General features: G+C 65.6%; 55 protein-coding genes (2 of these 55 cut by a window edge). 25 read left to right on the top strand and 30 right to left on the bottom strand.

All coding sequences use genetic code 11. The annotated features are described in order from the left end of the window. The 5 genes from mnmA to ATE59_RS11075 all read left to right on the top strand — a co-directional run. Positions 1 to 455, top strand: the 3' portion of a protein-coding gene (gene mnmA, locus ATE59_RS11090) for a tRNA 2-thiouridine(34) synthase MnmA (protein WP_040589047.1). 688 nt of this gene lie to the left of the window's left edge; only the last 455 of its 1,143 coding nucleotides appear in the window; its start codon lies off the left edge, out of view; its stop codon occupies positions 453 to 455. 56 nt (positions 456 to 511) lie between these two features. Then, complete coding sequence (locus ATE59_RS11085; protein WP_003038778.1) at positions 512 to 922, top strand: hypothetical protein; 411 nt, start codon at positions 512 to 514, stop codon at positions 920 to 922. 106 nt (positions 923 to 1,028) lie between these two features. Further along, a complete protein-coding gene (locus ATE59_RS18005; protein WP_162928311.1) occupies positions 1,029 to 1,169 on the top strand; it encodes a hypothetical protein in 141 nt (46 codons plus the stop codon). Positions 1,170 to 1,203: 34 nt separating this feature from the next. Further along, positions 1,204 to 1,902, top strand: coding sequence for a DsbA family oxidoreductase (locus ATE59_RS11080; protein WP_058812480.1), 699 nt, complete (start codon positions 1,204 to 1,206; stop codon positions 1,900 to 1,902). 88 nt (positions 1,903 to 1,990) lie between these two features. Then, positions 1,991 to 2,293, top strand: coding sequence for a hypothetical protein (locus ATE59_RS11075; protein WP_058812479.1), 303 nt, complete (start codon positions 1,991 to 1,993; stop codon positions 2,291 to 2,293). Between the two features lie 12 nt (positions 2,294 to 2,305). On the opposite strand, the gene ATE59_RS11070 is transcribed toward ATE59_RS11075, so the two are convergent. Beyond that, a complete protein-coding gene (locus ATE59_RS11070; RefSeq protein ID WP_058812478.1) occupies positions 2,306 to 2,887 on the bottom strand; it encodes a DsrE family protein in 582 nt (193 codons plus the stop codon). Between the two features lie 443 nt (positions 2,888 to 3,330). Between ATE59_RS11070 and ATE59_RS11065 the strand changes: the two genes are divergently transcribed. Next, positions 3,331 to 3,795, top strand: a complete 465-nt coding sequence (locus ATE59_RS11065) for a thermonuclease family protein (RefSeq protein ID WP_231737293.1) — start codon at positions 3,331 to 3,333, stop codon at positions 3,793 to 3,795. On the opposite strand, the gene ATE59_RS11060 is transcribed toward ATE59_RS11065, so the two are convergent. Further along, positions 3,792 to 4,466 (bottom strand): hypothetical protein, encoded by a 675-nt coding sequence (locus ATE59_RS11060; protein WP_058812476.1) that lies wholly within the window; start codon positions 4,464 to 4,466, stop codon positions 3,792 to 3,794. The two genes, ATE59_RS11065 and ATE59_RS11060, sit on opposite strands and share 4 nt — an antisense overlap. Positions 4,467 to 4,620: 154 nt before the next feature. On the opposite strand from ATE59_RS11060, the gene ATE59_RS11055 reads away from it, so the two are divergent. After that, the gene (locus ATE59_RS11055; protein WP_003038763.1) at positions 4,621 to 4,878 is read left to right on the top strand and encodes a DUF2171 domain-containing protein; all 258 of its coding nucleotides are present in this window, start codon (positions 4,621 to 4,623) and stop codon (positions 4,876 to 4,878) included. A 97-nt stretch (positions 4,879 to 4,975) separates the two neighbouring features. Here ATE59_RS11055 and ATE59_RS11050 read toward each other — a convergent pair whose 3' ends face one another. From ATE59_RS11050 to ATE59_RS11035, 5 genes are all read right to left on the bottom strand, one after another. After that, positions 4,976 to 5,314 carry a TraR/DksA family transcriptional regulator gene (locus ATE59_RS11050; RefSeq protein ID WP_058812475.1) on the bottom strand — a complete coding sequence of 113 codons (339 nt, stop codon included), beginning with the start codon at positions 5,312 to 5,314 and terminating at the stop codon, positions 4,976 to 4,978. Continuing rightward, the gene (locus ATE59_RS11045) at positions 5,311 to 5,559 is read right to left on the bottom strand and encodes a YdcH family protein (RefSeq protein ID WP_058812474.1); all 249 of its coding nucleotides are present in this window, start codon (positions 5,557 to 5,559) and stop codon (positions 5,311 to 5,313) included. Before ATE59_RS11045 ends, ATE59_RS11050 begins: the two co-directional genes overlap by 4 nt. 172 nt (positions 5,560 to 5,731) lie before the next feature. After that, positions 5,732 to 6,184 carry a hypothetical protein gene (locus ATE59_RS11040; protein WP_058812473.1) on the bottom strand — a complete coding sequence of 151 codons (453 nt, stop codon included), beginning with the start codon at positions 6,182 to 6,184 and terminating at the stop codon, positions 5,732 to 5,734. A 138-nt stretch (positions 6,185 to 6,322) separates the two neighbouring features. Continuing rightward, entirely contained in the window at positions 6,323 to 6,472 is a 150-nt protein-coding gene (locus ATE59_RS18000) for a hypothetical protein (RefSeq protein ID WP_165760550.1), read from the bottom strand. Between the two features lie 120 nt (positions 6,473 to 6,592). After that, the gene (locus ATE59_RS11035) at positions 6,593 to 7,162 is read right to left on the bottom strand and encodes a DUF4440 domain-containing protein (protein WP_058812472.1); all 570 of its coding nucleotides are present in this window, start codon (positions 7,160 to 7,162) and stop codon (positions 6,593 to 6,595) included. Between the two features lie 410 nt (positions 7,163 to 7,572). Here ATE59_RS11035 and ATE59_RS11030 point away from each other — a divergent pair, with 410 nt between their 5' ends. Continuing rightward, positions 7,573 to 8,079, top strand: coding sequence for a hypothetical protein (locus ATE59_RS11030; protein ID WP_231737291.1), 507 nt, complete (start codon positions 7,573 to 7,575; stop codon positions 8,077 to 8,079). A 16-nt stretch (positions 8,080 to 8,095) separates the two neighbouring features. Here the strand turns inward: ATE59_RS11030 and ATE59_RS17820 are convergent, their stop codons facing one another. From ATE59_RS17820 to ATE59_RS11000, 7 genes are all read right to left on the bottom strand, one after another. Continuing rightward, positions 8,096 to 9,667, bottom strand: a complete 1,572-nt coding sequence (locus tag ATE59_RS17820) for a P-loop ATPase, Sll1717 family (RefSeq protein WP_156416776.1) — start codon at positions 9,665 to 9,667, stop codon at positions 8,096 to 8,098. A gap of 53 nt (positions 9,668 to 9,720) precedes the next feature. After that, positions 9,721 to 9,951: a hypothetical protein gene (locus tag ATE59_RS11025; RefSeq protein WP_058812471.1), complete on the bottom strand. Its 231-nt coding sequence runs from the start codon at positions 9,949 to 9,951 to the stop codon at positions 9,721 to 9,723. A 137-nt stretch (positions 9,952 to 10,088) separates the two neighbouring features. Next, positions 10,089 to 11,150, bottom strand: coding sequence for a ribonucleotide-diphosphate reductase subunit beta (locus ATE59_RS11020; protein ID WP_003038741.1), 1,062 nt, complete (start codon positions 11,148 to 11,150; stop codon positions 10,089 to 10,091). 31 nt (positions 11,151 to 11,181) lie between these two features. Continuing rightward, positions 11,182 to 11,571, bottom strand: coding sequence for a hypothetical protein (locus tag ATE59_RS11015; protein ID WP_058812470.1), 390 nt, complete (start codon positions 11,569 to 11,571; stop codon positions 11,182 to 11,184). A 12-nt stretch (positions 11,572 to 11,583) separates the two neighbouring features. Beyond that, complete coding sequence (locus ATE59_RS11010; protein ID WP_058812469.1) at positions 11,584 to 13,539, bottom strand: ribonucleoside-diphosphate reductase subunit alpha; 1,956 nt, start codon at positions 13,537 to 13,539, stop codon at positions 11,584 to 11,586. Between the two features lie 666 nt (positions 13,540 to 14,205). Next, the gene (locus ATE59_RS11005) at positions 14,206 to 16,497 is read right to left on the bottom strand and encodes an EAL domain-containing protein (RefSeq protein WP_058812468.1); all 2,292 of its coding nucleotides are present in this window, start codon (positions 16,495 to 16,497) and stop codon (positions 14,206 to 14,208) included. Positions 16,498 to 16,610: 113 nt separating this feature from the next. Beyond that, positions 16,611 to 18,353, bottom strand: a complete 1,743-nt coding sequence (locus ATE59_RS11000; protein WP_058812467.1) for an acyl-CoA dehydrogenase — start codon at positions 18,351 to 18,353, stop codon at positions 16,611 to 16,613. 53 nt (positions 18,354 to 18,406) lie between these two features. Between ATE59_RS11000 and ATE59_RS10995 the strand changes: the two genes are divergently transcribed. Continuing rightward, complete coding sequence (locus ATE59_RS10995) at positions 18,407 to 19,363, top strand: L-threonylcarbamoyladenylate synthase (RefSeq protein ID WP_058812466.1); 957 nt, start codon at positions 18,407 to 18,409, stop codon at positions 19,361 to 19,363. On the opposite strand, the gene ATE59_RS10990 is transcribed toward ATE59_RS10995, so the two are convergent. From ATE59_RS10990 to ATE59_RS10975, 4 genes are all read right to left on the bottom strand, one after another. Further along, positions 19,360 to 20,265, bottom strand: coding sequence for a DMT family transporter (locus ATE59_RS10990; protein ID WP_058812562.1), 906 nt, complete (start codon positions 20,263 to 20,265; stop codon positions 19,360 to 19,362). The genes ATE59_RS10995 and ATE59_RS10990 overlap by 4 nt on opposite strands. A 127-nt stretch (positions 20,266 to 20,392) precedes the next feature. After that, a complete protein-coding gene (locus ATE59_RS10985) occupies positions 20,393 to 21,991 on the bottom strand; it encodes a S10 family peptidase (RefSeq protein ID WP_058812465.1) in 1,599 nt (532 codons plus the stop codon). A gap of 112 nt (positions 21,992 to 22,103) precedes the next feature. Further along, positions 22,104 to 22,883 carry an SDR family NAD(P)-dependent oxidoreductase gene (locus tag ATE59_RS10980; RefSeq protein ID WP_082657395.1) on the bottom strand — a complete coding sequence of 260 codons (780 nt, stop codon included), beginning with the start codon at positions 22,881 to 22,883 and terminating at the stop codon, positions 22,104 to 22,106. Further along, positions 22,883 to 23,386 carry a thioredoxin family protein gene (locus ATE59_RS10975; RefSeq protein WP_058812464.1) on the bottom strand — a complete coding sequence of 168 codons (504 nt, stop codon included), beginning with the start codon at positions 23,384 to 23,386 and terminating at the stop codon, positions 22,883 to 22,885. The genes ATE59_RS10980 and ATE59_RS10975 overlap by 1 nt, the downstream gene beginning before the upstream one ends. Positions 23,387 to 23,456: 70 nt before the next feature. On the opposite strand from ATE59_RS10975, the gene ATE59_RS10970 reads away from it, so the two are divergent. After that, complete coding sequence (locus ATE59_RS10970; protein WP_058812463.1) at positions 23,457 to 24,974, top strand: acyl-CoA carboxylase subunit beta; 1,518 nt, start codon at positions 23,457 to 23,459, stop codon at positions 24,972 to 24,974. Positions 24,975 to 25,079: 105 nt separating this feature from the next. On the opposite strand, the gene ATE59_RS10965 is transcribed toward ATE59_RS10970, so the two are convergent. Continuing rightward, positions 25,080 to 25,931: a LytTR family DNA-binding domain-containing protein gene (locus ATE59_RS10965; protein WP_003038711.1), complete on the bottom strand. Its 852-nt coding sequence runs from the start codon at positions 25,929 to 25,931 to the stop codon at positions 25,080 to 25,082. A gap of 90 nt (positions 25,932 to 26,021) precedes the next feature. Here ATE59_RS10965 and ATE59_RS10960 point away from each other — a divergent pair, with 90 nt between their 5' ends. The 3 genes from ATE59_RS10960 (at position 26,022) to ATE59_RS10950 (ending at position 28,633) form a co-directional block, all read left to right on the top strand. Continuing rightward, positions 26,022 to 27,158, top strand: coding sequence for an acyltransferase family protein (locus ATE59_RS10960; RefSeq protein ID WP_058812462.1), 1,137 nt, complete (start codon positions 26,022 to 26,024; stop codon positions 27,156 to 27,158). Positions 27,159 to 27,209: 51 nt separating this feature from the next. After that, a complete protein-coding gene (locus ATE59_RS10955; RefSeq protein WP_058812461.1) occupies positions 27,210 to 27,410 on the top strand; it encodes a hypothetical protein in 201 nt (66 codons plus the stop codon). Between the two features lie 116 nt (positions 27,411 to 27,526). Beyond that, the gene (locus tag ATE59_RS10950; RefSeq protein WP_197409165.1) at positions 27,527 to 28,633 is read left to right on the top strand and encodes a S41 family peptidase; all 1,107 of its coding nucleotides are present in this window, start codon (positions 27,527 to 27,529) and stop codon (positions 28,631 to 28,633) included. Here ATE59_RS10950 and ATE59_RS10945 read toward each other — a convergent pair. Further along, positions 28,622 to 29,116, bottom strand: coding sequence for a GNAT family N-acetyltransferase (locus tag ATE59_RS10945; protein WP_058812459.1), 495 nt, complete (start codon positions 29,114 to 29,116; stop codon positions 28,622 to 28,624). The two genes, ATE59_RS10950 and ATE59_RS10945, sit on opposite strands and share 12 nt — an antisense overlap. Before the next feature lie 115 nt (positions 29,117 to 29,231). On the opposite strand from ATE59_RS10945, the gene ATE59_RS10940 reads away from it, so the two are divergent. Further along, a complete protein-coding gene (locus ATE59_RS10940) occupies positions 29,232 to 29,600 on the top strand; it encodes a hypothetical protein (RefSeq protein ID WP_156416773.1) in 369 nt (122 codons plus the stop codon). A 138-nt stretch (positions 29,601 to 29,738) separates the two neighbouring features. Here the strand turns inward: ATE59_RS10940 and ispG are convergent, their stop codons facing one another. Next, entirely contained in the window at positions 29,739 to 30,890 is a 1,152-nt protein-coding gene (gene ispG / locus ATE59_RS10935; RefSeq protein WP_003038699.1) for a flavodoxin-dependent (E)-4-hydroxy-3-methylbut-2-enyl-diphosphate synthase, read from the bottom strand. A gap of 279 nt (positions 30,891 to 31,169) precedes the next feature. On the opposite strand from ispG, the gene ATE59_RS10930 reads away from it, so the two are divergent. Then, entirely contained in the window at positions 31,170 to 31,925 is a 756-nt protein-coding gene (locus ATE59_RS10930; protein ID WP_003038697.1) for a TorF family putative porin, read from the top strand. 277 nt (positions 31,926 to 32,202) lie between these two features. Further along, positions 32,203 to 32,967: a TorF family putative porin gene (locus ATE59_RS10925; protein WP_058812457.1), complete on the top strand. Its 765-nt coding sequence runs from the start codon at positions 32,203 to 32,205 to the stop codon at positions 32,965 to 32,967. Positions 32,968 to 33,016: 49 nt separating this feature from the next. On the opposite strand, the gene ATE59_RS10920 is transcribed toward ATE59_RS10925, so the two are convergent. From ATE59_RS10920 to ATE59_RS10905, 4 genes are read right to left on the bottom strand one after another with little or no spacing between them, the layout of a single operon-like run. Next, positions 33,017 to 34,171 (bottom strand): alpha-hydroxy acid oxidase, encoded by a 1,155-nt coding sequence (locus ATE59_RS10920; RefSeq protein WP_058812456.1) that lies wholly within the window; start codon positions 34,169 to 34,171, stop codon positions 33,017 to 33,019. Further along, a complete protein-coding gene (locus ATE59_RS10915) occupies positions 34,168 to 35,406 on the bottom strand; it encodes an NAD(P)/FAD-dependent oxidoreductase (protein ID WP_058812455.1) in 1,239 nt (412 codons plus the stop codon). Before ATE59_RS10915 ends, ATE59_RS10920 begins: the two co-directional genes overlap by 4 nt. Continuing rightward, positions 35,406 to 37,052: an amidohydrolase gene (locus ATE59_RS10910; RefSeq protein ID WP_058812454.1), complete on the bottom strand. Its 1,647-nt coding sequence runs from the start codon at positions 37,050 to 37,052 to the stop codon at positions 35,406 to 35,408. The genes ATE59_RS10915 and ATE59_RS10910 overlap by 1 nt, the downstream gene beginning before the upstream one ends. Continuing rightward, positions 37,049 to 37,927, bottom strand: coding sequence for an NAD(P)-dependent oxidoreductase (locus ATE59_RS10905; RefSeq protein WP_040589033.1), 879 nt, complete (start codon positions 37,925 to 37,927; stop codon positions 37,049 to 37,051). The genes ATE59_RS10910 and ATE59_RS10905 overlap by 4 nt, the downstream gene beginning before the upstream one ends. A gap of 59 nt (positions 37,928 to 37,986) precedes the next feature. On the opposite strand from ATE59_RS10905, the gene ATE59_RS10900 reads away from it, so the two are divergent. Both ATE59_RS10900 and ATE59_RS10895 read left to right on the top strand, forming a co-directional pair. Next, complete coding sequence (locus ATE59_RS10900) at positions 37,987 to 39,237, top strand: threonine ammonia-lyase (protein ID WP_003038686.1); 1,251 nt, start codon at positions 37,987 to 37,989, stop codon at positions 39,235 to 39,237. Between the two features lie 306 nt (positions 39,238 to 39,543). Then, positions 39,544 to 39,942: an acyl-CoA thioesterase gene (locus ATE59_RS10895; RefSeq protein WP_058812453.1), complete on the top strand. Its 399-nt coding sequence runs from the start codon at positions 39,544 to 39,546 to the stop codon at positions 39,940 to 39,942. A gap of 22 nt (positions 39,943 to 39,964) precedes the next feature. Here the strand turns inward: ATE59_RS10895 and ATE59_RS10890 are convergent, their stop codons facing one another. The 4 genes from ATE59_RS10890 to ATE59_RS10875 all read right to left on the bottom strand — a co-directional run bounded on the left by ATE59_RS10890 (position 39,965) and on the right by ATE59_RS10875 (position 45,346). Further along, positions 39,965 to 41,800 carry a gamma-glutamyltransferase family protein gene (locus tag ATE59_RS10890; RefSeq protein WP_058812452.1) on the bottom strand — a complete coding sequence of 612 codons (1,836 nt, stop codon included), beginning with the start codon at positions 41,798 to 41,800 and terminating at the stop codon, positions 39,965 to 39,967. Between the two features lie 76 nt (positions 41,801 to 41,876). After that, positions 41,877 to 43,127 carry an N-succinylarginine dihydrolase gene (locus ATE59_RS10885; protein ID WP_058812451.1) on the bottom strand — a complete coding sequence of 417 codons (1,251 nt, stop codon included), beginning with the start codon at positions 43,125 to 43,127 and terminating at the stop codon, positions 41,877 to 41,879. 3 nt (positions 43,128 to 43,130) lie between these two features. Further along, the gene (locus ATE59_RS10880; protein WP_003038678.1) at positions 43,131 to 44,141 is read right to left on the bottom strand and encodes an arginine N-succinyltransferase; all 1,011 of its coding nucleotides are present in this window, start codon (positions 44,139 to 44,141) and stop codon (positions 43,131 to 43,133) included. Next, complete coding sequence (locus tag ATE59_RS10875; protein ID WP_058812560.1) at positions 44,138 to 45,346, bottom strand: hydrolase; 1,209 nt, start codon at positions 45,344 to 45,346, stop codon at positions 44,138 to 44,140. Before ATE59_RS10875 ends, ATE59_RS10880 begins: the two co-directional genes overlap by 4 nt. Before the next feature lie 195 nt (positions 45,347 to 45,541). Between ATE59_RS10875 and ATE59_RS10870 the strand changes: the two genes are divergently transcribed. The 6 genes from ATE59_RS10870 to trhO all read left to right on the top strand — a co-directional run bounded on the left by ATE59_RS10870 (position 45,542) and on the right by trhO (position 53,188). Continuing rightward, positions 45,542 to 46,714, top strand: coding sequence for a GGDEF domain-containing protein (locus tag ATE59_RS10870; protein WP_058812450.1), 1,173 nt, complete (start codon positions 45,542 to 45,544; stop codon positions 46,712 to 46,714). A 125-nt stretch (positions 46,715 to 46,839) separates the two neighbouring features. Next, entirely contained in the window at positions 46,840 to 48,936 is a 2,097-nt protein-coding gene (locus tag ATE59_RS10865) for a malate synthase G (protein ID WP_058812449.1), read from the top strand. A 67-nt stretch (positions 48,937 to 49,003) separates the two neighbouring features. Further along, positions 49,004 to 49,381 carry a Rap1a/Tai family immunity protein gene (locus ATE59_RS10860; protein ID WP_133058475.1) on the top strand — a complete coding sequence of 126 codons (378 nt, stop codon included), beginning with the start codon at positions 49,004 to 49,006 and terminating at the stop codon, positions 49,379 to 49,381. Positions 49,382 to 49,395: 14 nt separating this feature from the next. Further along, positions 49,396 to 50,307 carry a CDF family Co(II)/Ni(II) efflux transporter DmeF gene (gene dmeF / locus ATE59_RS10855; protein ID WP_231737288.1) on the top strand — a complete coding sequence of 304 codons (912 nt, stop codon included), beginning with the start codon at positions 49,396 to 49,398 and terminating at the stop codon, positions 50,305 to 50,307. Between the two features lie 95 nt (positions 50,308 to 50,402). Further along, positions 50,403 to 52,415 carry a GMC family oxidoreductase N-terminal domain-containing protein gene (locus ATE59_RS10850; protein WP_058812447.1) on the top strand — a complete coding sequence of 671 codons (2,013 nt, stop codon included), beginning with the start codon at positions 50,403 to 50,405 and terminating at the stop codon, positions 52,413 to 52,415. Between the two features lie 44 nt (positions 52,416 to 52,459). Continuing rightward, entirely contained in the window at positions 52,460 to 53,188 is a 729-nt protein-coding gene (trhO, locus tag ATE59_RS10845; RefSeq protein ID WP_082657394.1) for an oxygen-dependent tRNA uridine(34) hydroxylase TrhO, read from the top strand. 36 nt (positions 53,189 to 53,224) lie between these two features. On the opposite strand, the gene ATE59_RS10840 is transcribed toward trhO, so the two are convergent. Beyond that, complete coding sequence (locus ATE59_RS10840) at positions 53,225 to 54,472, bottom strand: aspartate kinase (RefSeq protein ID WP_003038658.1); 1,248 nt, start codon at positions 54,470 to 54,472, stop codon at positions 53,225 to 53,227. Between the two features lie 222 nt (positions 54,473 to 54,694). Between ATE59_RS10840 and ubiG the strand changes: the two genes are divergently transcribed. Further along, positions 54,695 to 55,354: the 5' portion of a bifunctional 2-polyprenyl-6-hydroxyphenol methylase/3-demethylubiquinol 3-O-methyltransferase UbiG gene (gene ubiG / locus ATE59_RS10835; protein ID WP_058812446.1), read on the top strand. 66 nt of this gene lie beyond the right edge of the window; 660 of the gene's 726 nt are visible here — the first part of the coding sequence; the start codon lies at positions 54,695 to 54,697; its stop codon lies off the right edge, out of view.

Below are 55,354 nucleotides of genomic sequence, written 5' to 3'. Positions count from 1 at the left end.
TGCGCAAGCTGCGTCCGGAGGCGGAAGATCGCGGTGAGATCGTGCATGTCGACGGCACGGTGCTGGGCGCACACAAGGGACTTATCCATTATACGGTCGGTCAGCGCCGCGGCATCGACATCGGCGGGCAGGCCGAGCCGCTCTATGTCATACGCCTCGATGCAGCGGCGAAGCGCGTCATCGTGGGGCCGCGCCGCGCGCTGGCCGTCGCGGGTGCGCGGATCGGCGAAGCGAACTGGCTTGCCGAGGTCGATCGTCGCCCGGTTCTGGCTAAGGTGCGTAGCATGGCGAAGCCCGTGCCGGCGCAGATGGACGGCGACCGACTGCTCTTCGCCGCGCCCGAATATGGCGTTGCGCCCGGCCAGGCGGCGGTGCTCTATGATGCAGCCGAACCCACGCGCGTACTCGGCGGCGGCTGGATAGAGGAAAGCTTCGCGGCCGAGCCGACGGAATAGATTGCACTTTCATTCCCGATGCCGCAGCTTCGGCGCAAAGCAAGGGAGAGACGATCATGGTCAATTGGGTGTTGCGCGGCGCGGTCCTGCTCTGGGCGCTGCTCTTCTTCATCGTCGGCATTCGCGGCGTGCTGAACCCTGCCAGCTTTACTGAAACCTTCGGAATCATCGCCGACGGCGTTGCCGCGAACACGGTGCGTGCCGACATGTCGGCCTTTTTCCTTGTGGCCGCCGGTGGCGCGGCGATCGGCGGACTGCTGCGCGGTTGGTCGCGGGCGCTGCTGGTTCCTGCCGCGCTCTACGGCACCGCGCTGGTCGGCCGCCTGATCGGGGTCGCGAGCGGTGACCTGGTCAACAGCGGCATCGTGCAGGCGATGATTATCGAAGCCCTGTCGGTCGGCCTTATGATCACGGCCTATTATATGCTGTCGCGCGCTTCGGCTTCAGGAGTCGAGATTTCGTCATAATGAGCTGATCGATAACGAGAAATTCGGTCCTGTTGTGTTGCGGGCCGGTTTATGCGTAAATTAACATCGGGTCGCGCTTCTGTTTCCTGTGTGAAAGGGGCCGCACATGACATCCGATGACGACAAGCGGGACAGTTCGGACCGGCGCCAGAGCGATCGGCGCGTCGCGGACGATCCCGACTACAAGGGCCCCGAGCGCCGTCAGGGCGACCGGCGGTCGGGCAAGGAACGCCGTACCGGGGGCTGACCGATCGGGCAGGCTGGCGGCACGGTTCAGGAGAATGACCGTGACCCAAACAGAATTGCCGCGCCTCAGCGTCGATATCGTGTCCGACGTGATGTGCCCCTGGTGCATTATCGGCTGGCTGAAGTTTCAGAAGGTCATGGCGCATTTTGAGGGACGGTTGGCTTTCCGTGTCCAATGGCACCCTTTCGAACTCAATCCGCACATGCCCCCCGAGGGCGAAGACGCGGTCGAGCACGTCATCCGGAAATATGGAATCACCCCGGAACAGAGCCGGGCCAATAGCGGCCGGCTGTCGGCAATTGCGGCCGACCTCGGTTTCGCCTTCAACCGGGGGCCGGGTTTTCGCATGCGCAACAGCTTCGATGCGCATCGTTTGCTCACCTGGGCCGGGGCGTTGGAAGAGCCCGATCAGGCGGCAGCGACCGGCGTTCAGACCGCGCTGAAACTCGCACTGTTCCGCGCCCATTTCACCGACAATCGCGACGTCGGCGATCCCGCCGTCCTGATCGATGTCGCGGCCTCGGTCGGACTCGACGCGGCCCGCGCCGCCGCGATTCTGGACGGCGACGACTATGCCGAGATGGTGCGTATGGAAGAGGCCTATTGGGCAGACAATAATGTCACCGGCGTTCCGGCCTTCATCCTGGGCGGCCGCATGCTGATCCCTGGCGCACAGGATCCCGAAGCCTTCATTCGGGTCATCGAAAACAAGGTGCTGGCGACCGCTGCTTGAGGAACTGTACCCGCCGCACGGGCGTTTTCCATCCATTCCCGCCGCACAGGCTCTTGGGGCCGATAGGCGCAATCAAGGAGATGGTTCGATGCCCGCTTCCCCCGACGAAGACGCCCCCGAAATGGTCAACCGCGAACAGGATGACGAACCCGCACAGGCGCAAACCATCGCTGCGGCGGCGCGTCAGGCGCGTCCGCTCGAAGACAGTCGGAAAGCTCCGGCGCGGGGCGAGGGCGACGACGCGCAGGATCTGGTCGATCATATGCGGCAGATGGAACGATCGGGCCGCATCGACATGGACGCCTATCGCGGCGAGCGCAGCGACGATGACGAGGATGATGAATTGGGACCGGGCGGGGTAGAAGACGACGAACCGCGCGGCGCTCCTTGAATATCGGCGATGCTAAAAGGGATTGAGCGTATAGCCTTGCTGCTGAAGCAGCGCGTGGGCGGTCATCGCCGATAGCGCCAGTTCGACGCCCGGGAGCAGATCGGTCTTTTTGACCCCCTGTCCCGCCGCGCTCTGGCCGCACACGATAATGCGGACACCGGCCTTTATCAGGGCATCGACAAGCGCGGCGTTGGGATTGTCCGCGCCGGGATACTTACGCCCATAGGCTTCCGTGCCCGCCACATCGAAGGTTGCGGGGCCATGCACGACAATTGCGAGATGGATGCGTTCGGCCGGTACGCCGGCTTCGACCTGCATGTTGAGAAAACGAGCAGCCGATTCCAGCGTGCGATTGAGTGTCGACTCTTTCGCCGCGGCAAGGTCGAATGCGATGTGAAATTCGGTTCCGGCGGGAATGCGCATATCGGCGTCGGTGACACTTGCGACCTTGCCGAACGCCGGAATGACCGTACCGCCGTGAAAAGATGCCATCGGGTCGGGCGATGCCTTACCCATGTCGGCGGCTTGCACCGGCGACAGAAGGGCAAGGCCGGCAACAGCGAAGGCAAGCGCGAGCGGGCGGGACGGTGACATCGTGAGGTTCCTCTCGGATCGGGATTGATGGCGCAGCCTACCGTTCCGCTTCAGGCTGCACCAGCCCGCGAGCCTGTCAATCGCGCCGTTTGCGCACCAGATCCGCCGTCGCGAGGCCGCCGACGACGACGATGAAGCTCACCATCATCAGCGCGAAAAGAAGAACGGGGGTTTGGGTCAAGGGATCGGTCATGTCTGGGGGTCCTTGGTGGTTCGGAAGCCCTGACATGGATGAGCGGCGGCGCGGCGGCATTGATCCTGATCAATATGGCGCCGCCGTGGTGGTGTCTGCCGGTCGTCGCTGGCGGTTCGGACCGGACTTGTGAGGACTTTGGTAAGTCTGCGCTGGCAAATTCGCCGGCATGCCGCACCCGACAGATATCCGTTCCGCTTCGCGTCGTCGCCGAATCCGCGCCCGCCGATCTGGGGGGATATGGGTGCTGGTGGCGGCAGCCGGAGCCTTTGCAGGAACCTTGGCGGCTTTGCACATGCAGGCGCCCGCGCCGGCCCGCGCCGAGCTATCGTGGCCTTACGCGACTAGAGCCGCTGCCCCCGAACCGCATTCGGCGCATTTCGGATTTTGTCATACCGGAGGCGGGCGCAATTGCGTCGTAGATGGCGACACCTTCTGGTTCGAGGGCCAGAAATACCGCCTCGCCGACATCGACACACCCGAGACGCATCCGCCGCGCTGTGCGCAGGAGGCGCGTTTGGGGACGCAGGCGACCGAGCGGCTGCGCGACTGGCTCAATTCGGGGGCCTTCCTGCTTGAAGAAGACGCGCGTGACAGCGATCGCTACGGGCGCAAGCTGCGCATCGCCACCCGCGACGGGGTGAGCGTCGGCAGCGTGCTCATCGATGCGGGGCTGGCGCGGCCGTGGGAAGGGTACCGGCGCCCGTGGTGCTAGTCGCCGTCGGGCGCTGGGGGTAAGGCCTCGCGCAGCGGCTTGTTCGGTCCTGCAAGCTGCGCGTCGAGATCGTCGGCCAGCAATTGCGCGACGGGGTCGTCGCGGCGCGCGCGCAGCGTATCGCGGCGATCGGTCAGCGCCGCCGCGCGCTGTGCTTCGGGCAGCGCCATCACCTCGAGGTAAAAGCGCACCGCGGTCAGCCACGGCGCGTCGTCGCCCGGCACATCTTCGGCCCAGCGCGAGAAGGGGCCGCCCGCCGGCCCCCATTCTCCATCGTGGCGGTCAAGGAAGAAAAGCAGGCGCGAGCCGAGCGGTACCATGTAGCGGACGCAGCCGCCGATATAGGCGAGCGGATGGGCGTGCTGGAGCTCGTAGGGATTGCTGAGCGTGGCGAAGCGGCCGGTGGCGAGCGCGATCGGAAGCGTCTTCGGCGCGTCGGCAAGATTGCCCTTGAGCGCCGCGATCGGCCGTATGTCGACGCGCATCGTGTCGGGGGCGCCGGCTTCGTCCATCGGGGTGCCGCCGGTGACGGTGGCGAGGAGGATCAGCTCGGCTTCGGCGGTCAGTTCCATGTTGGTCGGCACGGCATAACCCGGCGCGGGCGAGCAGGCCGCGGCCGGGAGCGGCGCGGCGAGGCAGGCGAAAACAGCGAGGAGAAGGGGGAAGCGCATGGCGGCCAGGCTAGCCCGCGTGTCGCCGCTTGGAAAGCCGGCGCGGTTTCGGAGCGCTTCGTCCAAGCCGATGGACCCGACTCGGCGCCCCATGCGTATCATCCCCGTCGCGGCCGCCGGATCAGCTGGCGACGGCGCGGCAAGGAGAAGAACCATGGCCGAACACGATCATAGCGCGATCAAGGAACATATGGCCGTCATCGGCGCCGACGGCGTCCATGTCGGCACCGTCGATCATGTCGACGGCGAACGCATCAAGTTGACCAAGAGCGACAGCCCCCAGGCCGAGGATGGCAAGGGCGCGCGGCACCATTATCTGCCCGCCGGCCTCGTTGCCGCGGTCGAGGGCGATACGGTGCGCCTGTCGGCGACCGCCGCCAATGCGGTCGATCTGTTCGAAGAGGCGGATTGACCGACACCCCGATAACAGATGGCCGGGACGCAATCGGGCGCCCGGCACTGAAACTGGCCCGCCCAACTGCCTCCGGGCGGGCCATTTCATTTGCGCGTCAGGCCGAAAGCTTGCGCGCGCATTCGATGCAGAGCGCCGCCTCGGGCTTCGCGGCGAGCCGTTCGGCGCTGATCTCCTTGCCGCAGCTGGTGCAGATGCCGTAGCTTCCTTCGTCGATGCGGGCGATCGCCGCCGTCACCGCGGCGACCTCGCGTGCTAGCAGCGCATCCTCGCCCGCCAGCGCATCGTCATCCTCGCGCTCAATCGCCGCATCTTTGGCGTCGGCGCTGATCGGCGCGGTAAGGTCGGCGGCGACCCGCGCCCCGCGCGCCCTGAGGTCGGCGAGCCGCAGGATCAATCCGGTGCGCACCGCGGCGAAGCCGTCGCCGCCGCTCATGCCGTCCGCTCCGCCGCGATGATCGCGCCCATCTCGTCGAGCAGCGCCAGCCGCTGCCGCTTCAGTTCCTCGGCATGTTCGTCGGACACCGGCTCGACCTCGCTCTCGGCGCGGTGGATGGCGCGGTTGACCACATGGTAGCGCTCCGCCAGCGCCGCGAAATGCGCGTTGCCTTCCTTTAGCCGGTGGATCGCCGCGGCATCATCGGGAAATGCGTCGGCCAGTTCGTGGGGGGTATGCGACATGGGGCCTTCCTCCTGCTTCGATAATCCGCCGATTTTACCCCAACCGCGCCGCCGTGCATTGCGCTGAGTCAAAAACGGAGCCGGGGCACATCGCCCGGCTCCGTTCCGGTCGCCGTCCCGCGACCCACGGGACGGCGATCGTCGATTGCGGCCCCGAAAGGCCGAAAGCATATCAGCGCGCTTCGGCGGCACCCGCGGCGCGGACCGACAGATCGGCCTTGGGCAGCTTCGTCACCAGCGGGCCGGTCACGCTGTCGGCCTGGCTGTAGAGCGCCGAAAGCGGGAGGTTGTAGAGCTTGCCGCCGTCGACGACGATCGCATTGTCGCCGTCGATGCCCTGCACCGTGCCGATGCTCGCGCCCTTGGCATCGGTCACCTGCGCACCGGCGCGCACCTGTTCGCGCGTTGCGAGCGTCAGCTTCGCCGAATCGACGGCATCGTTCGCGGCGCCATCGACGCTGTCGACCGTCTGGCCGACGCGGTCGGTGACACCGCCGACGGTGGCGGCGGGATCGAGCGCGGCGCCCGCGTTGAGGTTAGTCGCGCCGCCAAGGCCCACTTGCGCGACGGCGGGAACGGCGACGATCGCGGCACCGGCGGCGAGCGTCATCAGGGTCTTGCGCATCGGGTTTCTCCTTATTGTCCGATCAAGGCCGCCCGGAGGGGGGAAGGGGGGGCGGGCGGCCTTGCCGACGAGAAACCGGCGCGCCGGGCGTTCGTTGCCGCACGGGCGGCGGAGCGACCGGCGCGCGCGACGGAGCGATCAGGCGGGCGTGGGCCGCCGCGCGATCAGCTTGTTGAGCGTCGCGATCCGCTGCCGCGCCGCGCTCCAGTCGCGTTCGGGATGCGCGGCGATCTGGCGGAGGAGGGTGCCGAGTTCCTTGCGGCGGTCGCCTTCGGTCACGGGTTGCATGGGCTTTCTCCTTTCAGGAGCGCAACATAGCATGGCCGCGGCGCGCCTGCGCACCGCTCACCCCGCGGGCGGGGCGGACCGGCTGGCGACGCGCGGTCCCGGATCCGGAAGAACGACGGATCAGTCGGCGGAGGGCGGGGGATAGGGGGCGGCGGCACCGTGGTCGTAGCTCAGGCTTTCCGATAGGCGGAAGCGGCCTTCGGCGGGTATCCATTGCCAGACGTGCATGTAGCGCGCGCCGCCGACCATGTCCCAGCGCGCGTCCTTGGCATTCCATTCGAAAAAGACATGCGCTGCCTCTTCGAGCGCGCCCCAGTCGCCGAGCGCGCGGATGACGCGCGATCCGGGGACGAGCAGGCGGCGGTTGCGATAGCCCGCCTGTGCGCCGCCGGGCGCGCGCGCGGCGCAATTTTTCTCCATCGACGCGACGAAATCGGCGCGGTCGGCGATCGCCAGCCCGTCCTTGTCGTGGAGCATCCGGTAATCGGGGGTGAGCAGATCGGGCAGCGCGGCGGGATCGCAGCCTTCGAATACCGCCCAGAACAGCCGCGCATCGTTCGCCGCGATCGCCGCGTCGAGCGCGGCGCCGGTCGGCATCGGCGCGGGCTGCGCAGCGGCGGCGGGCGGCGGCGCGGGTTGGGCCTGCGGCGCGGGGGCCAGCGCGGCGGCGAGGAAGAGGGCGAGGGACATCGGGCAGGGCTCCTTGCTGTGTTATGTGCGTAATACGGTTGGACGCGGTGGGGTGCAAGTGGCGTTTCCGCGACCCGCCCTGTGGCGCAGCGATGGGGCGCGCGCGGACGGCGTGCCGCGCCAGCGGGATCGCGCCCGCTGGGCGTGGTGGAGGGGCGGCGTCTTCGGCCCCTCCGTCAGCCCTTGCGGGCTGCCACCTCCCCATGGCTTCGCCACAGGGAGGATCGGGCTTCGCCACAGGGAGGATCGCGGGACTGGCCGCCCGTGTGCCCCGGCGAAAGCCGGGGTCCATGGTGGGGGATCACAAGCGGTGGTGCAGGCCGCGCTGGGCCCCGGCTTTCGCCGGGGAGCACGGGGACCGCGCCGGCGGGGCTGGCGTCGGGGCGCGGCTGTCCCTATTTGTGCGGGTGATGAGCAATGGGGACCGAAGGATCGTCGTGATCGCGCGGCTGAAGCCCAAACCGCTGCTGGCGGGGGCGATCGTGTGTGCGCTGATATTGGCGGCGCTGGCGCTGGGGCAGGCGGAGCCGGTGCGCGGCGACGGCATGGGCGCGATACTGCGCAGCCTGATCTTCGGCGATGCGGTGGCGACGACGGCGATGATCGCCGCGGCGATCGGCCTGTCGACCTGTTTCCGCCTGTGGCGCCAGCGCGACGCCTGGATCTTTCACGACGGCCTGCGCCTTTATCGCGGCAACAGCCTGTCGTGGCCGCTGGCGACGATCCGCGACGTGGTGGTCGAACGCAGCGACATCGGCATCGCCTCGCTGCGGCTGGTCGTCGACGACGACAGCGAAACGACGCGCGAGCTGGTCAAACTGCCACTGCTCGACGGCTCCCCCGAAGCGGTGCGCGGCGGCGTGCTGTTCGCGGCGGCAGGGGTGAAAGCGGTGCCGAGCGGGGTTACGGTGAATTGATCGCTACGAGCTCTATCTAAAATCGTTTTGAGCTATCAACTATGTAGAGAACATTGCAATCATCGTCGATCGGCGACTGGCAATGCCTGCAAGACGTTACGTCTTCTTGCTCATATATATTAATTGCATCGCATGATGGGCAAATGAATAGGTTACTTTCCAATATAGCGTCTGTAATATATTGCGATTTCACAGAAAAGCATAATCTCGGGTCGGAAAGAGAGTAAAGGTTTTGCGGGCGAGCTCCTGGATTTGGTACTTCGCCGCTTCGGACTACTGCGCCCTGATCGGTCCAAATCTGAATTTTTCGGCTAATAGCATTGGCTGTGACCCTAAATATATCGTTGGCGAGCATAGAAATAGTAAAGCTCGCCAATCCAACTTTTCGAAGGTCTTCCATTAGCCCCCCGAAGAGCTCTAGGGATCGCTGATCAGAAAAGGTGGATATTCCTTGATTTACAAATCGGCGCTCAAGAATGCCTGGCTCATTTTTTACTCTTGTTTTCTCGTCCACGATAGCTTTGCACAGACGTATCATGTCTCTCGGTGACCCAAAGGCCAGTATTGTGACTAAGCTGTGAAGGTCAAAGCCATCATCGTCGGCTAGGAGTTCATTCATGGATTTCACTTTTCCTTCGGAATATGCCTTTAGGCGTTCCGAAAGCATCGTCGACATTTCGTTAAAGTTCCAATTCAAACTATAAAGAGGAATTCTATCGGTCCTTCCTCCTGCTGAGATGTATTTTGAACGAACTTGATCCCAGAGAAAAAATTTGAACGCGCATCCCTTTGTTTCGAGAACATGTAAATCAAGAAGGAGGCTCTGAATAAATTCGAACGATGAATTGGCGTCATTCTGAGTCACCGATGTCTCATCTACACGGTCAACTAATATATATACAGCTCTATAACCGAGTTTCTGAGCAACAGATATCAATCTTTCAAAATATACTATTAGAGTTGCTCGGGTATTATCGACAGTCCCGCCAAGGGCTTCTATCTTTCCTAAATCAAAGCGCGATGCAATGGCAGTAAGTAAATTTGCAATCTGACCACCGTATTTTTTGAATATGTCTTCAGCGTGGCCTTGCCAATTTCTCATCGAATATATGAGGTTCTGAAACTCAGATGGATTTATATCGAAAAGGTAGTTTCTAGCAGTTTTGACCAAAAAGTCCTTTTCTTCTTGGTCTAGTAATCCCTGCTTATCATGCTCCTCAATGTCTACTAAAAGAGAAGCAGTCAATATTCTTACGATGTTTAATAGATGCCAATCAAGGCTTGCACTCTTTGGAGAGAATTTATCCGGCAGTATGAAACGATCGTAAGTTAAGCACAAAAATGACGCATCGTTGGAGCTGACCCGAGACGTCGCCTCAATCATCACTTTTTGAGCAGTTTTTCCTCCCCCGCGAGGCGCGAAAACGGTGCAGCTTTTCGGCTCTGCGGCCTGCCCCAAGACTGCATCAAAGAATGGAGGCGGTACGAAGTAAGACGACAGATTTTGCTCTTCGTCAGCATTTGTAAGTATGAAAGGATTTTCGCTGAATCCACGCGAACCTAGAAAAGAATCAGGACTTAAGGTCACGGTCAGAAACTCCAGAAACGAATTTCCTTACTTTAAAGAAATTCCTATATTTCTCAAACCGAAAACCCGCCCTTGTTCCGGCGGTTCGATCCCGCCGCCAGCACCTTCTTGCCCGTCGGGGTCAACGTCCATTTCGCGCCCTGTTGCGCCACCAGGCCCAGCGCGACGAGTTCGTCGCGGACGGGGTCGGTGGGGAGTTGGGGGCGGCGGTTCGACAGGCCCTCCAGGCAGGCGCGTTGCGGCTGGCTGAGGATCAGGAGTTTCAGTTTTTTCTTGTCGGTCATTTGCGACGTCTCTTTTCGATCATCGGTTCGGGCCGTTTGGCCCACCCCGCTTCGCCAAGCCAGCAAGCTGGCAGGCTTCGCTGCCCCTCCCCCCGGCCTGCGCCGGGGGCAGGCTCTGAAGGGGAAGGGTTTGTTGGTTATTCGGCGGCGATGCCGGCCTGTTTGAACATGTCGTCGCCGCCATCGTCGCTGCTCGCGGCGGCGGGGTCGTCGTTCGCCTTGGCCTTCTTGCGGCTGTCGAAGCTGGTCCACACGGTGTTCCAGTCGCCGCGCGTCGCGGCCTTCGAATATTCGGTGGCGCGCGTTTCGAAGAAGTTCGCGTGCTCGACGCCGTTCAGCAGCGGGGCGAGCCAGGGGAGCGGGTGCTCGTCGATCATGTAGATCGGCTGGAAGCCCAATTGCCCCAGGCGCCAGTCGGCGATGTAGCGGATGTAGCGCTTGATCTCCTTGGGCGTCATGCCGGGGACCGGGCCCTGTTCGAAGGCGAGGTCGATGAACGCATCCTCGAGCCGGACGGTCTTCTGGCAGCAGTCGATGATGTCTTCGCGGACGCTCTTGGTCAGGCAGTCGCGTTCCTTGACGAAGGCGTGGAACAGGCGCGTGATGCCTTCGCAGTGCAGGCTTTCGTCGCGCACCGACCAGCTGACGATCTGGCCCATGCCCTTCATCTTGTTGAAGCGCGGGAAGTTCATCAGCATCGCGAAGCTGGCGAACAGCTGCAGCCCCTCGGTAAAGCCGCCGAACATCGCGAGCGTGCGCGCGATATCCTCGTCGCTGTCGACGCCGAAGGTGCCGAGATAATCGTGCTTGGCGCGCATCTCGTCATATTCGAGGAACATGCCATATTCGCTCTCGGGCATGCCGATCGTGTCGAGCAGGTGCGAATAAGCGGCGATGTGGACGGTTTCCATGTTGCTGAACGCGGTCAGCATCATCTTGACCTCGGTCGGCTTGAACACGCGGCCATATTTGTCGTGGTAGCAATCCTGCACCTCGACATCGGCCTGGGTGAAGAAGCGGAAGATCTGCGTGAGCAGATTGCGCTCATGGTCGCTGATCTTCTGCGCCCAGTCGCGGCAATCCTCGCCCAGCGGCACTTCCTCGGGCATCCAGTGGATCTGCTGCTGGCGCTTCCAGAAATCATAGGCCCAAGGATATTCGAAGGGCTTGTAGGTCTTGCGGGCTTCGAGCAATGGCATCGGCGTTTCCTCGGATCAGAATTGCGTGTGATTATTGGTCAAGACGACGTGACTCGGTGACGGGCAAACCCGCCTCGGTCGGAACATAGATCAGGCTGGCCTTGGTCCCTTCGAGCGCCTGAATTTGAAGATAGCGCAAATACCCCTCGGGGCCACCAAGGCTGTCCTGCAAGATAGCGTTAGCCTGAGCAGCGCCCTTGGCACGAATAACCTCAGCATCGGCAAGCGAGATGGCGCTTTCTTTTTTTGCGCGAGCTTCAAGTATTGCGACTTGGCGCGAGGATTGCGCCTCGGCCAGCGCCGCCTCGCCCGCCAGGCGTTGCGAATAGACGCGATACTGCGGATAGCCGATCAGGAAGACGAGCAGTAGAATGATCGCTGCTCCGACCGCCGCGAGGGTACAACCCGCATTCTTGTTCATGGGGTCAGATCCTTATTGGCAGGCCAGACACTCGTCATAATCGGTGCTCTCGGCCGAAAGCTCGAACTTCGCGGCCTCGGGCGTGTTGTCGGCTTCGACCCCGCCCGCGAAGCCGGCGCGCTGCACCGATTTCGAGCGGAGATAGTAGAGCGATTTGATGCCGAGTTCCCACGCGCGGTAGTGGAGCATGAGCAGATCCCATTTCTCGACGTCCGCCGGGATGAACAGGTTCAGCGACGCCGCCTGATCGATATAGGGCGTGCGGTCGGCGGCGAGTTCGAGCAGCCAGCGCTGGTCGATCTCGAAGCTGGTCTTGAAACAGTCCTTCTCGTCCTGCGTCAGGAAGTCGAGGTGCTGGACGCTGCCGCCGCGTTCGAGGATCGAGTTCCAGATATTGTCGCTGTTCTTCGCCTTGTCGACGAGCAGCGCTTCCAAGTGCGGGTTGCGGATCGAGAAGCTGCCCGACAGCGTCTTGTGCGTATAGATGTTCGCCGGGATCGGCTCGATGCACGCGCTGGTGCCGCCGCAGATGATACTGATCGACGCGGTCGGCGCGATCGCCATCTTGCACGAAAAGCGCTCCATCACGCCCTGATCGGCGGCATCGGGGCAGGGGCCGCGCTCGTTGGCGAGCAGCATCGATGCCTGATCGACCTGCGCGCGGATATGCTTGAAGATGCGCAGGTTCGACGACTTCGCCATCGCGCCCTCGAACGGCAGGCCGCGCGCCTGGAGGAAGCTGTGGAAGCCCATGACGCCGAGCCCGACCGAGCGTTCGCGGCTGGCGCTATATTTTGCACGCGCCATTTCGGGCGGGGCGCGGTCGATATAGTCCTGGAGGACATTGTCGAGCATGCGCATCACATCTTCGATGAAACGCTTGTCGCCGTTCCACTCGTCCCAGGTTTCGAGGTTGAGCGACGAGAGGCAGCAGACCGCGGTGCGATCGTTGCCGAGATGGTCGCGCCCGGTCGGCAGCGTGATTTCCGAGCAGAGGTTCGAGGTCGACACCTTGAGGCCGAGGTCGCGGTGATGCTTGGGCATCATGCGGTTCACCTGGTCGATGAAGATGATGTAGGGCTCGCCGGTCGCGAGCCGCGTCTCGACGAGCTTCTGGAATAGCGAGCGCGCGTCGACGGTGCCGCGGACGCTCTGGTCCTTGGGCGAGCGGAGGTTGAATTCCTTGCCGTCGCGCACCGCTTCCATGAATTCGTCGGTAATGAGGACGCCGTGGTGGAGGTTCAGCGCCTTGCGGTTGAAGTCGCCCGACGGCTTGCGGACCTCGAGGAACTCCTCGATCTCGGGGTGCGAGATGTCGAGATAGCAGGCGGCCGAGCCGCGGCGGAGGCTGCCCTGCGAGATGGCGAGGGTGAGCGAGTCCATCACGCGAACGAAGGGGATGATACCGCTGGTCTTGCCGTTGAGGCCCACGGGTTCGCCGATGCCGCGCACCGCGCCCCAATAGGTGCCGATGCCGCCGCCGCGCGAAGCGAGCCAGACATTCTCGTTCCAGGTGCCGACGATCCCTTCGAGGCTGTCGTCGACCGAATTGAGGTAGCAGCTGATCGGCAGGCCGCGGCCGGTGCCGCCGTTCGAGAGAACGGGGGTGGCGGGCATGAACCACAGCTTCGAGATATAGTCGTAGAGGCGCTGCGCATGGTCTGCATCGTCGGCATAGGCTGAGGCGACGCGGGCGAAGAGATCCTGATAGGATTCGCCGGGGAGCAGATAGCGGTCCTGCAAGGTTTCCTTGCCGAAGTCGGTCAGCAGCGAATCGCGCGACGAATCGGTGACGACCTCGAACCGGCGCGCATGCACCTTGGGCTCCGACGATTCGTTGAGCTTTGCGGCGGGTGCCGCAGCCTTTGATTCGGCACCCGATTCGGGCGCTGCCGGAGCGTCATTCTTCGTCAGTTCCACCGTCGCCACGTCGCCTGTCTCCACCCGTTCGGTCTCGCGAAAATCCATGTTTCAATGCCCCGTTTTCCGACCGCGCAGCGGCGCAGTCTGTTCCCGTCTTGTTCGACTCAGGGCGAAGCCCCAGCCTAGCACCATTCGACCGCCGGGTGGCACTTATTTTCGGACGCAAAAAGCTGTTTCCCGCCCCCATATGGGATGGAGCGCGGAAATCCGCCATTTTCGGCCGCATACTAATTCTTGGGGTGCCCCCGTGGTCTACCCACCATCTATAGTGCCACGTCGGCGCGACGATGCAAGAGAGTAAATGACAGATTAGGGACTCGGTTCGTCGCTGATTTGATTCAACTCGTCGATGGAAAAGCACGCCTCAAAGGACGATCGCCAGCGTTTCCGCGGGGTTTGGCCATATGTGGCGAAAGAGCATCGCTGCCGCAAAAAATCGGAGCGGCGGCATAAGATATCAGGGTGCGTTGGACGGAGGGCTTGGCCCCAAAAGAAAAGGCCCCGGCAATGCCGAGGCCCAATCTTTGAAATTCGTTCGGGTTAGGCCGACGCGCCGCCGTTGCCGGAGCCGCCGCCACCCAGGAATCGCCAAAACCAACCCATGTCAGATCTCCTGTCGGTACTGCCCACGAAGAACAGTTAACGGAGCATATACCTTAATCGACATGGTAAATCGAGTCTTAACTATAAATTCCCTGCCAATCTGGCACCTTAGGCGCGGCGGCTGTCGGAGGGGGGGGAGAGGCTGGCGAGGAGGTCGCCAATTAGCTGTGGTTTGCCAAGCAGATAGCCCTGGCCGATATCGCAGCCAAGCTGATCGAGAAGCGCCATCGTTTGCGCATCTTCGATGCCTTCGGCGACCGCGGTGGCGCCCAGGCGGTGGGCGAGATCGATGGTCGATTTAACCACTTCGAGGTTGCGCTGCGAATCGCGCATGGTCATCACGAATCGCTTGTCGATCTTGATTTCGTCAGCCTCGATTTCGGTCAGATATTCGAGGTTTGACTGCCCCGTGCCATAGTCGTCGATCGACAGGCGCATGCCGGCGCGGCGGATTTGCGCCAGCGTCTGGCGGGCCTGGAGGCTGTTTTCGATCTGTGCGGTTTCGGTGATTTCGATGGTCAGCCGTTCGGGCGGCAGATGATGCGCGCTGAGCATGACGCGGATCGTCGAGACGAGATCCTTGTGATCGAGCAGGGTCGCCGACAGATTAACCGACATGTGAATTTCAGTGCCGAGTTTCTGCAACTGCGCCGCCGAACGGATCGCCTGGTCCATGACGAACAGGGTCAGGCGATAGATGTCCTGGCTCTTTTCGGCCTGAACGATGAATTCGTCGGGCGAGATCGGCCCGCGCGTCGGATGCGTCCAGCGCACGAGCGCCTCGACGCCGACGAGCTGCCGCGTCGCGATCCGATATTGCGGCTGGAAGGCGACCCAGATGTCGCCCGCGTTGAGTGCATCCTCGAGCTGCGAGTGGAAGCTGAGCTGCCAGCCGGCATCGTCCTTTTGCTGCGGCGTATATTTGGTCCACAGGACGCGGCTGCGGATCGATTTTTCGGCGGCGACCAGCGCGGCGGCGAGCCGCTGCGCGTTCGAGCCTTCGAACTCGTCATTGACCCCGAACGCCATCGACACGTCGACCTTCAACTCGTCGATGGTCAGCGGCGCGTTGAACAGCGCCGCGAGCCCCATGAGCTGCGTTTCGATCTGGCTGTGCTGATAATAGGGCACCAGCCATGCGAAGGTGCCGTCGAGATCGTGGTAGAGGGTAGTACCCTGCGAAGCGAGCTGAAGCCGACGGGTCACCTGATCGACGAGTTTGCCGATCCCGTCGCCCGGAATGAAGGCGGCAAGATCTTCGAAGTTGATCACCTTAGCGGCAATGACAGTTGCGCTGCCGAAAGACTGCTGCGTGCGCAATGCTTCGAAATTGGGTAGTCCGGACAGCGGGTTCTCACGCTGCGCCGACCGCCTGCGCCTCGACCGCGACACATTCGCCGAAACCGTGGCGACAAAAAACAGAGCGGCACCGATCGAACTGCTGATCAGCATGGTCATCAACACCAGCTTGCCAATGATCAGGGCCGAAACCGTGGTGACAACCGCGATATTGAACCACCGTGTCTGGCGACGCGACAAGGCGGTAATCAGCGCAATCACGGCGAGCAGGAATGCAGGCGCCCAGCCGATGTCAAAAGGTATTCCACGCTTCAACGTCTCGGCACCCACGATATGGATGTAGGCGCCGGGCACGCGATCCTTGCCGGGCAGATAGTGGATATCCTGGAATGACTCGGCTGTCGGGGCGAAGATGACGTCTTTCCCTGCCAACTCGCGTTTGCCGATCTTGCCCGCCAGCACATCTGCGGCACTGTAAGTCGGGATGGAATTTACGTTATAGGAGTAATCGAGAGCATAGACGCTGGCCTTCTGCGGATGGAAATCGGCCATCATCGCTGAAAAGCTGGGATCGATCCTGCCGTCGACCATCACGGCGGCGGGAATGCGCCAAACTTGCCAAAACGCAAATTCCCAACCGATGACCCCGGTCTGGACTTCATTCCCGAACCCCGGGCCGGGCAAGTTTGCCAGTTCGGCGGTCGTCCCGCGCACCCATTTTGTAGAAGCGGCAAGGATGATGCGGTCATGCATCCGCTTGACCGCATCGGTCAGTAGCGGGAGGTCGCGGTCGTTACGGCGGCGTTCATAGGTGAAGTCGACGAACAGCCGCTTGGCGCCGGCGCGATCGATCGCATCGATGACTTGCGCGTGGCGGCGGACCGAGAAATCGTCACGGCCATATTTTTCGATCGTCCGGTCGTCGAGGGCGACGACGACGATGTCGCCCGACACCGGGCGCCAGGCGACAGCACCGACGGCACTTTCGATGATGCGATCGATCGGTTCGGCGATCGACGACAGGCCCGCGGCCACGCTGAGCAGCAGCGCCAGCGCGATCGTTCGCCAACTGATGAAAAGGCTCTTGACCTTAACTGGCACGCACGGGTCTCCAAAATGACCCGCTGGCGTTAACTGAACCTGGTTAGCATCGCGTTAATCATGCCGCGAAACCGCGCCGCCCGATCGCGGTGCGCGGCGCGGCTTTTCCGGCGTCAACCAAGGCGCGGCAGCGGCTCCAGCGCGGCGTCGCCGGCGAGCGCCGAGGGCGCGAGGCCGGTGGCCGCGGGGACGATCTGTTGCAGATAGAAGCGCGTCGAGGCGATTTTCGCTTCGAGGAAGGCGGTATCGCCCTCGCCCGCGTCGAGCGCGGCGCGCGCGCCCTGCTGCTCGACCGCCATCAGCCAGCCGCAGGTCGCGGTCGCGAGCATGGTGAGATAGGGGTAGCTGCCCGCGAGCCGGTCGGGCGCGTTCGCCTGTTCGAGCCAGTCGGTGACCGCGGTGCAGGCCGCGGCAAGGTCGGCGAGTTCGGGATGGCCGGCGGCGCCGAGCGTGATGTCGGCGAGCAGGCTGCGCACGCCTTCGCCGCCCGCCATCCCGAGCTTGCGCCCGACGAGGTCGGCGGCCTGGATGCCGTTGGTGCCTTCATAGATCGGCGCGATGCGCGCGTCGCGATAATGCTGCGCGGCGCCGGTTTCCTCGATGAAGCCCATGCCGCCGTGCACCTGCACGCCGAGGCTGGCGACCTCGCAGCCGATGTCGGTCGCGTGCGCCTTGGCCAGCGGAATGAGGACTTCGGCGCGCAGCGCGGCGGCTTCGTCGCCGAGCTTGCCGAAATCGGTCTGTGCCGACGCATAATAGATGAGCGCGCGCGCGGCCTCGGTCTGGGCGCGCATCCGCCACAGCATGCGCTTGACGTCGGGGTGGTGCTCGATCGTGACGGGGGTGCGGTCGGCGCTGCCCGCGAGCGACGACTGGACCCGCTCGGCGGCGTAGCGCTGCGCCTGTTGCGTCGCGCGCTCGGCGATCTGGACGCCTTGGCAACCGACCATCAGGCGCGCGTTGTTCATCATCACGAACATCGCCTTCATACCGCCCATCTCGTCGCCGACGATCTCGCCCAGGCAATCCTCACCCTCGCCATAGACCATCACCGCGGTGGGTGACCCGTGGATGCCGAGCTTGTGCTCGATCGAGGCGCAATGGACGCCATTCGAGATGGCGGGATTGCCGTCCGCGTCGAGGCGGTATTTGGGGACGAGGAAGAGCGAGATGCCACGCGTTCCCTCGGGCGCGCCGGGGGTGCGCGCGAGAACGAGGTGGACGATATTGTCGGTGAGATCATGCTCGCCGAAGGTGATGAAGATTTTCTGGCCCTTGATCTTGTAGAGACCCGCGTTCGGGCCTTCGGTGACCTTTTCGGCGGTCGAGCGCAGCGCGCCGACATCGCTGCCCGCGGCGGGCTCGGTCAGGTTCATCGTCCCGTTCCATTCGCCGGTGACGAGCTTGGGCAGCCAGGTCTGGCGCTGTTCCTCGGTGCCATAGGCCATCAGCGCGTGGATCGCGCCGGGGGTCAGGATGTTGCAGAGGGTGAAGCCCATGTCGGCGCTGCCCAGCGACTCGATGATCACCGTCGCGAGGGTGAAGGGCAGATCCTGTCCGCCATAGGCGGCGGGGCCGTCGATGCTGCCCCAGCCGGCCTCGACGAACTGCTGATAGGCTTCCTTGAAGCCCGGGGGCATGGTGACCTTGCCGTCCTGCCATATGGGGTTCTGGACGTCGCCGACGCGGTTGAGCGGCGCATAAACCTCGGCCGCGAAGTCGCCGATTCCGGTGACGATCGCCTCGACCATATCGGGGGTCGCCGCGGCAAAGCGGTCGTGCTGCGCCATCGCATCGATGCGCGCGATATGCTGGAGGACAAAGAGCTGTTCGGTGGTCGGCGCCGTATAGGTCATGGGGTTTCCCGCTTTTGGGGGTGATTCCGTTGCGCCCGGCGCTATAGCGCGGCATGGCCGAGCGTCAAAACGAGAGTGTGGCAACAAAGGTCGCGCCCTATGGGGCCGATGCCATCGCGCGCGCAGCAGAGCTGATCGCGGCGGGGCAGCCGGTCGCGGTGCCGACCGAGACGGTCTATGGGCTTGCCGCCGACGCGCGTAACCCGCAGGCCGTCGCGCGCATCTATGCCGCAAAGGGGCGCCCCGATTTCAACCCGCTGATCGTCCATGTCCCCGACCTGGCGGCGGCCGAGCGACTGGGCGTGTTCGGCGCGACCGAGCGGGCGCTCGCGGCGGCGTTCTGGCCGGGGCCGCTGACGCTGGTGGTGCCGCGCACGGCGGATTGTCCGGTGGCGCGTATCGCGACGGCGGGGCTCGATACCATCGCGCTGCGCGTGCCGGAACACCGCGCGATGCAGGCGTTGCTCGCCGCAACTGGCGCGCCGCTCGCCGCGCCGAGCGCCAATGCGAGCGGCCGCGTGAGCCCGACCAAGGCGGAGCATGTGCTCGCGAGCCTCGACGGCCGGGTCGCGCTGGTGATCGACGATGGCGCGACGATGGCGGGGGTCGAATCGACGATCGCGCGGGTGACGGACGGCGCGGTCGAGGTGCTGCGGCCGGGGCCGGTGACCGCCGCGATGCTGGGCGCGGCAAGCGGCCTGCCGGTGACGGGCGTTGCGGGATCGGAGATCGTTGCGCCGGGGATGCTCGCCAGCCATTATGCGCCGGGCAAGCCGGTGCGGCTGGGCGCGTACGACTTCGCGGCGGGCGAATATGGCATCGGCTTCGGCGCGCTGGCCGGCGACTATAATCTGAGCGCGGCGGGCGACCTGACCGAGGCTGCGGCGCATCTGTTCGACGCGCTGCACGCGGGTGCGGCGAGCGCGAAGCCGCGCATTGGGGTGGCGGCGATCCCCGCCGAAGGGCTGGGCGCGGCGATCAACGACCGGCTGGCGCGCGCGGCGGTCTAGGCAGCCGCCGGCTCGATCGGATCGAGCTGCGGGGTCTTGCGCGCGACGATCAGGCAGGCGACGACGATCAGCAGCGCGCCGGCGATGGTCGGCAGCGTCACCGGTTCGGCGTAGAAATACCAGCCGAACATCATCGCCCAGAGGAAGCCCGTATATTCGGTCGTCGCGAGGATCTGCGCCTCGGCGCGGGCATAGGCCCAGCTCAGGAGCAGCAATGAGATCGTCGCGAGAATCGCGGCGCCGACGATGTGCGGCGCATGGGCGCTGCCCGGCGGCACTGCGAACCACGGCGCTCCGAGGCCGAGGAACAGGGTGACGAACAGATTCTGGTAGAAGGCGATTTCCATCGGTTCGGCCATCTTGGCCTGCCGCCGCGCGAGGATGAGGTTGTAGGCGTAGAAGATCGCCGACAGGAACACCGCACCAACCGCGAGCAACGCCTCCGCCTCATATTGCCCCTGTCCGAGCTTGCCCGCGACGATGACGACGACGCCGACCAGCCCGAGCATAGAGGCGGCGATCGACCGCGGCCCGATCTTCTCCCCTAGGAATATCGCGGCCATGTAGAGCGTCATCAGCGGCGCCACGAAGGCGAGCGCGATCGCTTCGGCCATCGGCAACCGCGCGAGCGCCCAGAAGAAGGTGATCGCCATCCCCGCGACGAACAGCGCGCGCACCGCGTGGATCTTCATCGTCGCGGCATCGGGCCAGGCGGCGGGTCGCGAGGCGAGGTAGAGGAGGCCGCTGAACAGAGTGCCGGCGCCGGTGCGCCAGAGCACGGCATTATAGGCGCCGATCTCGATCGACAGCCCCTTCATCAGCACGTCCATCGCCGAAAAGGTCGCGATCCCTGCGCAGGCGACGAGGAAGGGGATGACGGGCGAGGGCGAATCGGGGCGCATGGGGAAGGCTTTATATTGATCGCCGGGATTCGTCATTGCGAGCGAAGCGAAGCAATCCAGAGTTGGAATACGCCGCTCTGGATTGCTTCGCTTCGCTCGCAATGACGACGCGGAATGAGACCGAAGATCAATCGATCCCGTCCGTTCGCCGGATGAAGTCGGCTACGTCGCTGTGCATTTCCGACAACAGCGTCGGGTTCACATAAACCATGTGGCCCGAGGGGTAATATTTGTATGCGATGTTCGCCTGCAATTGCTTGGGTACGGGCAAGTGCGCGAGTTCGTAGCGGCCGGCGAAATAGGGCGTCGAAATGTCGAAATAGCCGCCCGTCACCAGCAGCTTCAGCTTCGGATTCTGCTTCATCGCGACCGCGAGGTCGGGGAGGACGTTGGGCAGCGCGATCAGCGGCTGGCCGGCGCCGGGCGGCTGGTGCTTGTAATCCCAGCTGCCATAGACATCGAGCCCGCCTTCATAATGCTTGCCTGCGCCATAGCCCAGGGTGCCGCGGACATAGTCGTTGAACGCGGCGGTGTAGGCGGCGCCGATCGCGCTGCCCTGCGGATCGTAGGATGCGGTCTTGCTGAGCGGATCGAGCGTCGCCCCGGTGAAACGGGTGTCGAGCGTGCCGGTGGTTTCGCCCTTGTCGGCGAGCAGTTCCTTTTGCAGCGCGCCATATTCGATGCGCAAATTGGTCTTGAGCAGATAGTCGACCGACAGGCCGGTATATCCGTGGAGTCTGGTTGCCATCGCCTGCCGGTCGGCGTCGGGCAGGTCGTTGCCCTTCAGCAGTGCGAGCGCATAGTCGCCGGTCGCAAAAGCCTCGACCTCTTTCAGAAACGGTGCGAGCTCGCGTCCCATGCCCGCGCGTTTGTGATACCATGCGGTCGCGGCATAGGTCGGCAGCGAGACGATATAGGGTAGGTCGACCCCCGGATTGACCTGCGAATCGTCGGGGACGAGATCCCAGTTCAAAATGTCCGAAAGCAGGATCACGCCGTTGAGGTCGATGTCCTGCCGTTGCAGCGCCAGCGTCATCCCCGCGGCGCGCATCGTCCCATAGCTTTCGCCGTAGAGATATTTGGGCGATTTCCAGCGGCCGTATTTCGACAGGAAATCGCGGACGAAGACCGTGAAGGCGTGGATATCCTGATCGACGCCGAACCATGCCTTGTCCTTGTCCTTGCCGGCGACGCGGCTGAAGCCGGTGCCGGGCGCGTCGATAAAGACGAGGTCGGAGACGTCGAGCAGGCTGTGCTCGTTGGGAACGGTGCGATAGGGTGCGCTGCCGTGGGCAAGATCGGGGGTTTCGACGCGCTGGGGGCCATAGGCTCCCATGTGGAGCCACAAGGTTGGCGATCCGGGCCCGCCGTTGAACAGAAAGGTGATCGGCCGCGCTTCGGCGGGCGCGCCCTCCTTGAAATAGGCGGTGTAGAACATCGAGGCTTCGGACGCCGGAACCTCGGCGGCTGCATCCTTGTCGCGCTTGCGTTCGATGGCGACGGTGTCGTCCCAGCCCCTGTGGTGGACGATCAGCGTGCCCGCGACGGCGCGATAGGGGATGGAGACGCCGCCGACCGTCACCGAACCGCGGCTTTCGACCTCGGTGGGGGTGAACATCGGTTCGTCGGGGGCGGGCTTTTCGGTCGCGGGCCGCACCTCCTTCGACTGTGCGGTGGCGCAGCCGGCGAGGGCGAAGGCGAGAGTGGCGGCGGCGATGAATTTCATACGGTCGATCTCTGTATCAGGTCGTCATTGCGAGCGGAGCGAAGCAATCCAGGGCGGTTTGCACTACTCTGGATTGCCACGCGGCTCCGCCGCTCGCAATGACGAGAAGGGCCTATCGGAAAGTCGCCTGCCCCGCGCCGTCGATGTTGAGCTTCTGCCCCGAGCAATAGGGGTTGGCGTCGCTGACGAACCAGAGCACCGCCGCGGCGACGTCGGAGGGATCGGACACCCGGCCGAAGGGGAATTTGGCGTCGAGATGGTGAATGTCGGGATTACCCGTGATCGCCTGCGCCAGTCGTTCGCCCATGTCGCTGATCGTCAGGCCCGGAGCGACAATATTGACGCGCACGCCGTTCCGAAGTTCTTCCTTGGCAAGCGCGAGGGCGAGCGCTTCGCCCGCGACCTTGGCCATGGTGTAGGGGGCGCTGTTGGCGCTGTGCTGCAGCGTGGCGACGCTGGAAATGACGACCACATCGCTGCGCGCATGCTGGCGAAGCTGCGGCAGCGCGAGGCGGCTCAGCCGGTGCGCGCCGACCGCGTGGACCGCAAGGAGCTTTTCGACCTCGGCGGCGTCGGTGTCGGCGACGGTCCGGCCGCGGCTGGCGATGCCGGCATTGTTGATCAGGATCGACATCGGCCCGAAATCATCCTCGATCGCGGCGACCATCGCAGCGCTCGCCGCCTCGTCGGTGACCGACGCCTGATAGGCCTTGGCCCGGCGGCCGAGCGCCTGGATCGCCGCGACGGTTTCGGCGGCGGCGTCCGCGTCGCGGGTGTAGTTGACCGCAACGTCGGCGCCCGCCCCGGCGAGCGCCAGCGCGATGCCGCGGCCGATCCCGCGCGATGCCCCGGTGACGAGCGCGGTGCGACCGCCAAGGTTCATGTCCGCCATCAGTTTTCCTCTCCCATAAGTTCGTTATAGATGTCGTCGTCGCTGCGGCTAGCGGCGTTGCGCCATCTGGGCGCCGCCTTGCGGTTGAGCACGCGGCCATCGCCGTCGAGGATCGCGACGGTCGGGGTGCCCTTGATCTTGAAGCGGAAGCGCGCCGGCACCTCGGGATGCCGGACGAGGCCGGCGTGCGGCATGCCGACATCGGCGAACACGACGATATAGCGGCTCCGCACCGGGGCGAACCGATCGGTCGCGAGCAGATTGGCGAGCCACGCGCTGTCGTGGCAGGTGCCCGTCCCCATGACGAGCAGCACGCGCTTGCCCGCTGCGCTGGCGGCAGCGAGCGCGGCGTCGATGGCGGCCATCGGATCGTCGTCGGGATCGAAAGCGTCGGTCTTGTAGGGTTCGGCGACGCCGGGCATCGCGCGCGGCGCCGCTGCAGCGGAGAGAGGGGACGTCAGAGCGAGCGCGGCGGCAAGCGCGAGGGCGAAGCGGCGGGTCATCGCGCGACGGTAGCAGCGCGCGCGAAGAATCGGAATGACGTTTCCGTCAACGTAAGCTAGCCTGATCGGCATGAGCTGGAAAAAGGAAGTCGACGAGCTTTCCGCGCGGCGCGCGATGGCCGAAAAGATGGGCGGCGAAGAGAAGGTCGCGCGCCAGCACAGCCGCGGCAAGATGGACGCGCGCGCGCGGCTCGCCGCGATCGTCGATCCGGGCAGCTTTCGCGAGATCGGCAAGATCGCGGGGCGGGGGGCTTATGGCCCCGACGGCACCCTCGAAGACCTCGCCGCGTCCAATTTCATCTTCGGGCGGGCCAATATCGATGGCCGGCCGGTGGTCGCCAGCGCCGACGATTTCACCGTGCGCGGCGGCGCGGCCGATGCGGCGCTGCACCGCAAGTTCATCCAGTGCGAAGCGATGGCGCACGAATATCGCCTGCCGCTGATCCGCATGATCGACGGCACCGGCGGCGGCGGGTCGGTGAAGACGCTGGAGGATATGGGCTATACCTATATCCCGCACGTACCCGGCTGGGACCAGATCATCGCCAATCTCGATACCGTGCCCGTCGTCGCGCTGGCGCTCGGGCCGACCGCGGGGCTGGGCGCGGCGCGCGTCGTCGCGAGCCACTACAGCATCATGGTGCGCGGCCTGTCGCAACTGTTCGCGGCCGGCCCGGCGGTCGCCGCGGCGATCGGCGACACGCTCGACCGGGAGGAGCTGGGCGGGGTCGACGTGCATACGCGCAACGGCGTCGTCGACGACGAGGTGGCGTCGGAGGCCGAGGCCTTTGCGCGGGCGCGCTGGTTCCTGTCCTACCTGCCGTCGTCGATCCATGAGCGCGCGACGCGGACGCCGTGCAGCGATCCGGTCGACCGCCGCGACGAGGCGCTGCTTTCGGTCGTTCCGCGCGAGGCAAAGCAGGTCTATTCGATGCGGCGCATCGCGGGGGCGGTGTTCGACCAGGGCAGCTTCTTCGAAATGGGGGCGCGGTGGGGGCGGGCGGTGATTACCGCCTTCGCGCGATTGGACGGTTATCCGGTCGCGGTGCTGGCGAGCGATCCCACCTATCTGGGCGGATCGTGGGACGCCAAGACGAGCGAGAAGGCCGAGCGCTTCGTGAAGCTCGCCGACCAGTTCCGGCTGCCGATCGTCCATCTGGTCGACAATCCGGGCTTCATGATCGGGGGCGAGGCCGAGCGGACGGGGACGATCCGCTATGGCGTGCAGGCGATGAATGCAATCTACCGCGCGAGCGTGCCGCTGGCGTCGGTTGTGGTGCGGCGGGCCTACGGCATCGCGGGCAGCGCGATGTCGAACGCCGAGCGCTTCCAGTACCGCTTTGCGTGGCCCTCGGGCGACTGGGGCAGCCTGCCGATCGAGGGCGGGGTCGAGGTCGCGTACAAGAGCGAGCTCGAGGCGGCGGAGGATCCAGCGGCGCATCTGGAAGCGATCCGCGAACGGCTCAACCGCGTCCGCTCGCCGTTCCGCACCGCCGAGAAATTCGGGGTCGAGGACATCATCGATCCCAGGGATACGCGGCCGCTGCTTTGCGAGTTCGCCGAGCTGGCGTGGCGGGTGCTGAAATAGGCATATCTATCATCGTCATCCCGGACTTGATCCGGGATCCAGGCGACGTCGCGCAAATGGATCCCGGATCAAGTCCGGGATGACGAAGGACACAGGGAGTTTGCGTTAGCCCTCCAGATTCTCCCGGAATCGCCGGCTGCCGCGGAGCATCTCGCCGCTTTCCATCTCGACCTCGAAATCGCCGCTCTTGTGTGTGACGACGCGCCGGACCGCCTGTTTTCGGACGATGCGTCCGCGGTGGATGCGGACGAAGCCCGCGTGGGCCAGTTCGGCTTCGATCGCGCTCAATGTCGCGCGGTGGAGCAGGCGCTGGCCGCGCCATGCGATCTCGACATAATTGCCGGCTGCGGTGACATGCTCGATCTCGGCGACCGGCAAGTGGTGCGTGACCGATCCGTCGCCGACCGCGAGCGTCGTCGGCGCGACGATTGCGACCGGCGGCATTGCGTAACGGTCGATCAGCCACTGCATCAGGAACATGAGCAGGATCAGCTCGGCATAAGTCGCCAGATCCTTGCGCAATTCATAAAAGACCGGCGTCCCGTCGGGCGATTCGAAATGATAGGTGCCACCCGATAGTCGCCACGCGAGCATGCGAAAGCCGACCATCAGCGCGATATGCGCGAGCGACACAGGAAAGGCGAGCGCGGCATGGATCGCGACCGCCGTGCGCCAGCCGAAGCGCGGTGGGCGGACGGTGCGGACGCTGAACCAGCAGACGATCATCATCAGCGCCCAGGCGAGCAGGCTGGTGCTTTCGTAAGTCCATGCGGTCGCCGCGGTCACATCGACGCCCGCCGCGCGGCGGTCGGCAAGATAGGAATAGACGTTCGAGGTGATACGGATGAGTCCGTAGGCGAGCAGCGCCCCGAAGGCGAGCAAGGTCAGCGCGCGCGGGCCGAAACCGTTCGTCCCGGTCGCGCCGCCGCTCGTCCCTCGCCCGTCCTTCTCCGTCACATCGGCTCCGCAATTCGTCCCGTCGCCGTCGCCCGGCTGCCGCCATCCCGATTAGCGGCTGCGGCGGGCCCCGGCAAAGGAGATTTGGGTATGGTGACGACACGGCATTATGGGATGGACTGGTTGCGCATCGGCGCGTTCGCGCTGCTCATCCTCTATCATATCGGGATGTATTTCGTGCCTTGGGGGTGGCATGTCAAAACGCCGCATCCGATGGACTGGGTGCAAATCCCGATGATGGCGACGAATAGTTGGCGATTGCCGCTGCTGTTCCTCGTGTCGGGTTATGCCAGCGCCGCGCTGTTCGCCAAGCTCGGCGGCGCGGGGGCCTTCCTGCGGTCGCGCAGCGCACGGCTGCTGATCCCGCTCGCCTTCGGGATCATCGTCGTCATTCCGGTGCAGCCGTGGATCGAGTTGGCGACCCAGCATGGTTATGCGCATGGTTTCGGCTACTTCTGGGTCCACGACTATTTCCGCTTCGGAACGCTCGACAGGATCGTGCTGCCGACGTGGCAGCATCTGTGGTTCGTCGTCTATCTGTTCGCGTACACGCTGCTCGCGGTCGCGGCTCTTGTGCTGGTGCCCGAGCGGGCGCGGACCAAGATCGCCGATGGTGCGGCGCGGTTGTTTGGCGGCTGGGGGTTGCTGATTGCGCCGCTCGCCGTGTGGCTCGCCATCCTGTTCGCCTTTCCTGGCTATCGCGAGACGCACGCGCTGGTCGACGACGGGCCGAACCATCTCCATTACCTCGTGCCCTTCTTTATCGGCTGGCTACTTCGCGAGCGCCCGGTGCTTTTCGAAAGCGTCGCGCGCTGCTGGCCGGCGGCGGCGGCGCTCGCGGTCGCCGCCTATGGCTATATCGTTTGGGCGATGTGGAGCGCGCCGGACGAAGGCCCGGCCCCGGCGGGAATCGTGACGCTCTTCATGGTCGTGCGGCTGGTGCAGGGATGGGCGACGATCGTCGCGCTGATCGGCATTGCCGACCGCTTTGCGAACCGCGACCATCCACGGCGCGCCATGCTCGCCGAGGCGGTGTTCCCCTTTTACATCATCCATCAGACGATCATCGTCGTCGTCGGCTGGTGGCTGTTGCAGGGGCAGGTCGCGGCGTTGCCGGCCTTCCTGACCCTCGTCGCGGCGACAGTCGCGGGATGCTGGGCCTTTTATCTCGGCGGACGGCGGATCGGCTGGCTGCGCCCGCTGATCGGGCTTCAGCGCCGCGCGTGACAGCGCCGCGGCTTTGTGTCAGCTTCCCCGCAAGCAAAAGGGGAGGCTGACATGCAGATCGTGAGAGGATTGGCGGCGATCGTCGGGGTCGCGATGGTGCTGATGGGTTTGCTGTGGATATTGCAGGGGCTCGACATCGTGCGCTGGCCCGCGAGCAGCTTCATGCTGGGCGACATCGTGTGGACGCGCAACGGCGCAGTCCTGGCGGTGCTGGGCGTCGTGCTGATCTGGCTGGGGCGTAAACGCGCCTGATCGCCTATCGACTACAATTGTAGTTGATCTGTATTGCAGATGTGATACAGCTTCGTCGGATGGCGTGCGCCGGACGGGGACCGGCCGCGCCGAATATCCTTTCGATGGAGACCGATATGATGCCTGACCGTTTTCCCCTGTCGCTGCTGCTGCTCGCGGCGAGCCCCGCGGCACTTATGCTGCCGACACCCGCCGCGATGGCGGCCGATGCCGGTGCGGCGGTACCGTCCGACGTCGTCGCCGAACATTATGCCGCGCAGCTCGAAGCCAATTATGTCTATCCCGATACCGGGAAGCGCTACGCCGCCGCGCTGCGCGACGGTATTGCGGCGGGGCGCTATGCGCCGCTGACCGGCGCGGCGCTCGCCGAGGCGCTGGGCGCGACGGTGCAGGGCGTATCGCCCGACGGGCATCTGCGCGTGAAGCCGCCCGAGAGCGCGGATGCGGCGCCCGGCGCCCCGCCCGCGCCGCGCCCGCCAAAGCCCGCGATCGAACAGCCCGGCTGGATCGCGCCGGGCATCGCCTTCATCCGCTTCAATGTCTTTCCGAACGATGCGGCGGTCACGCAGGCGGCGGCGCAGTTCATGGCCGATCATGCCGACGCCAAGGCGATCATCTTCGACATCCGTTCGCACAATGGCGGCGGGATCGACCAGATGGACGTCATCTTTCCCTGGCTGTTCGCGAAGCCGACGCAGCTCGTCGCGATGGCGACGCGGGCATCGGTCGACGCCGAGGGCGGCTCGCCGATCGACGGCATCCCCTCGATGCGGCCGGTCGCGGGCGACCCCGCCATGGTGACGCGCGAACATTGGGCGACGCCCAACGGCGACGCGCGGCTGACGCAGGCGAAAGTCTATGTGCTGACGTCTGGCGCGAGCGCGTCGGCGGCCGAACATTTCGCGTTGGCGATGAAGGCGAGCGGGCGCGGGGTGCTGATCGGCGCGCCGACCGGCGGCGCCAATCATTTCGGGCGCGGCGAAGAACTGGGCGGCGGCTTTACCGCCTTCATCCCGGTCGGGCGGACTTATGATCCGGCGACGGGCAAGGATTGGGAAGGCGACGGGGTGCAACCCGACATCGCGGTGCCCGCCGCGGCGGCGCTGGAGCGCGCGCTGACCGAATTGGGGATTGCGCCGGGCGAGGCAAAACGCCTGTCCGATGCGCACATGCCGAGCTGGCCGATGGAGCGGCGCCGCCGCCCCGGCGCGTCAGGCGGCTGACGGTGCAGCGCGGGCGAGGGCGGGAAGCGCGTCGCCGTCGACGCGCATCACCGTCCATTCGTCCATCATTCGCGCGCCGAGACTGTGGTAGAAGCCGATGGCAGGAGCGTTCCAGTCGAGCACCGACCATTCCAGCCGCGCGCAGTCGCGCTCCACGCAAAGCTGCGCCAGATGCGCGAGCAGCGCCTTGCCGAGCCCGGCCCCGCGCGCTTCGGGGCGGACGAACAAATCTTCAAGATAGATGCCCGGCTTCCCCTCGAACGTCGAAAAATTGTGAAAGAAAAGCGCGAAGCCCTGTGGCACGCCATCGACTTCGCCGATCACCACTTCGGCATAGGGGCGTTCGCCGAACAGCTTGGTGCCGAGCGTGACGTCATCGAAACGCACTTCGTGGGCAAGCTTTTCATAGTCGGCGAGCGCACGAATGAGGTCGGCGATCAGCGGCAGGTCGGCGCGGGTGGCGGGGCGTATGGCAAGGGTCATGCCGGCGCTTTGTCGGGCGCCGATGCGGTTGTCAATTTTCGGGGGAGGGCGATGTCTGGAAGCGACCGATTGCGGACATTGGCTTATCACGTATAAGCCAGCCATGCGACACAGCATGCTCCTGAGCCTGATCTTGCTTATGCTGCTTGGATGCGCGCCTGAAGAGCGGATCGACAAGGTCGACACTATCGCTGAGGTGCGAGCCATTTTTGACATCGACATATGCGACGCAACAAAAATTGGTAGCGCCACGTCGAACCCAAGCGGGATGGGAGACAGGATTTTAGTGCTAGATTTTCCCGACGCGCAGTGCGTCAGGCAATTTTATGACGCGATGAAACAAGGCGCGGCGCGATATGACAGTGTGGATGACAAGATCTATTCCCGTGTTATCGGCATTCGAGGCACTCCCGTTACGCATTTCTCCATTGATCGATTGAGTGAGACTAGCGTTTCTTTGAGATTTATGGCTGGCGCTGAATAACCTGCCGTTGGTTTGCTTACCGAATGATTGCGAAAATGTCCGCTTCCCACCCCATTCCGGTCTGTCGTCGATGGCGAAAAGGGAAAGGGCCACCTGTCCCTTCCCACCCCGAAATCGCCGCGCGGCTGTCGTGGCGGGTTACGCCGCCTTGCCGTGCGTCACGTCCATGCTCACCGCGCTGCCGGCGTCGATCGCGGCCGCCTTGGCTTCGACCAGTTTGACGATGTGCGCGATCATGTCGGCGTCCTCGACATGGTGGTCGGTGACGCCCGAGAGATAGACCATATGTTTGCCGTTGCCGCCGCCGGTGATGCCGATGTCGGTTTCGCGCGCTTCGCCGGGGCCGTTGACGACGCAGCCCAATACCGAGAGCGACATGGGCGTCTTGATGTGCTGGAGCGCGTCTTCGAGCGCCTGCACCGTGCGGATGACGTCGAAGCCCTGCCGCGCGCAGCTGGGGCAGGAGACGACGCGGACGCCGCGCGTGCGCAGGCCCAGCGATTTCAGGATTTCATAGCCGACGCGCACTTCCTCTTCGGGTTCGGCCGACAGGCTGACGCGGATCGTGTCGCCGATCCCGGCCCAGAGAAGGTTGCCGATGCCGAGCGCCGATTTGACGGTGCCGCCGATCAACCCGCCGGCTTCGGTGATGCCGAGGTGGAGCGGACAATCGACTGCTTCCGCAAGCTGCATATAGGAGGCGACGGCGAGGAAGACGTCGCTGGCTTTCACCGCGACCTTATATTCGTGAAAGTCATGGTCCTGGAGCAGCTTGATATGGTCGAGCGCGCTTTCGACCAGCGCCTCGGGGCAGGGTTCGCCATATTTTTCGAGCAGATCCTTTTCGAGACTGCCCGCATTGACGCCGATGCGGATGGCGCAGCCGTTCGCCTTGGCGGCGCGGACGACCTCGCCGACGCGCTCCGACGAGCCGATGTTGCCGGGATTGATGCGCAGGCAGGCGGCGCCGGCGTCGGCGGCTTCGAGCGCGCGCTTATAGTGGAAATGGATGTCGGCGATGATCGGAATGCGCGCGGCGCGGACGATCTTGCCGAGCGCCGCGGTGCTGTCGGTATCGGGACAGGAGACGCGGATCAGGTCGGCGCCCGCATCCTCGCAGCGGCGGATCTGGTCGATGGTCGCGACGGGATCGCTCGTCGGCGTGTTGGTCATCGTCTGCACGGTGATCGGCGCGCCGCCGCCGACGGGGACGTTGCCGACCATGATCTGACGGCAGTCGCGCCGCGCAATGTCGCGCCAGGGGCGCAGGCCGGGATTGTGATCGCTCATGAAACGGGTCCGGTGAGGAGAGGCTGGGATGCGCCTCCTTTAGCCGCGCGCGCGCGGCTTGGCAAAGCCTGTGGGCCGCGGTCGCGCTTGTGGCGGGAAAGACACAGTGTGGCGGCGAATGTAACATTTGTGCAGTTTTCAATTGTGCGCTGCCGCATGTTGCGCAATTTTCCGCGCGTTCCTGACCACGCGCCGGCCACAAGAGCATCGGGAGAGGATCGGGCGGGAACCGCAGGATGGACGGTTTCGGTTCAATATCGATGAGAGGGGGCTCACCCAATGAAATTTCTTACCAAGGCGTGCTTCGGCATGCTGCTCGCGACATCGGCGATGGCGACGCCGGCCATGGCGCAGGACGCGACCGACGCGCCGAGCGGTCCGATCACCGTATCGGGCGGGGTCGACCTGGTGTCCGACTATCGTTTCCGCGGCATTTCGCTGTCGAACGAAAAGGTCGAGGTGCAGCCGACGATCACGTTGAGCCACGAGAGCGGGCTTTATGCCGGCGTCTGGGGATCGGGCCTGCCGAAGACCGACGAATTTGGCAAGGTCGAGGTCGATCTCTACGCTGGCTGGTCGGGCGAAGTCGCCCCCGGCACCTCGGTCGATATCGGCGCGACCTATTATTGGTATCCCGACGGCAAGGATGCCTTCGGCCCGGTCGACTATGTCGAGATCATCGGCAAGCTGTCGCACGACATCGGACCCGTGTCGGCGACGGCCACCGTCGCGTATGCGCCGAGCCAGAAGTCGCTCGGCAGCGATGACAATATCTATCTGAACATGGGCCTGTCGTCGGGGATTCCGAATACGCCGGTGACGGTCGATGCGTCGCTCGGGTACACGAGCGGTTCGCTGAGCGCGGGAGCGCCCGGCGGCGATTATCTCGACTGGACGGTCGGCGCCACGCTGACCGCGGGCATCTTCAATCTGGGCGTTCACTATGTCGATACCGACATCAAGAAGACCGGGATCAAGGCAGTCGACACGCTGTATGACCCGACCGTCGTCTTCAAGGTCGGCGTCGCCTTCTGACAGCGCGGCCCGATCGGGCCGACGGTAAAGCACGGGCGCCGACCGCGGGTTGGCGCCCGTTTGCGTAATATTGTTTCCGTTGAAACCGGATATGCGCAACGACCTGTTGCATAAAAGTCGCAATCCGTGCCTTATCGTGCCGGATGCGGCTTTTTTGTTTGTGCGCCGCAGCAAATTGTCGGAGAGAGGCGCCACGTACGGCCGACCGGAGCAAAGACTTCGGCTGTCTTGCGGCAGGCAGGGACGATCCATTTTACCTTGTTAAGGGGATCAACCCATGAAGACTCTCTCCCGCGCGTGCCTGGGCCTTGCCCTTGCGGCTTCCGCGCTTCCCGCCACCGCATTCGCCCAGGACGAAGCGCCCTCCGATCCGATCACCATTTCGGGCAGCGTGACGCTGGTATCCGACTATCGCTTCCGCGGCTTCACCCAGAGCAGCGAAGACCCGGCGATCCAGGGCGGCATCACCGTGACTCACGAAAGCGGCTTTTACGCCGGCACCTGGGCGTCGAGCGTCAGCTTCGCCGGTAACACCGAGGTCGACCTGTTCGCGGGTTACAGCAAGGATGTCGGCGGCGTGACGGTCGACGGCGGCCTGCTTTACTATCTCTATCCGCAGCATGGCGGGTCGGGCGCCGACTTTTTCGAACCCTATCTGAATCTGTCGACCGATGTCGGGCCGGTGAATGCGAAGGTCGGCGTCAACTATGCGTGGAAGCAGTCCGCGCTCGGCAATCTGCAGGACCCGAGCCGCGCGCCAGGTGCCAAATCGTCGGCCTTCTATCTGCACGGCGAACTCGCCGCCGACATTCCGGGCACGCCCTTGGCGCTGAACGCGCATGCGGGTCAAGCGTGGAGCGACGCCTTCCCCGGCGGTTTCGACGGCAAGGTGTTCGACTGGTCGGTCGGTGCCACCGCTTCGTACAAGATGCTGACCTTCGGCGTCAGCTATGTGAACACCGACGAGCCCAAGGCCGGCGGGTACAAGGAAGCGATCGGCGCCGACGGCGCGGTGGTCTTTTCGCTCGGCGCGTCTTTCTGACGCCGGGCAGGGGCGGCCTTCGGGGGGAGGCCGCCCCCTCCTTCTTCAGCTATTCGGAATGCCAGCGCAGATTGCCGCGCCCAAGGTCGGCGAGACTTTTCGCGCCCATCAGTTTCATGCCGCGCTCCATTTCGGCGCGGAGCAGCGCGACCGCGCGCGCCACCCCCGCTTCGCCCGCCGCGGCGAGTGCATAGAGATAGAGCCGGCCGCCCGAGCAGGCTTTCGCCCCGACCGACAGCGCCTTGAGCACATGCGTCCCGCGGGTGATGCCGCCGTCGCAGATGACCTCCACCCGGTCGCCGACCGCATCGACGATCGCCGCCAGCGCGTCGAAGGGCGCGATGCTGCCGTCGAGCTGGCGCCCGCCATGGTTCGACACCATGATCGCGGTGGCGCCGATGTCGGCGGCGCGCCGCGCATCCTCGACCGCGACGATGCCCTTCAGGCAGAAGGGGCCGTCCCACGCCTTGCGGATTGCCTCGGCGCGTTTCCAGTCGAGGCTCTGGTCGAGCATGGTGGTGAAATATTCGGCGACCGATTTCGGCACGCTCGACCCTTCGGACACGTGGGTCGCAAGGTTGGGCAGGCTGAATTTTTCGCGCAAGACATAGTTGAGGCCCCAGCCGGGCTTGATCGCATAGCTCAGCATGTTCGACGCGGTGAAGCGCGGCGGCGAGGTAAAGCCCGAGCGCAGGCAGCGTTCGCGGTTGCCGCCGACGATCGTGTCGACGGTGAGCGCAACGGCGTCGAATTTTGCCGCGCGCGCGGCCTCGAGCATCGCATGGTTGAGCCCCTCATCCTTATGGACATAGAGCTGGAACAGCTTGGGGCCGTCGGTCAGCGCGCCCGCTTCGGCGAGGCCGATCGTCGCGAGGCTCGATATGCCGGCGACGGTCCCCGCATCGGCGGCAGCGCGCAGCACCGCCCGCTCGCCCTGCCAGTGGAACAGGCGCTGGAGCGCGGTGGGTGACAGGAAGAGCGGCATCGCGATCTCGCGGCCGAAGAGCGTCGTTTTCATGTCGATCGATTCGACGCCGGCCAGCACGCGCGGGATGAGGTCGCACCGGTCGAAGGCGGCGCGGTTGCGGCGACGCGTCACCTCGTCATCCGCGGCGCCGTCGATATAGTCGAACACCGGCCAGGGCAGCCGCCGCTTCGCCAGCGCGCGGAAGTCGTCGATATTGTGGCAGTCGGTCAGCTTCATGTCGTGGTCGCTCCAGTCAGGCGGGCGAGCGCCCAGCGCGGTTCGATCGCGCGCGCGGGGTCGGCGATGTGCGCCGCGATACGCGCGCCGATGGCTGGGGCGAGCGCGAAGGCACGCCCCGTCGCGCCGCCGGCGAGCCAGGCGCGTGCGTGGCCGGGCAGGCGGTCGAGCAGCAATTCGCCGCTGATCGTGCGGCAGTCGTGCGCGGCGGCGCTCGCGACGACCGGAGCCTCGGCCAGATGCGGGACGCGGCCCGCGAGCCACTGGCGCACCGCGGCCAGCGCGGCATCGTCGACGCGGCGGTCGAAGCTGTCGGGATCGACCGTTGCATCGGGGGCGTTTTTCCACACGCGCACCCCGCGCCCCTCGATGTCGGGGAGCAGGGTGAAGCCGTAAGCGCGGTCGACCAGCGCGGGCATCGCGGGCGGGCGATACTGGACATCGCCCTGACCGGGGCCGACGTGAAAAAGCTGGTAGCGCACCGCCGACAGCCGTGCGGGCGTCAATATCTGTGGAAAAAGCTCGGTCAGCCACGCGCCGGTCGCATAGACGATGCTGCGGGCGGTGCCGCCGTCGGGCAGGATATAGAGGTCGCGCTTCTTATCGAACAGCGGCGCGGGCATGACGACGTTTTCGGCATCGACCTGCGCGTCGAGGATGGTTTCGAGAATGGCGCGGCGGCCGGCGAGAAGCGCGGCCTTATCGGCGACGAGAGCCGCTTCCTCGTCGCGCCAGCCGATCGCGCCGAAGCGGCTGCGCAGCTTGTGCCCGGTCGTGCGGTCGGTGCCCGGCGGCTCGTCGGCGCCGTCGGTCGGCAGCAGTGTGGTGACCGCGGCGCACGGCGTCACGATCGGCAGGCTGGCGCTGTCGGACAGGCGCTGCCACAGAGGCAGGCTGTCGTGCGCGAGATCGGCGTAGAGCGCGTCGCCCCCCTGTGCGGGATCGCACAGCATGGTCGGGAGGTTCGAGGCGGCGCGGCCGTTCCCGGCGCCATAGGCATCGAACAGCCGGACATCGAGGCCCTGACGGACGAGATGCCACGCGGTCCATGCCCCGAGAGCGCCCGCGCCGACGATCGCGACATCGACATGCTTGTCCGGCGATTTGACGCCCTTGCGCCGTTTCGACGCGCGCGGCTGCGGCGGGTCCTTGCGCTTCGGCTCCTTCGTCGTTGCGCCCAGCGCCAGCGCGGCGGGCGCCGCGGCGAGCGCGCCGAGCAGGCGCCGCCGGTCCATCAGCCGCCCTTCTTGTAATAGCGGTAACCGCCGATCCAGGTTTCGAGCGGCATCATCTTGCGGATGTCCTCGGGGCTGGCGAGCAGCAGGTCGGTGTCGACGATCAGGAAGTCGGCGCGCATCCCCGGCATCAGCGTGCCGAGCCGGTCCTCGGCGAAGGCGGCATAGGCGGCGCTGCGCGTGAAGCCGTCGAGCGCGGTCTCGCGCGAAACCGCCTCTTCGGGATGCCAGCCGCCGAACGGCTGACCCTGCGCGTCGGTGCGCGAGATGGCGGCGGCGATGCCGGGGAAGGGGTTGGCGCTTTCGACCGGCACGTCCGACCCGAAAGCGAGGCGGACGCCGGCATTTTCCATGCTGCGCCACGCATAGGCGCCCTTCAGCCGTTCAGGCCCGAGCCGCGCCTCGGCCATCAGCCGGTCCGACGGCTGGTGGATCGGCTGCATCGACGCGATGACGCCGAGCTTGGCGAAACGCGGGATGTCGGAGGGATCGACGATCTGCGCATGTTCGATCCGCCAGCGCCGTTCGCCGGGCAGATCGGCAGTGAGATCGGTGATTGCGTCGAGCGCCTCGGCATTGGCGGCATCGCCGATGGCGTGGATCGCGACCTGAAACTTGTCCATCGAGGCGCGGACCATCTTGTTGCGCAATTGCGCCGGGGTCAGCAGCGGCAGGCCCTTCTGGCCCGGCGCGTCGGCATAGGGCGCCTTGAGCCACGCGCCGCGCGACCCGAGCGCGCCGTCGAGATAGAGCTTCACCCCCACCATGCGCAGCTTGTCGTCATAGAGCCACGGGGTCGGCCCCGGACCCGCGATCAACGCCATATTGTCAATGTCGCCGCCGTAGCTGAGGATACGGATCGCGAGCTGGTGCTTGTCGCCGGCGCGGCGATAGGCCTGCCATTCCTGGATCGTCGTGCCCATGTCGGCGATCGCGGTGATCCCCTGGGCGAGCAATTGCTGCTGCGCGGCGAGGAAGGCGCGGTCGAGATCGCGCGCCAGCGGCTTGGGCTTGGCGCTGTCGATCAGCGCGACCGCGGCATCGACGAAGACGCCGGCGGGCTTGCCGTCCACCATCTCGATCCGGCCGCCCTCGGGCGCCTTGGTCGCGGCGGTGATCTTTGCTGCCGTCATCGCAGCGCTGTTGGCCCATCCGGCATGGCCGTCGACGCGTTCGAGCCAGACCGGGCGGTCGGGGACGACCGCGTCGAGATCGGCGGCGGTCGGGAAGCGGCCCAATCCCCATTTTTCCTGATTCCACCCGCGCCCGATGATCCACGGCAGCTCCGGGTTTTCGTCGGCATATTTCTTGATCGCCGCCTGCGCCTCGGCCAGCGAGCGCGTCTCCGAAAGGTCGAGCAGCATCAGCGACAGGCCCAGGCCCATCAGATGCCCATGCGCGTCGATCATGCCCGGGATCAGCGTCCGGCCCTTGCCGTCTTCCTTGAAATCGGGGCGTTCGGGGCGCTTGTCCTTGCGGTCGAGGAGCTGCTTCACCTTGCCGTCGGTGCCGATCACCATGCCGGTGAAGCGCACGACCTTGCCGTCCTTGTCGAGCGTGATGCCGTTGACATTGTCGACGAGCGTATCGGCCTGCGCAGGCGCAGCGAGCAGGAGGGCGACGAGGGTTAGGGCGAGGCGCTTCATTTCGGCAACCTCGTCACGAGTGAGCTCGTGTCGAGGCGGCCGCCGCCCGCACCCTGCACCTCGGCATAAAATTGATCGACCAGCGCCGCGACGGGAAGCGTCGCGCCGTTGACGCGGGCTTCGTCGAGCGCGAGGCCCAGATCCTTGCGCATCCAGTCGACCGCAAAGCCGAAATCATATTCGTCCTTCGCCATCGTGCCCCAGCGGTTAAGCATCTGCCAGCTTGCCGCGGCGCCGCCCGAGACAGCTTCGAACACCTTGTCGGTGTCGAGGTCCGACGCCTGGGCGAAGCGCAGCGCTTCGGAGAGGCCCTGAAGCACCCCGGCGATCGCGATCTGGTTGACCATCTTGGTCGTCTGGCCCGCGCCCGGCCCGCCGATATGGACGATGCGCGCGGCATAGGCGCGCATCAGGGGCTCGGCGGCGGCGAAGGCGGCGTCGCTGGCGCCGCACATGATCGACAGCGCCCCATTCTGCGCGCCCGCCTGACCGCCCGAAACCGGCGCATCGACGCACAGCAGGCCGCGCGCATCGGCCTCTTCGGCCAGGCGCCGGGCGATTCGGGCGGAGACGGTCGTGTGATCGACGAAGACCGCGCCGGACTTCATCGCGCCGAAGGCCCCGTCGTCGCCGAGCGTCACCGCCGCGAGATCGTCGTCGTTGCCGACGCAGGCGAACACCGCATCGGCGCCCGCGGCGGCGGCGGCGGGGCTGTCCGCTGCCTGGCCGCCATAATCCGCCGCCCAGGCGTCGGCCTTGGCGCGGGTGCGGTTATAGACGGTGACGGCATGACCGGCCTTGACGAGATGGCCGGCCATCGGACCGCCCATGATGCCGGTGCCGATGAAGGCGATGCGCAATTTTTCTTCGCTCATGCCGCGGTCCATAACCATGGTTTGCGCGCGGCGCCAGATAGGGTAGGGGGCTTGCCGCTATGACCGATCAATCCATCCTGACCGCCGCCGCCGATTTTCCGGCGATAAACCTCGACGATGTGCGGGCGGCTGCGGGACGAATTGAGGGCGCGGTTGTCCGCACCCCGACGCTGAAGTCGCAGACGCTGTCCGAACTGGTCGGCGCCGAGGTGTGGCTGAAATTCGAAAATCTGCAGTTCACCGCGGCCTACAAGGAACGCGGCGCGCTGAACGCCCTGCTGCTGCTCAGCGACGAAGCGAAAGCGCGGGGCGTGATCGCGGCGTCGGCGGGCAATCATGCGCAGGGCCTTGCCTATCATGGCAAGCGGCTCGGCGTGCCCGTGACCATCGTCATGCCGAGCACGACGCCGCAGGTGAAAGTGTCGCAGACCGCGAGCCACGGCGCGCAGATCGTGTTGTTCGGCGAAAAATTCGACGATGCCTACGCCCATGCACGCGAGCTGGAGGCGGAACGCGGGCTGACCTTCGTCCATCCGTTCGACCATCCGCACGTCGCCGCGGGGCAGGGGACGGTCGCGCTCGAAATGCTCGAGGATGTGCCCGAACTCGATACGCTGATCGTGCCGATCGGCGGCGGCGGTCTGCTCGCCGGCATGGGCACCGCGGCGCGCGGGATCAAGAATGACATGCGCCTCGTCGGCGTGCAGGCCGAACTTTACCCGTCGATGTATGCCGAGCTGAACGGCGTCGACATGGCGTGCGAGGGCGATACGCTGGCCGAGGGCATCGCGGTCAAGGAACCGGGAAGCTATACGCGCAAGCTGGTCGCCGAACTCAACGACGATATCGTGCTCGTCGCCGAACGCCATCTGGAACGCGCGGTCAGCCTGCTGCTCCAGATCGAGAAGACGGTGGTGGAGGGTGCGGGCGCGGCGGGCCTCGCCGCTATGCTCGCGCATCCAGAGGAATTCGCCGGGCGCAAGGTCGGCCTGGTGCTGACCGGCGGCAATATCGACACGCGCCTGCTCGCGAACGTGCTGCTGCGCGACCTTGCGCGATCGGGCCGCATCGCGCGGCTGCGCATCCGGTTGCAGGACCGCCCCGGCGCACTGTTCAAGGTGATGGAGGTGTTCAACGAAAAACAGGTGAACATCATCGAAATCTATCACCAGCGCATCTTCACGACGCTGCCCGCCAAGGGGTTGATCACCGACATCGAATGCGAGGCGCGCGACAAGGAGCATCTCGACAGCCTTGTCTCGGCGCTGCGCGATGCGGGCTATATGGTCACGACGGTGGAGCTGGCGTGAGTTACATCCGCTCTCTGATGGCAATTTCGATTGCGCTTCAAACGGTGGGGCAAGTTAACGCCCAAGAAAAGCTCGGTACGGGTCCTCACACGCTTGTCATTTCCCATGGCAACGCGATGACGCGTATGGAATATAGAACCGGTGCGGCCTGTCAAAAGGCGAGAGATGCAGTGCGCCGACAAGTTGCACCTCCGGCGAGCACGCCGGGAGTGATATATGGGCGGGCGACTGTGAAGGCCTTTTGCGTTCCGCGTTGACTGCGTTCGACGTGAAACGTGTGCTAGCTGTTTTATTTTCGGTGACTGCATGAAAGAATTCGCGCTCTCCCTTACCGCCACGCCCGACGCCATCGACGAGCTGGGCCATGTCAACAATGCGGTCTGGGTCCAGTGGATCCAGCAGGTTGCGACGGGGCATTGGGACGCCGCGGCGCCGCAGAGCCACAAGGACGCCTATATCTGGGTCGTGGTGCGGCACGAGATCGACTATCTGCGCGCGCTCGGTCCCGGCGAGACGGTGAACGCGCGGACCTGGGTCGCCGACAAGCCGCAGGGCGCGAAGTTCGACCGTTTCATGGAATTCACCGGCGCGGACGGCACGGTGCATGTGCGCGCGCGCACCGTGTGGGCCTTGCTCGACAAGGCGAGCGGCCGTCCGCTGCGCGTCACCGACGCGATCGTCGCCCCCTTTCGGGCCGACCGCTGAGCGGTCCGGCCGTGCCGGGCGGTCAGTAGGCGAGCGCGCAGCCGTCGGCGCGCATCTCGCTCGCCGCGGCATAGACGCGTGTGTCGCCGTCCATGCGATGTTCGACGCACTGGTAGCGGCCGAAGCCGCCATCGGGATCGCCGATCGTCCAGCCGAGCGCCGCAAGCTGGGCCCGCGTCGCGGCGGGGACGCCGCTTTCGAGCCGCAGAAGTCCCTTGGGGCCGAGCCCCGGCGCATCCTCACCCATCGATTGCGACGATCCTTCATGGTGCCAGCGCGGCGAATCGCCGGCGGCCTGGATTTCGAGGCCGTAATCGATGCGGTTGACCATGATCTGCGTCTGCCCCTGCGGCTGCATGTCGCCGCCCATCACCCCGAAGCTCATCCACGGCGTGTCGCCATGCGCGGCGAAACCGGGGATGATCGTCTGGAACGGGCGCTTGCCGGGGGCGTAGATATTCGGGTGGCCATCCTGCAGGCTGAACAATTGCCCGCGATCCTGGAACATGAAACCGAGGCCGTCGGCGACGAGACCCGATCCCATGCCGCGGAAGTTCGACTGGATCATCGACACCATCATCCCGTCCTTGTCGGCGACGCTGAAATAGGTGGTATCGCCGTGGCTCGGCGCCTGCCCCGGATGGACCGGGGTCAGGATGCGGTCGGGGCGGATCAGCCGGGCGCGCTCGGCGGCATAATCCTTCGAGATCAGCCATTCGACCGGCACGTTCGAAAAATGCGGATCGGCATAATAGCGCGCGCGATCTTCATAGGCGAGGCGCTTTGCCTCGGCCTGGAGGTGGATCGACAGCGCCGACTGGAACCCCGCGCCCTTCAGGTCGAAATTTTCGAGGATGTTGAGCATCTGCAGCGTCGCGATGCCCTGCGTGTTGGCGCCGAGCGCATAGACGTCGGTGCCGCGGTAGGATGTGCGGTGCGGCTCGATCCATTCGGAGCGATGCGCGGCCAGATCCTCGCGGCGCAGCCAGCCCCCGATGCGCCGGAAATAGGCGTCGATCGTCCGCGCAATCTCGCCATCGTAAAAGACGTCGCGGCCGCCCTCGGCGATCAGGCGGAAGGTGCGCGCAAGGTCCGGGTTGCGGAACACCTGTCCCGCTTGCGGCCCCTTGCCGTCGGCCATGCCATAGGTGCGCAGCGCATTGTCGACCTCTTCGATCCCGCGCCCGGGCTGGCGAAAACCGGCGAGGCTGCGGCGGATATAATAAGCGATCATGTCGGGGACCGGGGCGCCCGCCTCGGCATGGGCGATGACCGGTTCGAAAAGCTCCTTCCACGGCAGCTTGCCGTAGCGCTGGTGCATCGTCCACCAGGCGTCGACCGTCCCCGGCACCGACACCGCGATCGCGCCATAGGCGGGGATCGCGCCGCCCTTTGCGCGCGACCGCACGGTGGCGAGGTCAAGCGCGCGGGGGCTTTGGCCCGACCCCGCCAGCCCGACGACCTTCTTTGCCTTCGGATCCCAGATCATCGCATAGGCGTCGCCGCCGATGCCGTTGGCGGTGGGTTCGAGCAAGCCGAGGCAGGCGTTGGTCGCGATCGCGGCGTCGACCGCCGACCCGCCGCGTTTCAGCATGTCGATCCCCGCCTGCGTCGCGAGCGGATGCGCGGTGCCGACCGCGCCGCTGAGGCCGTAAGCGGCGGTACGCGAGGCAAAGCTCGCACCAACCGGCCGGTCGCCGGCATGCACGTCGGGTCGCAGGAAGCGTTCGCTGTCCTTGTCCCACGCGGGCGGCAGCGCCGGATCGCCTTTGGGCGCCGGCTTCGCGGACTGGGCAAGCCCGGCGGTCGGCAACAGGGCGACGGCGGGGGCGGCAGCGAGAAGCGTGCGACGGCGCATGGCGATGTCCTTTGAAATTTTCTGTCGCCCCTTTGTTGCGCCATGCGGCAGGCTTGGCAAGGGGCGTGGAGGCTCTCTACCCGAGTTCGGTAAGGTCGAGCGCCGCGAGCAACTGCGCGCGGGCGCGGCGGACATCGGCGGTGAGCGCGGGCGAAGCGAGGTCGCCGGGCGCGATCGCTTCGGGCCAGTGCGCCGCGACGACGGCGGCGATCCGGTCGAGCGTGGCTTCGCCGGCCATGAACCGCGGATCGACGGTCGCCGGATCGGCGACGACGCGCAGGCGCAGGCAGGCGGGACCACCGCCATTGGCCATCGACTGGCGCACGTCGACCGGAAACAGCCGCCGGATCGGACCGTTGCCCGCGACATGCGCCTCGAGCCAGGTCCACACGCTCGGCGTTTCGCGCGCTTCGGTGGGGAGGATCAGCCCCATGCCGCCGTCGTCCGGCAGGCTGACGAGCTGCGCGTTGAACAGATAGGATTTGATCGCATCGGGCAGGCTGACTGCGCTCGCCGGGACTTCGACGATCTCGACCTCGGGAAAGGCCGCGCGGATCTGCGCATGCGCCGCCGTGCGGTCCTCGAAAGCGGTTTCGTGCGTGAACAGCACGCGCTCGTTGGCGACCGCAACGACGTCGTTGTGAAAGGCGCCGCCCTGGATCGCGGTGTCCGATTGCCGGATGAACAGCGTCCGGTCGGGATCGAGCCGGTGGTGGCGCGCGATCGCTTTCGAGGCGTCGAGATGCTGGCGCGCCGGGAAGCGCCCGCCGCCGACGCCATAGACGAAAATCTCGACCCCCGGCTGGCCATGGCCGGCGCACAGCCGCATGTGATTGGCGGCGCCCTCATCGCCGAACGGCGCGGGGACCGGGCCATGCACCGCAAAGGCGGGATGCGCAAAGGCGAGCCGGAGCTGGGCGAGCGTGCCCTGCCATTCATGGCTGCGGTGCGGCATGGTGACAAGGTTGGCGACGGTGAGATGGCATTTGCCGTCGCCGCTGTCGGGCGCGGGCGAGACGGTGGCGGCATTGGCGGCCCACATCGACGAAGCCGACCATGCCTGCGCGCGCAGATGCGCCTCGGCGCTGTCGAGATCGGTCGCAAGCGCCGCGAGCCACGCCGCATCGGGACGGTCGAGCGGCGCGAAAAAGCCCTGCGGCAGCCCGAGCGCGAGGTTGTGGCGCATCTTGTCGATGCCCTGCAGCGCCGCGGCGCGCGGTTGCGACACGTCGCCGGCATTGCTGGCGGAAGCCATGTTGCCGCGGCTGAGGCCAGCATAATTATGCGTCGGGCCGATGATGCCGTCGAAGTTGATTTCGGTGATCATGGCTCAGCGCCCGATCCAACTGATGGTATCGCCGGTGCCGATCTGCAGCAGCCGCGCCGTCTCGGCATCGATGCTGCCGCCCGCGCCGACCTTGCCGAAGCAGCAGCGGAAATCGGCAAGGCGGCCGGTCGCGATCAGCGCGTCCGCGCCATCGTCCAGTCCATCGGCGACCCGCGTCACCTCGACATGCTGCGCGTCGCGAATGCTCGATACCTGATCGGTACGCGCCGTCATCGTCGGGCCGCCGTCGAAAATGTCGATGTAATTTTCAAAAGCGAAGCCCTCATTCTCCAGCATCCGCATCGCGGCGCGGCCGGTGGGGTGGGGCACGCCGATCACGCTGCGCGCGGTTTCGGGCAGCATTGCGATATAGACCGGATGCTTGGGCATCAGGTCGGCGATGAACTGGTTGCCGTGGACGGCATTGAACTGGTCGGCTTCCTGAAAGCTCATGCCGAAGAATTTGCCGGCGACGCCGTCCCAGAAGGGCGATCCGCCCGCTTCGTCGATCACCCCGCGCAGCTCGGCGAGGATGCGGTCGCCGAAGCGCGCGCGGTGCCGCGCGATGAACAGATAGCGCGAGCGTGCGAGCAACAGTCCGAGCCCGCCGGCGCGCGCCGCGGGATGGAGGAACAGGCCGCCGACCTCGCTCGACCCGTTGAGATCGTTGCTGAGCATGAGCACCTGCGCGTGGAAGGTCCGCCCCAATTGCTCGCTGTGCTTGCTGTCGGTGCCTATGCGATAGCTGTAGAAGGGCCAGCGCTGGCCGACCTGGCCGAAAATCTGGCAGGTGCCGCGCACCTCGCCCGTCTCGGTGTCCTCGAGCATCATCAGATAAAGCTCGTCGGAGGGATATTCGCGGTCGCTGGCGAAGCTGGCCTCGGCGCGATCGAGCTTGGCGCGCAGCGCCTTGCGGTCGGGCGGCAGATTGGTGAAGCCGCCCCCCGTCAGTTTCGCCATTTCGTAGATGCTTTGCAGGTCGCTCGGTTTCGCCGAGCGGATCACATAGCTCACACAGTCCCCCGTTCCGCTATTTTCATTAGGGTCAGTGCCGACAGCTGCGCGCGTTCGGCGAGGCTGTCGACGATCAGAAATTCGTCCGACGAATGGATGGCGCCGCCGCGCGGGCCCATCGTGTCGACGACGGGAATGCCGCAGGCGGCGATATTGTTGCCGTCGCACACGCCGCCGGTCGCGTTCCAGCCGATCGACAGGCCCAGCGCAGCGCCGCAGTCGCGGACCAGCTCGAAGAGGCGCGTTGCCGCGGCATCGAGCGGCTTGGGCGGACGGTTGAAGCCGCCGTAGAGGTGGCAATGGACGTCGTGGTCGCGCTGGATCGCGGCGATGGCGTCGCGCAGCGCGGCTTCGGCGGCGGCCATCGCGTCGGGGGTCATCGGCCGCATGTTGACGCGCAGGATCGCCTGATCAGGGACGACATTATTGGGGCCGCCCCCGTCGATCTTCGCCGGATTGACCTTGAGGTCGGGAGATTTCAGCGCATTGAGGCGGAGCGCGAGGTCGGCGGCGGCGACGAGCGCGTTGCGGCCGTCCTCCGGGTTGCGTCCGGCGTGCGCCGAGCGGCCGTGGATCAGCACCGAGAAATTGCCACTGCCCGGCCGCGCGCCGGCGAGCGTGCCGTCGGGCAGCGCGGGTTCGTAGGTGAGCGCCGCGGTCTTGCCGCGCGCCAGTTCGGCGATCAGCGCGGCGGAGGCGTGGCTGCCCGTTTCCTCGTCGCTGTTGATCATCACGTCATAGCCGACACGCTCGGCCAGCGGCGACGCCTCGAGCGCCGACAGCGCGGCAAGGATGACGGCGATGCCGCCCTTCATGTCGGCGGTGCCGGGGCCGTTGAGCACGCCCGGTTCCAGCCATTTGAGCGACTGGAAAGGATGATCGGCGGCAAATACCGTGTCCATATGACCGGTCAGCAGCAGTTGGACCGGCGCCTCGGGGCGTACGCGGAGGTGGAGATGCGCGCCGCGCTCGATCGTCTGGACGCGGCCTGTGGCATCGACGCTTTCGACGGGGTCGGGCGCGACGAGGCGCACGGTGCCGGGGAGCGCCGAAAAGGCGTCGGCGAGCAGGCCGGCGACGGTCTTGAGCCCGGCAAGATTGCCGGTGCCGCTGTTGACCGCGGCCCAGCGTTCGACCTGCGCCAGCATCGGCGCATCGGCCGCACGCTCCAGCGTGGCGGTTTCGCTTGGCTTCAGGATGGTCATGCGCAGCCTATAGCCGCCCGCGCCCGGCTTTGGCACCCCCGGCGCGAAACAATCTTTCACGCGATACGGTAAATCACTGACATCGCTGGACGAGGCAAGCGATGTCGCGCGCGAAAGCGTCCGAATCGCAACGCGTTAACCGAAACTTCGTCTGCCTGGGCATAGGGCCTTGGCATCGCGCCAACGAGTGGGTCCATGACAGCCGCCTTCGTCCTCGTCATCAACATGTGCATCGCCGGGATTTTCGCGGTGGCATTCGGCGTGATCGCGGCGACCAACCGGATGGCGCGCGGCGCCGCCTTCATGGCGGCGGGCTATGCGCTGGGCATCGTCGATGTCGCGCTGGAATTCCTGCTGCCCTTCCAGACCGATCCGACGCCGGTGGCGGTCAGCATCTTTGTCGTATTCCTGCTCGCGCTCAGCTTCTGCCTCATCGGCATCTCGCGCCACTATCGCGTGCCGACGCCGCGCGGCGCGATGATCGCGATCTGGGCGAGTGCGCTGCTGTTGGCACCCCTTGCCTTTTCGCTGCCTTACGGGTCGCCCGCGCGCGGCATGATCTATCAATTTTCCTATTGCCTGATGCAGGGGCTGGCCGGGGTCGTCATCTTGCGGTCGGGGCGGCGCCAAGCGCTCGACCTGCTGCTGATGGGGATGCAGTTCGTCGCGGCGCTGCTGTATCTGGTGAAACCCGTGATCGGTATGCTGGTTGGAACCGCCGCGGCGCCGCAGGCCTATATGGCGACAACCTATGCCGCGATTTCGCAGACGATGGGCGCGGTGACGCTGGTCGCGGTGGCAATGGTGCTGCTGCTCGTGATGATCCGCGATGCGACCGCCGAGATGACCGCGCGGTCCGAAACCGACCCGCTGTCGAGCGCGCTCAACCGGCGCGGCTTCGAACTACATGGGGAATCGGCGCTGGCGGGCGGTACACGCGGCGTTCTGGTCGCCGCCGACCTCGATCATTTCAAGCAGATCAACGACAGTTACGGCCATGCGGCGGGCGACGGCGTGATCGCGCATTTTGCCGCGCTGTTGCAGGACGCGGCGCCCGAGGGGGCGATCGTCGGACGCGTCGGCGGCGAAGAATTTGCGGTGCTGCTGCCCGATGCGCTGCTGTCCGACGGGCGGCTCTATGCCGAAACGGTGCGCGGCCGCTTTGCGGCGCAGCGGCTTCCGGTGCTCGGCGTCGATCGCTGTTTCACCGCGTCGTTCGGCGTCGCGCAGGCGGGGCGCGGCGACACGCTGCATGACCTGCTCCACCGCGCCGACGCCGCGCTTTACAGCGCCAAGGCCGGGGGACGGAACCTTGTGCGTGTGGCGCTCGGCGAATTGCCGCCGCTGCCCGCGATGGGCGCTGCCTGACGCGGCCCTATGGCGCGATTGGGGCGCGAAGGGCGGTTGCCATCGCGCCCCAATCGCGCCATAGGGCGGCGGCCCTTTCCTCCCCGGGTCCATCCGCGCAATCGCGCTGACCAAAGGGTGCTTGAATGACTGATTTCCTCGACCGCAGCGGCCTGTCCGTCGATTCGCGTCTCGTCTCCTTCCTCGAGGAAAAGGCGATTCCGGGAACCGGCGTCGATACCGCCAAATTCTGGTCGGATTTCGCGGCGTTGCTCGGCACCTTCGCGCCCGAAAATGCCGCGCTGCTCGCGAAGCGCGAGGATTTACAGGCACAGATCGACGCCTGGCATCGGGCTCGCGAGGGGCAGGCGCATGGCGCCGCAGCCTATCAGGATTTTCTGCGCGAAATCGGCTATCTCGTCCCCGAACCCGCGCCGTTTGCGGTCGGCACCGTCAATGTCGATCCCGAAATCGCGACGATGGCGGGGCCGCAGCTCGTCGTGCCGGCGCTCAATGCGCGCTTCGCATTGAACGCCGCCAATGCGCGCTGGGGCAGCCTTTACGATGCGCTGTACGGCACCGACGCGCTCGACGCGCCGCCGGCCAAGCCCGGCGGCTACGACCCCGAACGCGGCGCGGCGGTGATCGCGCGGGCGAAGGCGTTTCTCGACGAAGCCGTGCCGCTGGCGTCGGGAAGCTGGGCCGACTGGCAGGGCGGCGATCCGGTGCTGGCCGATCCGTCGCAGCTGGTGGGGCACCGGCCGGGCGGGCTGCTGCTCCGCCACAACGGGCTGCACATCGAACTCGTGATCGATTCGAAGAGTCCGATCGGCAGCGGCGACCCCGCCGGCATTGCCGACGTGGTGCTGGAAGCCGCGCTCACGACGATCATCGACCTTGAGGACAGCGTCGCGGCAGTCGATGGCGAGGACAAGACGCTCGGCTACACCAACTGGCTCGGCCTGATGCGCGGCGACCTCACCGAAAGCTTCGACAAGGGCGGCAAGACGATGACGCGCCGCATGGCGGACGACCGCGAATGGAGCGCGCCCGATGGCACGCCCTTCACGCTGCACGGGCGCAGTGTGATGTTCGTGCGCAATGTCGGCCACCTGATGACGACGCCGATGATCCGTCTCCCCGATGGATCGGAAGCGCCCGAGGGGCTTTGCGATGCGGTGATCACCAGCCTGTGCGCGCTGCACGATCTGAAAGGTCTCGGCAGCCGGACCAACAGCCGCGCGGGCAGCATCTATATCGTCAAGCCCAAGCAGCATGGGCCCGAGGAGTGCGGCTTCACCGACCGGCTGTTCGACGCGGTCGAGGATATGCTCGGCCTCGCGCGTCACACGATCAAGGTCGGCGTGATGGACGAGGAGCGCCGCACGAGCGCGAACCTTGCCGCCTGCATCGCAGCGGTGAAGGACCGGATCGTCTTCATCAACACCGGCTTCCTCGACCGCACCGGCGACGAGATCCACACCAGCATGCGTGCGGGTCCGATGATCCCGAAGGGCGAGATGAAGACCTCGGACTGGATCGCCGCTTATGAGGACCGCAACGTCCGCATCGGGCTGGCCTGTGGGCTTTCGGGTAAGGCGCAGATCGGCAAGGGCATGTGGGCGATGCCCGACCTGATGCGCGGCATGCTCGACGCGAAGATCGGCCATCCGAAATCGGGCGCGAACACCGCTTGGGTGCCGTCGCCGACCGCCGCGACGCTGCATGCGCTGCATTATCATATGGTCGACGTGTTCGCGCGGCAGAAGGACATTGCGGGCGAGGCCGTGCCGTCGCTCGACCGGCTGCTGGCGATTCCGGTCGCGACCGGACGCAACTGGACCGAGGCCGAGGTCGCGCGCGAACTCGACAATAATTGCCAGGGCATATTGGGCTATGTCGTGCGCTGGATCGACCAGGGCGTCGGCTGTTCGAAGGTGCCTGACATCGACGACGTCGGCCTGATGGAAGACCGCGCGACCTTGCGCATTTCGAGCCAGGCGCTCGCCAACTGGCTGCTCCACGGTGTCTGCACCGCCGAACAAGTCGATGCGGCGCTCGCGCGGATGGCGGTGAAGGTCGATGCCCAGAATGCGGGCGATCCGCTGTATGAGAAGCTGACGCCCGAGGGCATTGCCTATCAGGCGGCGCGGGCGCTGATCTTCGAAGGCGTGACGCAGCCGTCGGGCTATACCGAGCCGCTGCTGCACAAATACCGGCTGGCGAAAAAAGCCGCGGCCTGAGATTGGCAACCCCCGACCCGCGGGTTAAGTAGCCCGCGGGTCGCGATTTTTTCGGGGGAAAATTGCCATGCGTCATTCTGTTGTTTCTGCCTTGCTGGCGTCCGCTGCACTGGCACTAGCAGGGCCGGCTGCCGCCGCGCCCGACAGCACGCCGTCGAGCGGCGTGTTCAAGACCGGGCAGGAGGTCCACGATCTGTGCGTGTCCAAGGATGACGCCGATGTGTCGGCGTGCGACTATTTCATCATGGCGGTTCACGACGCGATCAAATTGTACGGCGACACGAAGATGGCCGACAGCAATCTGTGCCCGCCTGAAGGCGTGACCGCGCTCGAACTGCGCAACACTGTTCTCGCGTACTGGAACGGCCGGACGACCAGTCTCAAATATTCGGCGGTCAGTTCGATCCGCAACGCGCTGTTCCAGAAGTATGGCTGCAGCGAATAGGAGCCGCCGCGACCGTGGGTGAGGGCGAACACCGGCACGATTTCCTGGGCGCGTCGCACGACGCCAATGCTCGGCGCACGCTGTGGGTGGTGCTGTTGACCGCGGTGATGATGGTCGGCGAGATCGTCGCCGGTTATCTTACCGGGTCGATGGCGTTGCTCGCCGACGGCTTTCACATGGCGACGCATGCGGGGGCGTTGGGGCTGGCGGCGATCGCCTATCGCTATGCGCGGACGCACCGGCACGACCCGCGCTTCAGCTTCGGTACGGGCAAGGTCGGCGATCTGACGGGCTTTGCCTCGGCGCTGATCCTCGGCATCTTCGCGCTGGGCATCGCGGTCGAATCGACGATGCGGCTGATCGATCCGGTGGCGGTCGATTTTTCGGCCGCCGCGCTCGTCGCGGTGATCGGGCTGGTCGTCAATATCGTCAGCGCGCTGCTGCTGATGGGCGGGCATCATCATCACGATCATCATCACGCCCACGACGATCATGCGCACGGCCATCATGCGCATCATGGCGCCGACAATAATCTGAAGTCGGCCTATTTCCATGTGCTCGCCGATGCGCTGACGTCGGTGCTGGCGATCGCGGCGCTGCTGGCCGGGCGCTATCTGGGGCTGGGGTGGATGGACCCGATGATGGGGATCGTCGGCGCGCTGGTGATCGCGCGCTGGTCGTGGTCGCTGATGCGCGACACCGCCGAGGTGCTGCTCGATACCACCGACGCGACGATTGCGGCCACGCTGCGGAGCCGGATCGACGCGGCCGCGGGCGTCCGGCTGACCGACCTGCACGTCTGGCGCGTCGGCCCCGATGCCTGTGCCGCGATCGTCGAGGTCGAAGGGGCGATGAGCGCGGCGGACCTGCGCACGCGGCTCGCCGATATCCGCCAGCTTGCCCATCTGACCGTGGCCGTGCGCTGACAGGGGTGCGGCAGGGTTAATGCGGCGGCAATTCGGCGCTTGCCATCGCCGGGTTTTGGCGGATGATCCGGAGTAGCTGAAGCGGGGGACGGGCGATGTCAGCACCTTTCAATTTCGGGCAACTCAAATTTCTGAAAGCGCTGACCGAGGCGCTGTTCCACGGCGCGCCGATGGTCATCTCCGCCGATCAGGTGGTGGCGAACATCACCGAATTGTTCGCGAAGGTCGGCGGCACCAAACTTGACGAAATTCGCCTGTCGCTGACCGCAACCGAACTGGTGCTCGGCCCGCTGTTCGCGGCGGTCGATGTCGAGACGCGCGCCCACCGCATCCGCAACCGGCTGCAGAACAGTCAGATCGACCTGTTTCAGGACATGGCCCGGCTGCGCGGTATCGTTTACGCCTGCTATTACGGGCATTGGCAGCCGGGGGTCGAGGCAGGCGACCAGCAGGCGAACGCCGCCAATCCGGTGCACCAGCAGATCGGTTTCACGCTGCCCAAATTCCGCGTGCGCGGCCCCGCCGACATGGCGATCACTCGCGTCGAGGGGCGCGAGATCGATCCCGCGCATATATTGGATGCGGATACGCTTGGCGACGAATATGATGTCGTCGTCGTCGGATCGGGCGCGGGCGGCGCGGTCGCCGCGCACAATGTCGCCGCGCGCGGCTACAGGGTGCTGATCGTGGAGGCGGGGCCCTTCTATCCCTCGCCGCGCATCACGCACCACGAACTCGACATGGTGGCGCATCTTTACAAACATGGCGCGCTGCAAACCTCGACCAATCGCGACTTCATCGTCTTTCAGGGGCGCTGCGTCGGCGGATCGTCGACGATCAACAACGGCATCTGCCTGCGCGTCAACGAGGCGGGACGGACGCACCCCGATGCGGTCGATGTGCTGGCCCGATGGGCGAGCATCGGCGCGCCGATCGACGCCGACGCCTTTCACGCGAGCTACGACGCGATCCGCGACCGGCTGCATATCGGGACGATCGAGGCGCGCGCCGGGCGGCATAACGGTCCCCATCTTATCAACGGCTGGCACGCCTATGCTGCGGGATCGTCGGACCCGAAGGAACAGCGCGCGGTCGCCGACTGGTTCGCGAAGAATTTTGGGCCGCCGCACACGCCGGAAGCGTGCGCCTATTGCGGCTATTGCAATTCGGGCTGCGCCTATGGTCGGCGGCTCGGCATGGCGCAGACCTATCTGCCCGACGCGTGCCGCGACCATGGCGCGCGCATCTTGCCGGAAACGAAGGTCGACCGGATCGTCTGGCAGACGAGCATCGACGGACGGCGCGAGGCCGAGGGGGTGAAGCTGATCCTGCCTGACGGCAGCCGCCGCACGGTGCGCGCGCGGGTCGGTGTCGTCGTCGCGGCGGGCACCATCGCCTCGTCGAAGCTGCTCGACCGCAGCGACATCGACGGCACCGGGCATAATGTGTCGCTCAACATCGCCTCGCCTGTCGTCGCGCTGATGCCCCAAGGCGTCGGGGGCAATGCCTGGGACGAGGACCAGATGTCGAGCTACGTCGATTGCGGCGACTTCCTGCTCGAAAGCCATTTCCAGTCGCCGATGGCGATGGCGTCGCTGATGCCCGGCTGGTTTACCGATCATAGCGAGCGGATGCGCAATTATGGCCGCGTCCATTCGGCGGGCATCCTGTTCCCCGCCGACCGGCGCGGACGGGTCAAGGACGGCAAGCTGAAATTCGAGCTCGACCGCGATACCGACCTGCCGCTGCTGCGCCGCGCGATGGCGACGCTGACCAAGGTGCATTTCGCCGCCGGGGCGATCGAATGCTATCCGGCGCTGACCAAGGGGCAGCGACTGACCCCCAACATGGACATCGACGGCTTCTTCGAAACGGCGATCCGCGAATCGGACGATGTGACGCTGTCGAGCAGCCACCCGCACGGCGGCAATGCGATCAACGTCGATCCCGACGCAGGCGTGGTCGATCCCGATTGCCGCGTCCACGGCACGACCAATGTCATCGTCACCGACGCCAGCGTCTTTCCGACCTGCATCCGCGTCAACGCGCAGTGGACGACGATGGCGATGGCGCATTACGCGACCGCGCGGCACGATCCGTTCGGTTAAGCTCTCCTCGCAATGACGGCGGCTTTTGTTTATGGCGCGCGCCGATGACCTTCACTGTTGCCGCTCTCTATCGTTTCGCGCCGTTCGACGACCCTGCCGCGCTGCGCGCGCCCTTGCTGGACCTTTGCGCGGCCCAGGGGGTGAAGGGCACGCTGCTGCTCGCGCGGGAGGGGGTGAACGGGACGATCGCGGGGAGCGCGGAGGGCATCGCCACGGTCGTCGCCCATATCCGTGCGCTGCCCGGCTGTGCCGAGCTCGACGTCAAATATTCGGCCGCCGCAGCCATGCCTTTTCAGCGGCTGAAGGTGCGGCTGAAAAAGGAAATCGTGACGATGAAGGTGCCGGGGGTCGACCCGGCGCGCGAGGTCGGTGCCTATGTCGCGCCGGCGGACTGGAATGCGGTGATCGACGATCCCGACACGATCGTCATCGACACGCGCAACGATTTCGAGGTCGGCTATGGCAGTTTCGCGGGCGCGGTGAACCCGCAGACGAAAAGCTTCGGCGATTTTCCCGGCTGGTGGCGCGACCATGCCGCCGATTTCGCCGGGAAGCGCGTCGCGATGTTCTGCACCGGCGGCATTCGCTGCGAAAAATCGACCGCCTTCCTGAAAAGCGAAGGCGTCGCCGATGTCGTTCACCTGAAAGGCGGCATCCTCGCCTATCTGGAGCAGATACCGGAGGCCGACAGCCGCTGGCAGGGCAGCTGTTTCGTCTTCGACGAACGCGTCAGCGTCGGCCACGGACTGGTCGAGGTCGGCGACAAGGACTGACGGCCCGGCCGCCGAAGCCTCCCGCGCGGGCCGGAATCAGTCGGCGTCGAGGCCGTAGGCGGTGTGGAGCACGCGGACCGCGAGTTCGGTTTCATCCTCGTCGATCAGCACGCTGACCTTGATCTCGCTGGTCGAGATCGCCTGGATGTTGATGCCGCGATCGGCGAGCGCGCGGAACATCGTGCTGGCGACGCCCGCGTGGCTCTTCATGCCGACGCCGACGACGCTGATCTTTGCGACCTTGTCGTCCGACAGGATGCGGTTGAAGCCGATCTTGTCCTTCGCGGCCTCGAGCAGGTCGATCGACCGCAAGAGGTCGGCGGCGGGAACGGTGAAGGTCACGTCGGTCTCGCCCTTGTCGCGGCCGACATTCTGGATGATCATGTCGACGTTGATCCCCGCGGCGGCGAGCGGGCCGAAGATATTGGCGACGCCGCCCGGACGGTCGGGGACGCGCGTCACAATGATCTTCGCTTCATTCTTGTCGTGGGCGATGCCGGTGATCAGCTGCCGTTCCATCTGATGTTCCTCTATTTCCTCGTCGCTGACGATCATCGTGCCTCTTTTGGGTGCCTCGTCGCCCTCGACGAAGCTGGACAGCACCTGCACGCGCACACCCATCTTCATCGCGAGGCCGACCGAGCGCGTCTGGAGCACCTTGGCGCCGACGCTCGCGAGTTCGAGCATTTCTTCGTAGGTGACATAGTCGAGCTTGCGCGCGCGCGCGACGATGCGGGGGTCGGTGGTGTAGACGCCGTCGACATCGGTGTAGATGTCGCAGCGATCGGCCTCGACCGCCGCGGCGACCGCGACGGCGCTGGTGTCCGACCCGCCGCGCCCCAGAGTCGAGATGCGGCCATCGTCCATCATCCCCTGAAAGCCCGGGATCACCGCGACTTCGCCGCGGCCCATCGCCGCGAGCAGCGCGCCCGTTTCGATGTCGAGGATGCGGGCGCGGGCATGCGCCTCTTCGGTGCGGATAGGGAGCTGCCAGCCGAGCCAGCTGCGCGCGGGAACGCCCATCGCCTGCAGCGTGAGCGCGAGCAGCCCCGACGTGATCTGTTCGCCCGCCGCGACCACGACGTCATATTCGGCAGGGTCGTAGCGCGGGTTGGCCTCGCGGCAAAAATTGACGAGCCGGTCGGTCTCGCCCGCCATCGCCGAGACGACGACGGCCACCTCGTTGCCCTGCGCCACTTCGCGCGCGACCAGTTTCGCGACGGTGCGAATCCGCTCGGTGCCCGCCATCGACGTGCCCCCGAATTTCATCACGATCCGTGCCATCTCGTCCCGCCTTTTCGCAAACTGGTTTCGGCCGCAACTTCCAAGGATTTCCGCGGCGACCGCGCTGTTAGGGAAGGGGGAGCGCGATGGCAAGGCCGACAGATTATACCATCAGGATATTTTTTCTTGTCTGTTCGCAACAGGAGCGCGGGTATCCGCCGAACGATTATTCTATCCCGATAAGTCTTGTGCCGCGCCGGGCGGGGTGCCAAATCGCGCTCTATGAGCGCTACGACAATCAATCCGCACGAAGCCGCCCATTTCGGCGCGCTCGCCGCCGACTGGTGGGATCCGCACGGCTCGTCCGCCATGCTGCACAAGCTCAACCCGGTGCGCTTGTCCTATATTCGCGACCGGATCGACGCGCATTGGCTGACCGACAGCCGCGATCTGAAGCCGCTCGCCGGCAAGCGCGCGCTCGACGTCGGGTGCGGCGCGGGCCTGCTTGCAGAACCGCTTGCGCGGATGGGGGCGGCGGTGACGGGGGTCGATGCCGCACCCGAAAATATCGCCGCGGCGCGCGCGCATGCGGCCGGGCAGGGGCTGGGAATCGACTATCATGCGGGCGAACTGGCGGCGCTGCCGCCCGCGACCTTCGACCTCGTCACCTCGATGGAGGTGGTCGAGCATGTGGCCGATCCGGCGGCCTTCATCGCCGAACTTGCCGCGCGCCTGGCGCCCGGCGGACTGATGATCCTGTCGACGCCCAATCGCACCGCCCTGTCGAAGCTGCTGCTCGTCGAGGCGGCCGAGCGGATCGGCGCCGTACCGCGCGGCACGCACGACTGGGACCAGTTTCTGAAGCCCGAAGAATTGACCGCGCTCCTCGCGGCGGCGGGGCTTGAAGTCGTTGACCGCACCGGCCTCGCGCCATCGGCAGCG

Origin of the sequence: Sphingopyxis sp. A083, from assembly GCF_001468495.1 — a bacterium.
GTDB classification, from domain to species: Bacteria; Pseudomonadota; Alphaproteobacteria; order Sphingomonadales; family Sphingomonadaceae; genus Sphingopyxis; species Sphingopyxis terrae.
This window is presented reverse-complemented; position numbering and strand designations above follow the sequence as displayed.

Excerpts from the sequence above, each read along its gene's own strand:
- ATE59_RS11085 (WP_003038778.1), top strand. The coding sequence starts at position 512 with ATGGTCAATTGGGTGTTGCGCGGCGCGGTCCTGCTCTGGGCGCTGCTC.
- ATE59_RS18005 (WP_162928311.1), top strand. The coding sequence starts at position 1,029 with ATGACATCCGATGACGACAAGCGGGACAGTTCGGACCGGCGCCAGAGC.
- ATE59_RS11080 (WP_058812480.1), top strand. The coding sequence starts at position 1,204 with ATGACCGTGACCCAAACAGAATTGCCGCGCCTCAGCGTCGATATCGTG.
- ATE59_RS11075 (WP_058812479.1), top strand. The coding sequence starts at position 1,991 with ATGCCCGCTTCCCCCGACGAAGACGCCCCCGAAATGGTCAACCGCGAA.
- ATE59_RS11070 (WP_058812478.1), bottom strand. The coding sequence starts at position 2,887 with ATGTCACCGTCCCGCCCGCTCGCGCTTGCCTTCGCTGTTGCCGGCCTT.
- ATE59_RS11060 (WP_058812476.1), bottom strand. The coding sequence starts at position 4,466 with ATGCGCTTCCCCCTTCTCCTCGCTGTTTTCGCCTGCCTCGCCGCGCCG.
- ATE59_RS11055 (WP_003038763.1), top strand. The coding sequence starts at position 4,621 with ATGGCCGAACACGATCATAGCGCGATCAAGGAACATATGGCCGTCATC.
- ATE59_RS11050 (WP_058812475.1), bottom strand. The coding sequence starts at position 5,314 with ATGAGCGGCGGCGACGGCTTCGCCGCGGTGCGCACCGGATTGATCCTG.
- ATE59_RS11045 (WP_058812474.1), bottom strand. The coding sequence starts at position 5,559 with ATGTCGCATACCCCCCACGAACTGGCCGACGCATTTCCCGATGATGCC.
- ATE59_RS11040 (WP_058812473.1), bottom strand. The coding sequence starts at position 6,184 with ATGCGCAAGACCCTGATGACGCTCGCCGCCGGTGCCGCGATCGTCGCC.
- ATE59_RS18000 (WP_165760550.1), bottom strand. The coding sequence starts at position 6,472 with ATGCAACCCGTGACCGAAGGCGACCGCCGCAAGGAACTCGGCACCCTC.
- ATE59_RS11035 (WP_058812472.1), bottom strand. The coding sequence starts at position 7,162 with ATGTCCCTCGCCCTCTTCCTCGCCGCCGCGCTGGCCCCCGCGCCGCAG.
- ATE59_RS11030 (WP_231737291.1), top strand. The coding sequence starts at position 7,573 with ATGAGCAATGGGGACCGAAGGATCGTCGTGATCGCGCGGCTGAAGCCC.
- ATE59_RS11025 (WP_058812471.1), bottom strand. The coding sequence starts at position 9,951 with ATGACCGACAAGAAAAAACTGAAACTCCTGATCCTCAGCCAGCCGCAA.
- ATE59_RS11020 (WP_003038741.1), bottom strand. The coding sequence starts at position 11,150 with ATGCCATTGCTCGAAGCCCGCAAGACCTACAAGCCCTTCGAATATCCT.
- ATE59_RS11015 (WP_058812470.1), bottom strand. The coding sequence starts at position 11,571 with ATGAACAAGAATGCGGGTTGTACCCTCGCGGCGGTCGGAGCAGCGATC.
- ATE59_RS11010 (WP_058812469.1), bottom strand. The coding sequence starts at position 13,539 with ATGGATTTTCGCGAGACCGAACGGGTGGAGACAGGCGACGTGGCGACG.
- ATE59_RS11000 (WP_058812467.1), bottom strand. The coding sequence starts at position 18,353 with ATGACCTATACGGCGCCGACCACCGAACAGCTCTTTGTCCTCCAGCAT.
- ATE59_RS10995 (WP_058812466.1), top strand. The coding sequence starts at position 18,407 with ATGGCCGAGCGTCAAAACGAGAGTGTGGCAACAAAGGTCGCGCCCTAT.
- ATE59_RS10990 (WP_058812562.1), bottom strand. The coding sequence starts at position 20,265 with ATGCGCCCCGATTCGCCCTCGCCCGTCATCCCCTTCCTCGTCGCCTGC.
- ATE59_RS10985 (WP_058812465.1), bottom strand. The coding sequence starts at position 21,991 with ATGAAATTCATCGCCGCCGCCACTCTCGCCTTCGCCCTCGCCGGCTGC.
- ATE59_RS10980 (WP_082657395.1), bottom strand. The coding sequence starts at position 22,883 with ATGGCGGACATGAACCTTGGCGGTCGCACCGCGCTCGTCACCGGGGCA.
- ATE59_RS10975 (WP_058812464.1), bottom strand. The coding sequence starts at position 23,386 with ATGACCCGCCGCTTCGCCCTCGCGCTTGCCGCCGCGCTCGCTCTGACG.
- ATE59_RS10970 (WP_058812463.1), top strand. The coding sequence starts at position 23,457 with ATGAGCTGGAAAAAGGAAGTCGACGAGCTTTCCGCGCGGCGCGCGATG.
- ATE59_RS10960 (WP_058812462.1), top strand. The coding sequence starts at position 26,022 with ATGGTGACGACACGGCATTATGGGATGGACTGGTTGCGCATCGGCGCG.
- ATE59_RS10955 (WP_058812461.1), top strand. The coding sequence starts at position 27,210 with ATGCAGATCGTGAGAGGATTGGCGGCGATCGTCGGGGTCGCGATGGTG.
- ATE59_RS10950 (WP_197409165.1), top strand. The coding sequence starts at position 27,527 with ATGATGCCTGACCGTTTTCCCCTGTCGCTGCTGCTGCTCGCGGCGAGC.
- ATE59_RS10945 (WP_058812459.1), bottom strand. The coding sequence starts at position 29,116 with ATGACCCTTGCCATACGCCCCGCCACCCGCGCCGACCTGCCGCTGATC.
- ATE59_RS10940 (WP_156416773.1), top strand. The coding sequence starts at position 29,232 with ATGCTCCTGAGCCTGATCTTGCTTATGCTGCTTGGATGCGCGCCTGAA.
- ispG (WP_003038699.1), bottom strand. The coding sequence starts at position 30,890 with ATGAGCGATCACAATCCCGGCCTGCGCCCCTGGCGCGACATTGCGCGG.
- ATE59_RS10930 (WP_003038697.1), top strand. The coding sequence starts at position 31,170 with ATGAAATTTCTTACCAAGGCGTGCTTCGGCATGCTGCTCGCGACATCG.
- ATE59_RS10925 (WP_058812457.1), top strand. The coding sequence starts at position 32,203 with ATGAAGACTCTCTCCCGCGCGTGCCTGGGCCTTGCCCTTGCGGCTTCC.
- ATE59_RS10920 (WP_058812456.1), bottom strand. The coding sequence starts at position 34,171 with ATGAAGCTGACCGACTGCCACAATATCGACGACTTCCGCGCGCTGGCG.
- ATE59_RS10915 (WP_058812455.1), bottom strand. The coding sequence starts at position 35,406 with ATGGACCGGCGGCGCCTGCTCGGCGCGCTCGCCGCGGCGCCCGCCGCG.
- ATE59_RS10910 (WP_058812454.1), bottom strand. The coding sequence starts at position 37,052 with ATGAAGCGCCTCGCCCTAACCCTCGTCGCCCTCCTGCTCGCTGCGCCT.
- ATE59_RS10905 (WP_040589033.1), bottom strand. The coding sequence starts at position 37,927 with ATGAGCGAAGAAAAATTGCGCATCGCCTTCATCGGCACCGGCATCATG.
- ATE59_RS10900 (WP_003038686.1), top strand. The coding sequence starts at position 37,987 with ATGACCGATCAATCCATCCTGACCGCCGCCGCCGATTTTCCGGCGATA.
- ATE59_RS10895 (WP_058812453.1), top strand. The coding sequence starts at position 39,544 with ATGAAAGAATTCGCGCTCTCCCTTACCGCCACGCCCGACGCCATCGAC.
- ATE59_RS10890 (WP_058812452.1), bottom strand. The coding sequence starts at position 41,800 with ATGCGCCGTCGCACGCTTCTCGCTGCCGCCCCCGCCGTCGCCCTGTTG.
- ATE59_RS10885 (WP_058812451.1), bottom strand. The coding sequence starts at position 43,127 with ATGATCACCGAAATCAACTTCGACGGCATCATCGGCCCGACGCATAAT.
- ATE59_RS10875 (WP_058812560.1), bottom strand. The coding sequence starts at position 45,346 with ATGACCATCCTGAAGCCAAGCGAAACCGCCACGCTGGAGCGTGCGGCC.
- ATE59_RS10870 (WP_058812450.1), top strand. The coding sequence starts at position 45,542 with ATGACAGCCGCCTTCGTCCTCGTCATCAACATGTGCATCGCCGGGATT.
- ATE59_RS10865 (WP_058812449.1), top strand. The coding sequence starts at position 46,840 with ATGACTGATTTCCTCGACCGCAGCGGCCTGTCCGTCGATTCGCGTCTC.
- ATE59_RS10860 (WP_133058475.1), top strand. The coding sequence starts at position 49,004 with ATGCGTCATTCTGTTGTTTCTGCCTTGCTGGCGTCCGCTGCACTGGCA.
- ATE59_RS10850 (WP_058812447.1), top strand. The coding sequence starts at position 50,403 with ATGTCAGCACCTTTCAATTTCGGGCAACTCAAATTTCTGAAAGCGCTG.
- trhO (WP_082657394.1), top strand. The coding sequence starts at position 52,460 with ATGACCTTCACTGTTGCCGCTCTCTATCGTTTCGCGCCGTTCGACGAC.
- ATE59_RS10840 (WP_003038658.1), bottom strand. The coding sequence starts at position 54,472 with ATGGCACGGATCGTGATGAAATTCGGGGGCACGTCGATGGCGGGCACC.